Source organism: Comamonas sp. wu1-DMT (assembly GCF_040187805.1).
Lineage (GTDB): Bacteria > Pseudomonadota > Gammaproteobacteria > Burkholderiales > Burkholderiaceae_C > Comamonas > Comamonas thiooxydans.
This window is the reverse complement of the sequence record NZ_JBANEM010000018.1, coordinates 55,461-101,776: the sequence shown is the minus strand read 5'-3', so window position 1 is coordinate 101,776 and position 46,316 is coordinate 55,461. Positions and strand designations below refer to the sequence as shown.

Genomic DNA, 46,316 nt, shown 5'->3' with positions numbered 1-46,316 from the left:
CAAAGGCATCATTCTGGCTGGCGGCTCCGGCACCCGTCTGCACCCCGCCACCCTGGCCATCAGCAAACAGCTGCTGCCGATCTACGACAAGCCCATGATCTACTACCCGTTGAGCACGCTGATGCTGGCGGGCATCCGGGACATTCTGATCATCAGCACCCCGCAGGACACGCCCCGCTTCCAGCAACTGCTGGGCGATGGCAGCCAGTGGGGCCTGAGCCTTCAGTATGAGGTGCAGCCCAGCCCTGATGGTTTGGCCCAGGCTTTTTTGATTGCCGAGTCTTTTCTGGGAGGGAACTCTTGCGCGCTGGTGCTTGGAGACAATATTTTCCACGGCCATGATCTGCAGACCTTGGTCAAAGTTGCCAATCAGACCCAGGGTGGAGCGACGGTGTTTGCCTATCATGTGCAGGAGCCCAGCCGCTACGGGGTGGTGGAGTTTGACCAGCAAGGGCAGGTGCTCTCGATAGAGGAAAAGCCGGTCGAGCCAAAATCCAATTACGCAGTGACGGGGCTGTATTTCTACGATTCGCAAGTGGTCGAGATTGCAAAGACTCTCAAGCCCTCTGGCAGAGGCGAGTTGGAAATCACAGACATTAATCGTATTTATCTGGAAAGAGGTCAGCTCAATGTGAAGCTGATGGGGCGAGGCTATGCCTGGCTCGACACTGGCACCCATGACAGTCTGCTGGAGGCAGGTCAATTCATTGCCACCCTCGAGCAGCGTCAGGGGTTGAAGGTGGCGTGCCCGGAAGAAATCGCATTTCGTGCCGGCTGGATTGACGCCGCTCAGCTCGCCGAACTGGCAAGGCCGTTGCTCAAGAACGGCTACGGACGGTATCTGATGCAATGTCTGGAGGCTGGAGTGCGATGAAGGTCGTTCCGACTGCGATCCCCGAGATCAAGCTGTTCAAACCCACGATTCATCGGGATGGGCGAGGGCTTTTCGTGGAAAGCTTTCGCCAGGATATCTTCAACCAGGCCACGGGCACGAACCACGAGTTCATTCAAGACAACCACAGTCGCAGCAGCAAGGGCGTGCTGCGTGGGCTGCACTACCAGCTGCCGCCCCATGCCCAGGGCAAGCTGGTACGTGTGATCTCCGGTGCGGTGTTTGATGTGGCCGTGGATATTCGCCGCAGCTCGCCCAGCTTTGGCCAATGGGTGGGAGCGGAGCTGAGTGCCGAGAATCACCATCAGCTCTGGATTCCGCCGGGCTTTGCCCATGGCTTTGTGGTGCTCAGCGATACGGCGGACCTTGTATACAAGGCCACAGCCTATTACGCACCGGAGTCGGATCGGGGCCTGCTCTGGAATGACCCCGACATAGCTATTGCCTGGCCACAGCTCGATATCGACTTTTCCTTGTCCGAAAAAGATCAGCATCAGCCTGCATTCAAGCAGGCCGAACTGTTCGATTAAGTCTGGTCTGATTCGGCCATCTGCAGAAACGGCTGAATCAGCTGCGCATCGCGCCGTTCGCGCAGGCAGTACAGGTATTCGGGAAGACAGGGAACCTCGCCTTGCAGGTCGAGAACGACGAGTTCAGGGTGGGCCGATGCTTCGTGCCGCGCAAAAATGCTGATGCCCATCTGGCGGATCACGGCTTCACGTATGGACTCGCGGCTGGCAATTTCCAGCACGCGTTGCGGGCTGACCTGAGTGGCTTCCAGCATCTGCTCGGTCAGCTGCCGGGTCATGGAGCCGCGCTCGCGCAGGATCAGCGTGTTCTTTGCCAGATCCGCGATGGCGACGGACTTCTGCCTGGCCAGCGCATGCTGCCGGTGCACGACCAGGGCCAACGGGTCGCGCCCCAGTTCAAGGCGCAGCAGGCGCGGATCGGTGTCCAGGTGCGAAGAGGTTGCCAGATCCACCTGGTACTCGGCCAGCGCCTGAATCATCTGGCGCGAATTGCCGTTGACGATGCTCACTTCCACCAGCGCATATTGCTGCTGATAGCGTTTGACGATGTCCAGAACATAGTAGGGGGCGGTTGCACCTATGCGCAGCTGACCCTGGTTGACATGGCCCGACTGGCGCAGCGCCGATTCGATCTGGGCCGACTGCAGCAGCAGCTTCTCTATTTCCGGCAGCAGCTTCAGGCCCGCATCGGTGATGGCCAGCCTTCCGCTCTGGCGCGTGAACAGTTCGACCTCATATTGCTCCTCCAAGGCCTTGATCTGCGCCGTGACCGTGGGCTGGCTCAGCCCCAGTTGGCGCGCGGCCTGGGTGATGCTGCCGAGGCGGGCAACCCAGAAAAAGGATTTGAGCTGTGTGGCAAACATGACAAGGTCTTCAAGAAAGCGGTGCCCGGATTTCAACATGAACGCAGCAGCCGGTAATGCGGATGAGCAGCTTTGATTTCAATAGCTTCTTGCGCATATAAACAATGTCTTCTAGGTGGTTTTATAAAGAAATATGAGGCAGATAAGGCGTAAGTTGCTTTCGAATCAATAGCATTTCGATGGCAGACGCTGGCGCAGTGCGATGACTACAAAGTTTGCTGATGACGCCTTTGCCAGATTTCAGTTCTGTGACACAGGCGTTTCACAGTGAATTTCTACAGTTCCCTCATGTCGCAAACGGCCGCGTTGGTCGGGCGGCAACGATCAATCCAAGGGACTGTTATCCATGCGCCACGCTTTTGCACCCGCCACTCGCCGCTTCACCTTGATCGCCTTTTCCACGGTTGCCACGGCCTTGCTGGGCCTGGCATCCGCGGCCCACGCCAGGACCGATCTGCTGGTGTATTCGGCCCTGGAGGCCGATCAGATCAAGGCCTACAAAGCGGCTTTTGAAAAAGCCCATCCCGAGATCGAGCTGAAGTTCGTGCGCGACAGCACGGGCATCATCACCGCCCGTCTGCTGGCCGAAAAGGCCAATCCCCAGGCCGATGTGATCTGGGGCGTGGCCGCCACTTCGCTGATGCTGCTGGACAAGCAAGGCATGCTGCAGCCCTATGCGCCCAGAAACCTGGCCAGGGTGCGCTCCACCATGCGCGATCCGGCAGCCACGCCGACCTGGGTGGGCATGGATCTGTGGTCGTCCGCCGTCTGTTTCAACACCGTGGAAGGCGGAAAGCGCAAGCTGCCCACGCCTGCCAGCTGGGCCGACCTGACCAGGCCCGAGTTCAAGGGCACGATCACCATGCCCCACCCGGCGTCCAGCGGCACGGGCTATCTGATGGTGGCCGCCTGGCTGCAGATGATGGGCGAGGACAAGGGCTGGGCCTATATGGATGCGCTGCACCAGAACATCGGCATCTACACGCACAGCGGCTCCAAGCCCTGCCGCCAGGCCGGCGCGGGCGAGTTCCCCGTGGGCCTGAGCTTTGAATACCGGGCCAACAAGACCAAGAAGGATGGCGCGCCCATAGACATCGTCTTTCCCAGGGAAGGCCTGGGCTGGGATGTGGAAGCCACGGCCATTCTGAAGACCAGCAAAAAGCAGGAGGCCGCCAAGGCCCTGGCCGACTGGGCGGTGACGCCTGGCGCCAACAAGCTCTACGCCGCCAACTTTGCCGTGCTGGCCCTTCCCGAGGCCCAGGAAAAGCACGAGTTCATTCCGGCCGATCTGGAAAAGCGCCTGGCCAGGAACGACTTCAACTGGGCAGCGGCTAACCGCGATCGTATCTTGGCCGAATGGTCGCGTCGGTACGAAGCCAAGGCGGAGAAGAAGTAACACCCCCTGAGGCGCTTCGCCTTGGCGGCGCCGCGCCTTCCCCCTCTCTGGCGCTGCGCGCCGGAGGGGGACGACACCAGCGCGGCGGGGCGGCCCTTGCGCGGTGTCTCTGGGTTGGGGCGCGCCGGTATCGACCGGTATGCGCTCTGGTGGAGATAGCAGGCCGTCCGTTTTTGCACGTTGAAAGTGATTGCAGATGCTGCGCATAGAACATATCGCCAAGCAGTACAAAGACACCCCGGTGCTGCGCGACATTGGCCTGTTGGTGGAGGGCGGCGAGTTCGTCAGCCTGCTGGGCCCTTCGGGCTGCGGCAAGACCACGCTGCTGCGCATTCTGTGCGGCATCGAGCAGGCCGACGCGGGCCGCATTCTGTTTCAGGGCGAGGACATCACGCGCTGGCCCGCCGCACGCCGGGGCTTTGGCGTGGTGTTCCAGAGCTACGCATTGTTTCCTAACCTGACGGCGGCCCAGAATGTGGCGTTTGGTCTCAGGGGCCAGCCTGCGGCGCAAGTGCAGGCCCGGGTGCAGGAGATGCTGGCTCTGGTAGGTCTGGGTGCGCAGGCGCAGCGCTATCCGGCGCAATTGTCGGGCGGCCAGCAGCAGCGCATTGCGCTGGCCCGCGCACTGGCGCCGCGCCCGCGCCTGCTGTTGCTGGACGAGCCGCTGTCCGCGCTCGATGCCCAGGTGCGCACCGAGCTGCGCAGCGAAATCCGCCAGTTGCAGCGCCAGCTGGGCATTGCCTGCGTGATGGTCACGCACGACCAGGAAGAAGCGCTCTCCATGGCCGACCGCGTGGTGCTGATGCACCAGGGCCGTATCGAGCAGCAGGGCTCGCCCGAGCAGCTCTACGCCAAGCCGGTTAGCCACTTTGCGGCCGGTTTTGTGGGCCGCATGAATTTGCTGCCCGCCGTGGCCGAGTCGGGCGACGCGGTGCGCGTGGGCGAGGGGCGGCTTGAATGCAGCACTGCCGGTTTTGAGGTCGGTGATGCCTTGCTGGTGGGCGTGAGGCCCGAAAGCGTGGTGCTGCACCCGGCCCAGCCCGCAGCACTGCCCAATCTGTTTCGCGCGCGGGTGGTCGAGACCTCGTTCCTGGGTTCGCTGGTCCTGGTGCGCGTGTTCAGCCCCACGCTGCAATGCCAGATCGATGTGCAATGGCCGCTGCGCCATGACGCGCGTCTGCCCGACTGGCTGCAGGGCGAGGTGTTGCTGGAGTTGCCGGCTGCCGCGCTGCAGTCGCTGGCAGCGCCAGAGATTTTGCGAAAGGCGGCATAAGCATGGATGCCTCTTCTTCTGCGCTGCCCGTGGGGAGCTATGCGCCTGCAGTGGAATCACGTCGGCAGCAAGGCACCGGCCCTGCGGCACCACGGCAAACGCGCTTTTTCGATTGGGAAAAGCTGTGGCTGGGCCTGTCGGTGCTGGGCCTGCTGGGCGCGCTGCTGGTGGCCATTGCACTGCCCGTGGGGGCGCTGCTGGGCCGCAGCTTTGTGTCGGCCGATGGCAAGTTCTCGGGCCTGGCCCAGTACCTCGCCTATGCGCAAACGCCGGGCGTAGCTCAGTCGCTGTTCAACAGCCTGTGGCTGTCGGCCATCAGCAGCACCTTGTGTGTGGCCCTGGCCTATGGCTATGCCTACGGCGTGATGCGCAGCTGCATGCCGCTGGCCAGGTTCTTTCGCGCCATCGCCCTGGTGCCGCTGCTGGCGCCGTCGCTGCTCATGGCCATCAGCCTGATCTATCTGTTTGGCGCCCAGGGTCTGCTCAAGAGCTGGCTGCTGGGCGGCTCGGCCTATGGGCCGTTTGGCATCATTCTTGGCTCGGTGCTGTGGACGTTTCCGCATGCGCTGATGATTCTGTGCACCACGCTGGCCTCGGGCGATGCGCGCCTGTATGAGGCCGCCGCCACGCTGGGCGCGGGGCGCTGGCGCAGCTTCTGCCAGGTCACGCTGCCAGCCAGCCGCTATGGGCTGATGATTGCCTGGATTGTGGTCTTCGTGCTGGTGGTCACCGACTTTGGCGTGCCCAAGGTGATTGGCGGCAACACGCAGATGCTGGCCACCGATATCTACAAGCAGGTGATTGGCCAGCAGAACCTGTCCATGGGTGCCGTGGTGGCCATGCTGCTGCTGGTGCCTGCGGGCCTGGCCTTTGCGGCCGAGCGCCATTTGCGTGCCCGGCAGGCCGCTGCCATGAGCGTGCGGGCCGTGCCTCTGGTGCCGCAGCCCTGTGTGCCGCTCGACCGTGCGCTGCTGGTGTATTGCAGCCTGATGGCTTTGGCGCTGCTGGCGGTGATGGGCGTGGCCGTGCTGGCATCCCTGGTCAGCTTCTGGCCCTATAACCTGACGCTGACCTTCAGGAACTACCAGTTCGACCTGATGGATGGTGGCGGCTGGGCCAGTTACGCCAACTCGCTGACCATGGCCGTGGCCACGGCGGCGACAGGCGCGCTGCTGAGTTTTCTGAGCGCGTATCTGGTGGCCAAGCCCACGGGCTGGGGCCGCGCGCGCCAGTGGCTGCACGCGGTGGCCACGCTGCCCATGGCGGTGCCCGGGCTGGCGCTGGGTCTGGGCTATATCCTGTTCTTCAATGCGGGCGGCAATCCGCTGCACTTTCTGTACGGGTCCATGGGCATTCTGGTGCTGTGCACGGTCGCGCATTTTTTCTCGGTGGCGCACATCACCCAGCTCACAGCCTTGCAGCAACTGGATGCCGAATACGAACGCGTGGCCGATTCCATGGGCCTGCCGTTCTGGACGCTGCTGTGGTGCGTGCACCTGCCCGTGTGCCTGCCTGCGGTGATGCAGGTGGCGGGCTACTTCTTCGTGAATGCCATGACCACGGTGTCGGCGGTGGTCTTCTTGTACTCGCCCGAAACCACATTGGCCTCGGTGGCCGTGCTGGCCATGGATGACGCGGGCGATATCGCTCCCGCCGCCGCCATGGCCACGCTGATCTTTGCGACTGCAGCCGCCGGTCGCCTGCTGATTGCGCTGCTGGATGCCTGGTTGCAGCGGCGTACCCAGCACTGGCGCCAGCGCTGAGGACTTTCTCCACATCACTTGATTCTCCGAAAGTCTCTTGCTGCATCGCCTTGGCGCTGCGGCAAGGACTTGGCTTGTCTGCTTTTTCTGTAACGCTATGAAAAATTACGATCTGATCGTCGTCGGTGCCGGCATTGTCGGCCTGGCCCATGCCTATACCGCTGCCACGCGCGGCCGCTCCGTGCTGGTGATAGAGCGCGACGGCGCCTGCCTGGGCGCCTCGATTCGCAACTTCGGTTTTGTCACCATCACGGGCCAGCGCGCTGGCGCCCATTGGCGGCGCGCCATGCGCTCACGCGATGTCTGGGCAGAGATTGCACCCAAGGCCGGTATCGATGTCCTGCATGCCGGCCTGTGGCTGACGGCGCGCCGCCCTGCTGCGGCAGCGGTGCTTGACGCATTCATGCAAACCGAGATGGGCGAGGGCTGCGAGATGCTGACGCCAGCCCAGGCCGCGGCACGCCATCCGGCGCTGCGTAGCGAAGGGCTGCAATCCGTGCTCTACAGCCCGCATGAGCTGCGCGTGGAGTCGCGCACCGCCATCCCGCAACTGGCCCTGTGGCTGCAGCAGGATCTGGGAGTGGATTTCCGCTTTGGCGAAAGCGTGACGGAGGTGGCAACGCCGCGCGTCACCACCTCGCGTGGCCGCTATCACGCCGAACGTGTGGTGGTCTGCAACAACGCCGATCCAGGCGGGCTGTTCGCCAGCGAATGGACTGAAAACCAAGTGCAGCTGTGCCAGTTGCAGATGCTGCGCGTCAAGCCGCAAGCGGGCTTCAAGCTCGAAGGATCGGTCATGGGGGATCTGAGCCTGGTGCGCTACGAAGGCTATAGCGCGCTGCCCGAAGCCGCAGTATTGCGCGCCGAGCTGGAGCACGAGGAGGCCGAAAGCCTGAAGCACGGCATCCACCTGATTGCCGTGCAAAGCGCCGACGGTTCGCTGGTGGTCGGCGATTCGCACCACTACGGCAGCGCGCCCCAGCCGTTTGCCAGCGAAGCCGTCGACCAGCTCATGCTGCGCCATATGCACGAAGCGCTGCATATCGACAAGGCCCAGGTCGTGGAGCGCTGGACGGGCATCTATCCCTCCAGTGCCGAAGCCCCTTGTTTTGTCAAAGCGCCAGATGCAGCGACACGCGTGGTGGCAGTGACCAGCGGCTCGGGCGCAAGCACGGCGTTTGGCCTGGCCGAAGAGGTGTGGAGGGCCTGGTAGCTGCTACGGATTGAATAGCTTCTGACGCTTGTAGGTTCTCGAATTTCAAGAAAATGAATTCAGAATCCTGATTTATAAAGCGCAAATAGCTATCAGAGAATGAGCATCACTGCTGCACAAACAGTGGCGCAATCAGCATGACGAGCAGGATGGCGGCCAGTACGGCAAACAGGATCTTGACCCAGCTGTAAGGCCGCTCGCCCGCAATCTGGCCGGTATAGCCATTGGCCACGATCTGGTAGGTCTTGCTGCCATAGGTGTAGCCGACCAGCCAGACCGGCACCAGCGTGTGCTTGAAGCTGCGGCCCGAGTATTGGCGCTGGACCTGCAGATTGCGCTGAGTGTCTCCCGGCACCTCGCGCGAGCACATGCTGCGCAGCTGACTGTCCATGTCTTCCTCGTTGATCCTGGCGGCCTTGGAGAGGTCCACCTGGTAGCGCTCCACCGTCCAGCCGCGCACGAACTCCGGGCTGTAGGGCTTGAGGTCGGTGGTGGTCGGGAAGGGCTCCACCTGGCGCAGCAGATGGGCATGCACGCCCACGGTGCCCGGCACCAGTTCATCGTCGAAGAAATGCTGCAAGCTGCCCGATGCCGGCTCCCAGCGCACATGCTGGACCTGGCGGGTCTGCAGATTGCCGTTGCCGTCGCGATAGGACTCGGTGGTGTAGTAGTAATAGCCGGCCTCTGCCCACCACTGGGCGCTGGCATGGGCGTCAAAGGTCCAGTAGGGCAGATAGACGCCGTGCAGCGTGTCCGTCAGCGCGGCGCTCTTGAGCTTGCTGGGCGCAAACCAGCGGCTGCCATACCACTGGCGGATCTTGTCGCGAATCTGTCCGTCGCTGATCTTGAACGGCAGAATGCTCTGCGGCGTGATGGCGTCGCTGCGCTCCTCATGGGCGACGATGGCCGGCGAGCCGCAGAAGTCGCAGCGCTGGGCCACGTTCTTGCCGAGAAACACCGAGATGGCGCGGCAGTTCTGGCATTGCACCTCGTAGCGCTCGTCCGAGCCCCAGCCGCGACCGCTGGCCGGGTTGCGCAAGGCATCGGCCAGATCCTGCTCCACCACGGCGCGTCCCAGCTCGGGCTGCGTCTGCTCGCTCCAGGGAACGACGGTGCCGCAGTAAGGACATCTGAGCGACTGTGCCTTGGCATTCCACTCCAGATTGCCGCCGCATTCGGGGCAGACATGCCTGCCCACCATGGAAGGGGGAGCCGTCTCGGAGACTGGGGTGAATGCAGATCGGGAAGAGCTGGAGGAGGAAGCGGGTGTGGCCACGGCAAAAACGGGTTCAGGCGGCAACAGCGGCGGGATGGGTTTCGTAGAAGGTCACGCAGTTGCCATCCTCGTCGAGAAGACTGAATTCCTGGGTCCCCCAGGGCTGCTGGCGCAGACCGCCATTGGGGTGAACCGCATTCTCGGCCAGGCACTGCGCATGAAGGGCGGCAATTCCCGCTACCTGGATGCGGCAGCTGGTCTGCCTGGGAATCTCCGGGTCCTGGCAGGCCCAGAAGTGCAGCTCCAGCCCGCCCAGCGAGACGATGGCGTACTCGCCGGGCTGGGCGTGGACGGTTCTGGCGCCCAGCACGCGGGCGTAGAAAGCCACGGTGCGCGCCATGTCCAGCGATGCCAGCACCGGAGTGGTGCTGATGAAAACCGGTTTGTGTTCATTCATGACGTGCACCTGAGGCCATGGATTGGGGATCAGCCGCGCAGGAACTCGTCCAGCGCAGCCTGGGCGATGCGCCACTGGCTGCCGATCTGGCGGGCCTTGAGGTTGCCGGCCTGGATTTCGGCCAGCACATCGGCCTCGGCCACGCCCAGCACCTGGGCCGCCTGGGCGGGGGTCAGCACCTGCAGACCGGCGGCGGCCGGGGCGGCAGGCGTCTGTGCGGCTTGGGCTGCGGCCGGCGAGAAGGGGTCTGCCACAGCTGCGGCCGGGGCGCCTGCAGCACCGCCGCCCTGCATGCCCTTCATCATTTCCTGGGCCATGCCGAAGCCCATGGCCATGGTGGCCGGAATGGTGGCTGCGGCAGCGCCTTCGCCGCCGTTGGCCATGGCCTGGCCCATCTGGTACTTCACATAGTCGTTGAGGTTGCCGATGGCGCCCATGCTGGAGCGCTTGTCGATGGCCTGCTCCACCTCGGGCGGCACGGAAACGTTCTCCAGCAGGAAGCTGGTGATTTCCAGGCCGTATTTTTCGCTGACGGCCGGGTTGATGAGCTGCAGCAGCGCGTCGCCCAGCTCGCTGTAGCGCTGGGCTACATCGAGTGCCGGCACCTGGGCCTTGGCCAGGGCTTCGGAGAAGATGCTGACGATGCGCGAGCGCATGGTGTCGGCAAACTCGTCGATGCGGAAGTTCTGGTCCGTGCCCGCCACTTCCTTGAGGAACAGGGCGGCGTTGGTGATGCGGAAGTCATAGGTACCGAAGGCGCGCAGACGGATCACGCCAAAGTCCTTGTCGCGCATCATGATGGGGTTGGAGGTGCCCCATTTGTTGCCCGTGAACAAGCGCGTGTTGATGTAGTAGACATCGCACTTGAAGGGAGAGTTGAAGCCGTACTTCCAGCCGCGCAGCGTGGACAGAACCGGGATGTTCTGCGTGGTCAGCAGGTGGCGGCCCGGGTTGAACAGGTCTGCGAACTGGCCTTCGGAGACGAACTGCACCTGCTGCGACTCACGCACGATGAGCTGGGCGCCGTTCTTGATTTCCTTGTCTTCATCGGGCCAGCGATACGACAGCGTGTCGCGCGAATCATCGGTCCATTCGATGATTTCGATCAGTTGCTTGGTGATGATTTTCATGAAATCCATGACGTGCTCCGAAAGAGGATGACGGGAAAGGAATCATTCTAGGAGGCAAACCGCGGCAGCCGGTTCCGGGATGCATGGCAGTTGCGCGGAAATTGTTAAAAAGTGAGCGCACTGCGCTTTCTATTCAATAGTTTCATGGTTTATTGATGCTGCATCTGTCTATTCATGGGCGGTAAGTGCTAGCGTTTTACTTTTCACATTTTGAAATCACCGGCTGGAGCCCCTTCGTGAAAATGCCTGCTGTGGGGCCGCACAGACAGACTACGTCCGTGATCAGTGGCACAGACTTAGAATCTACCGCTTATGCGGTCGATACCGCCCAGAACACCTCTTAATGAAGATGCCGCCCGCAATCGCCAGTGATTGCAGGCGCGCGAACGTATACAAGTCATGCTGACCTTCCAACAAATCATTCTGAAACTGCAGTCCTACTGGGCCGAACAGGGCTGTGCATTGCTCCAGCCCTATGACATGGAAGTCGGCGCCGGTACCTCGCACACCGCGACCTTTCTGCGCGCCATCGGTCCCGAGCCCTGGAAGGCTGCCTATGTGCAGCCCAGCCGTCGTCCCAAGGACGGCCGCTATGGCGAGAACCCCAACCGCCTGCAGCACTACTACCAGTTCCAGGTGGTGCTCAAGCCCGCTCCCGACAATATTCTGGAGCTCTACCTGGGCTCGCTCGAAGCCCTGGGCTTCGATCTGAAGAAGAACGACATCCGCTTTGTCGAGGACGACTGGGAAAACCCCACGCTGGGCGCCTGGGGCCTGGGCTGGGAAGTCTGGCTCAACGGCATGGAAGTGACCCAGTTCACCTATTTCCAGCAGGTCGCCGGCATCGACTGCAAGCCCGCCACGGGCGAGATCACCTACGGCCTGGAACGTCTGGCCATGTATCTGCAGGGCAAGGAATCGGTGTACGACCTGGTCTATACCGACGGCCTGTCCTATGGCGACGTGTTCCACCAGAACGAGGTGGAGCAGTCCACCTACAACTTCGAGCATTCGAATGCCGAGTTCCTGTTCAGCGCCTTTGCGGCCCACGAAGGCACGGCCAATCAGCTGATCGACGCCCAGCTGGCGCTGCCCGCCTATGAGCAGGTGCTCAAAGCCGCCCACACCTTCAATCTGCTGGACGCCCGTGGCGCCATCTCGGTGACCGAGCGCGCTGCCTATATCGGCCGTATCCGCAACCTGGCCCGCGCCGTGGGCAAGAGCTATCTGGACAGCCGCGCGCGCCTGGGCTTCCCCATGGCGCCCAAGGCCCATGCCGACGAGGTGTTGGCCGAGCTGGCCAAGGCCGCAGAGCAGGCAGCGAAGAAGGCTGCTTAAGCCGCTTTCACGCTACCACCGACCCATATTCCAAAATTTCAGCGGCCAGCCTTGATCTAGAAAGCGCTGGCTGCTATCAAAATCATCATGAACGCATCGAATCTACTGGTTGAACTGTTTGTCGAAGAGCTGCCTCCCAAGGCGCTGCAAAAGCTCGGCGATGCTTTTGCAGCTGTCATCTTCGAGCAGCTCAAGGCCCAGGGACTGCTGGCATCGAGCGAGTCGCGCCTGACCGCCTACGCCTCTCCCCGCCGTCTGGCCGCGCACATCACCGAAGTGCTGCCCCAGGCCGAAGACAAGGCAGTCTCGCAAAAGCTGATGCCTGTCTCCGTGGCGCTGGATGCCGAGGGCAAGCCCACGGCGGCACTGCTCAAGAAACTGGCGGCCCTGGGGGCCGACGAATCCGCAGTGGCCGCTCTGAAGCGCCAGGGCGAAGGCAAGGCCGAAGCCCTGTTCTACGAATCCACGGCCAAGGGCGTGCTGCTGACCGATGGCGTGCAAAAGGCGCTGGACGAAGCCCTGGCCAAGTTGCCCATCCCCAAGGTCATGCGCTACCAGTTGCAGGACGGCTGGACCAGCGTGCACTTTGTGCGCCCGGCCCACGGCCTGGTCGTGATGCATGGCACCCAGGTGCTGATCGGCGTGAAGGCCCTGGGCCTGACCGCCGGCGCTGCCACGCATGGTCACCGCTTTGAAGCCGCTGTGGACCCCGTGGTTATCCAGAACGCCGACAGCTATGCAGAGCAACTGCGTGAAGAGGGCGCCGTGATCGCCAGCTTCACCGAGCGCCGGGCCGATATCGCCCGCCAGCTGCAGGCGGCTGCCGAACGCATTGGCGGCGACGTGCGCCCCATCGACGACCCTGCCCTGCTGGACGAGGTGACGGCCCTGGTCGAGCGCCCCAATGTGCTGGTCTGCGAATTCGAGAAGGAATTCCTGGCCGTGCCCCAGGAATGCCTGATTCTGACCATGAAGGCCAATCAGAAGTACTTCCCGCTGCTGGACGCCAATGGCAAGCTGACCCATCAGTTCCTGATCGTCAGCAACATCCAGCCCCAGGACGCTTCGGCCGTGGTTGGCGGCAACGAACGTGTGGTGCGCCCGCGTCTGGCCGACGCCAAGTTCTTCTTCGACCAGGACCGCAAAAAGACCCTGGCCAGCCGCGTTGAGCAACTGGACAAGGTGGTCTATCACAACAAGCTGGGCACGCAGGGCGAGCGCATCGCCCGCGTGCGCGCCATCGCCAAGAGCATTGCCCAGCAGTTGGGCAACTCCGAACTGGGCCGTCTGGCCGACCAGGCCGCAATGCTGGCCAAGACCGATCTGGTCACCGACATGGTGGGCGAGTTCCCCGAGCTGCAGGGCATCATGGGCCGCTACTACGCCCAGAACGACGGCCTGGATGTGGCCGTGGCAGATGCCATCGAAGACCACTACAAGCCCCGCTTTGCCGGCGACGAACTGCCGCGCGGCGATGTGGGCGTGATCGTGGCCCTGGCCGACAAGCTAGAAACTCTGGTCGGCATGTTCGGTATCGGCAACCTGCCCACCGGCGACCGCGATCCCTTCGCCCTGCGCCGCCATGCACTGGGCGTGATCCGCATGCTGGTCGAAAAGGATCTGGAGCTGGATCTGGAAACCCTGCTGGTCAGCACCTTGCCTGCCTTCGGTGACAAGATCCAGGACGCCACGCCCCAGCTGGTCGAATTCATCTACGACCGCCTGGCCAATATGTTCCGCGAACAAGGCTACAGCGCCCAGGAAGTGGAAGCCGTGCTGGCCCTGCAACCCCAGCGCCTGTCCGACGTGCAAAAGCGCCTGGAAGCCGTGCGCGCCTTTGCGACCCTGCCCGAAGCTCCGGCTCTGGCTGCGGCCAACAAGCGTGTGGGCAATATTCTGAAGAAGGCCGAAACCGACGTTCAGCCCCAGGTGAACGAAGCGCTGTTGGTGGAGCAGGCTGAAAAGGAACTGTATGCAGTGCTGCAGCAGGTGGCGCCCAAAGCCCAGCAACAGTTTGCAGCAGGTGATTACACCGCCAGCCTGCAAACCCTGGCAGCATTGCGTGCTTCGGTCGATGCGTTCTTCGAACAGGTCATGGTCAATGCCGAAGATCCGGCTCTCAAGGCAAACCGACTGGGCTTACTGGCTTTGCTCCATGAGGCCATGAATCGGGTGGCGGATTTGGCAAGACTGGTTGTTTGAACGTAGCTTTTTTGCTTTATTAGCAAGGGGATGCCGGCAAGATGGCATCTCCTTTCTGTTTTATGGAATGCGGGTTCATCAGGCTTTTTATGAGCGAGTTCTATCTTAATCTTCGCAAAAGCATTGATATTCGTTAATTATTAATCTTATGGTCAATGAAGAATGAAAATATTAATTGTATTTGGAACACGCCCTGAAGCCATAAAAATGGCTCCCATTATTAAAGCTTTTAAAGAAAGATCTGAATTTGAGGTGAATGTTTGCGTAACGGCGCAACATAGACAGATGCTGGATCAAGTTCTGAATCTGTTTGAAATAAATCCAAAGTATGATTTAAATCTAATGCGTCCTGGACAGACCTTGACGGACATTACCGTCAATGTTTTAAAAGGGATGGAAGAGGTTTTAAATAGAGATAATCCAGATTGGGTTCTTGTTCATGGCGATACAAGTACATCTTTTGTCGCCAGTCTAGCGTGTTACTATAAAAAAATAAAAATAGCTCATGTGGAGGCAGGTCTTAGAACATCAGACATATATTCGCCTTGGCCCGAGGAAGGGAATCGACAATTGACTGCGAGACTGGCAACCCTGCATCTGGCTCCAACGAAAGAATCTAAAGAGAATTTAGTACGAGAAAACATACCTGAAGAAAATATATTTGTCACAGGTAATTCCGTTATTGATGCACTCTTGCTGGTTTCTAAAAAAAATTGATGAAGATGAGGGGCTGCAAAAAAAATTAGAGAATGATTTTCCTTATCTCGATAGATCAAAAAAAAATGATTCTTGTGACTGGTCATCGTCGCGAGAATTTCGGCGGTGGCTTCGAGAGAATATGCAAGGCATTAAGGGATTTGTCTAGGGATCCAGATTTGCAAATTGTATACCCGGTACATATGAATCCAAGTGTTCAGGAACCTGTAAATCGGGTTCTTAAAAACTTAAATAATCTTCATCTCATTAATCCTCAGGATTATCTGCCATTTATTTACTTGATGAAGAAGAGTTATTTGATTTTAACCGATTCAGGGGGCATTCAAGAAGAAGCTCCATCGCTGGGTAAGCCGGTTTTAGTGATGAGAGACACTACTGAAAGACCGGAGGCTGTAGCAGCGGGTACTGTGCGTATGGTGGGAACGGACTACGATGCAATAATGAAGCAAACCAAGTTATTGATTGGAGACTCTTTGGAATATAAAAAAATGAGTTTTCAACATAATCCCTATGGTGATGGCATGGCTGCTGACCGGATAGTAGAGATATTTATGAAGACATTGTAGTTGGATGTGGAGATTATAGGTGTCTGGCATTGTTCTTCAATCTATTAAGTGGTTGGTGATAGAGCGCGGAGGGCAAATTTTAATCGCCCTTCTGTTAAATTCAATACTGGCACGTCATTTAGGTGTTGAAAATTTCGGTGCTTTACAGGCTGCTTTGAGTACGGTGGCTGTTTTCTCATCCGCGGCTTTGGTTTGTGGGGCGGAATTAATTCTGCCAATTTATGGGGAAGATCAGAAAAAATATAAAAATATTTTCTCCGAGGCATTTTTAGCTAGATTGCTATTCCAGGCAATGGCTTTTGTTTTTTGTATTATATTTATTTTTAAGACCCAGAGTGATAATATATTTCTATATGTTACTCTGGCTTTTATCGTTATATTAGTAGAGCCAGCAAATGTTTTTGCAATATATTTCCAATTTTGGAGTCAGCAGAAATGGCTTTCCCTTTTGAAAATTGTTGCCGTTTTTTTGAAAATGGCAATAATCTTCTTGCTTATATTCTTTAACCTCAGCCTGGAAAATTTTGGCATAGCCTATCTGTGCGAAGCAATGCTAATTGCTTTTGGATTAATGCTCATGTATAGGATGAAGGGGTTGCAATTAGCTGCAATGCCAAAAAATTTCCTAATAAAGCAAATTTTCAGCAATGGATTGCTATTTGGTCTTGGTATATTCTTCATGATCTTCTTCCAAAACATGGATAGGCTGGCATTAGATTATTTTAATATGAAAGTCGAATTGGGACTGTATTCTGCTGCTGCCCAAATTGCTGGTAATTGGTATGGTGTCGTAAATTTGATCATTCAGTCTATCAGTGGGCGTTTAGTATATAGCAAGCCGGAGGTAGAGGCCAATAAGATGATATTAAGAATGGCTGTACTAGGATTGTTGATTGCGATACTTGCAACTTTTTTCGCTTATGTGCTCGGACCTATCTTCATAAAAAGCTTTTTTGGATCCTCTTACGAAAAATCGGCCGACTACCTGATATGGATGGTGGGTATTTCTTCTTTGGTTTTTTCTGATGCTATTTTCTCAATGAAGATGATAAAAGCCAGAAAATCATTTGATTTTACAGTTAAGTGGTTTTTGGCAGCTGTGTTCGCATTATTCTATACATTGGTATGCAACTACTATAGTTTTAAATATAATCCTATTATTGGTCTAATGATTGGTTATTTCGTAGCAGCGATGTTTGCATTAATTCATTTCTTTATTGGAGTAAGGCGTGAAGAAAATACTAATAATATGTGATGCCTTTAATGAGCGAGGTGGGGTGGAAAAAATCGTAGCACTTTTGGCAAATCATTATTCAGCCCTTAATCCTGTAAAGATTGCAGTCAGATTTAAGCTGAGTGAAGATCATCCTTACCCATTGGAAAAATCTGTGGATGTGCTCAGTTGCGGTATGCATAAGAGAGGCCCGAGAAATAAGATAGTGAAGATTTTCTCGTTTCTTAGTTATATGGTATGGGTGCGAAAGATAATTAATCAATTCCAACCAGACGTTGTGCTTTGCAATGGGGCAGGTGTTGCAACATTAACAATAATATCTGCTTCTGAAAAATTTCGAGAAAAAATTATAGTATGTGATCATAATAAATTTGAAAATGCTGCTCCACTTACTTATTTCTTGAGAGGGATTGCTTATCGTCGCGCAAAGCATATTATTTCATTGACTCAGGAGGATTTGCCAAAATATAAAGCAATAGGTCAAGCTTCGTGTATTTATAATCCCGTCATTCCACCAAAACGGCCTGTTTTTTCATGCTTGGATAGCAAGACGGTGCTTGCCATGGGGCGACTTGATGCGCAAAAGGGCTTTGACTTGCTAATCAAGGCATGGGCTATTGTCAATGCCAAACATCCTGACTGGACGTTGAAAATAGTGGGTGACGGACGTGAGAAAAATAAGCTTCAGGAGTTGATAGCTCAGTCTGGCCTTGAGCAGAGTGTTTATATGGAGCCATCTACAAGCAATGTATTCTTAAAATTCACTGAAGCAAGCTTGTTTGTATTGTCATCGAGATATGAAGGCTTTTGCTTGGTCATGATTGAGGCAATGTCGGCAGGCTTGCCTGTGGTTGCGTTCGACTGTCAAACAGGGCCAAAAGAGGTTCTTTCCACAGGAGGCGGATTTCTTGTCGCCTCAGAAGATTATCTGGGTTTGGCAAAAATGATTAGCCACTACATCGAGTCACCCCAAATATGGAAGGATCTATCTTTGAAATCAATAGAAACTTCAAAGAGATTTTCTTTGAGTCGATATCTATTTGAGATGGATGAAATTATTCTAAAATAAATATGATTTATAGATTTGAATTATTCATGATCTATGGATTGCTGTGTTCAGCCTTTTTCATGCTGAGTACGGGATTTTCATCAAATGGATTTGCTCTTTTAGCTATCCCATTCTTATTATTTTTCTTATTATATAAACTATTCTTTGTTGACCTTAAGATTAATTTGAGGTCATTATTTTTTTCAATTACTATAGTATTTTTGTTGTTCTCAAATTTTTCTCTGACTTATTTTTATTGGAGGGAAGATTTTTCTCAAGTTGGTAATTTTGTTCTTTCGCTTATAGGGGTTCTTGTTTACGTCGCATTGTCTGATATTTTTAATAAAATAGATGATAAAAGAATATGCTCAATAATTGACTTCTTCTTGATTTTCAATATCGCCGCATTTTTTTTTGCAGATCATATCGTATTATATATTTTCATATGATTTGGATTTTAGTGAATGGATGGGAGGGGCGGGGAATAGGGCTCTAAACTACTCTGAAATTTATCGGCCTACAGGAATATATGATGAACCTGCAATTTATGGGCTATTTCTGAGTATTTTAATTGCCTGTAAATTATTTTTCACCAAGAAATTAGATCTTTTGATTTTTATTGGAATAATTTCTTTGATTCTTTCCTTTTCATTTGTCTCAATGATTTTGGCAATCGGAATAATTCTAATTTTATTTTCAATGAGATTTGGTGGATTTTTTTTCCTCATGTGTTTCTTTGTATTTTTGACCACAATTTTCATTGCGTATGAAAATTCATGGATGCCCGATTTTTTGCTGAATAGATTAGAATCCCTGACAAATGGAAATGATGGAAGTACCTCCAATAAAATTCAAAGTTTTCAATTTTGGTTGAATGAGGAGAATGTTCGAAATTTCGGCTTTGGATTTATAGGGTTGAGAGAGTGGACTCCTGAGTATTTTGATGCAATATATGACATGACCTTATATGGTACAGCGATCACTCAATTCGGACTGTTTTTGGCTCCATTATTCATATGTTGGATGATCGCTTTCTTGTGGATTAATGGGTGGAGTTGCTTTTCTTTATGTTTGTGTTTTTTGATATTTATTAAACTCTCTGCGGTGCATATTCTTGTTTTTTGGGTTTTTTTGGCTTTTTACCAAAGATCTTTTTTAAAAAATGATCTTTTGAGGAACAAAAAATCCAAGACACCTGTTTTGAATGAGATTTAGAAAGTTTACATGAAGATTGTTTTTGTCAGGGCATTTTTACCCCATTTGGATGCCCGTATGGGTAAGTATGCTAGAGCCCTCAGTCAATCAGGATCTGATGTCAAATTTATAGGGTGGGCGCGTGGTCAAGATAGAGGGGATGCTGACTCAAATGAGACTTTTTTATTTGAGCGTAATGCCGCTTTAGGGGGGCGTTGGCGCAATGTTTTTGCGTTGTTGGCTTGGAATTTTTTTGTATTTAAAACTCTGATGGGCTTGAGGAAAAATATTTCAATAGTGCATGTTGTTGATTTGGAAAGTGCTATTTTTGTTTATATATTTTGTCGCCTTTTTAATAAGTCAATGGTTTTTGATATTTATGATCATTATGCTGATACAAGGAATATCAGAGGGGGGCTGGGGAAAGTTATTTCGGCAATTGAAAGAAAGTTGGCGCAATGTGCGGATCTGACCATTCTCGCCGATGAGGCGAGAATGGTTCAACATGGGCTGAAACCCGCTTCTAATCTCATGATAGTTGAGAATGTTCCTGATATTTCCTGGCCGCACGATGAACTGCTAATAGAGGAGGATGAGCCTATTAAAATAGGTTATTTTGGAGTTCTGGAAAAGCAGCATAGAGGCTTGGAGAATTTGTTGGAGGCATTCTCTGGAAATAAAAAGTTCGAGCTACATTTCGCAGGATACGGGCCGTTAGAAGAAAAAATATTGGAGAAGGTAAAATCTTGCTCTAATATTCGATTCTATGGTGCATTGACCCATGAGCAGGGGATGAAAAAACTATCGGAAATGCATTGTGTCGTGGGATTTTATTATTTAACAGTTCCCAATCATCGCTTTGCATCCCCTAATAAATATTATGAGCATTTGCTCTTGGGGCTCCCATTGCTAACTACGTATGGAACACCCCCTGGGAATAAAGTTGTCAATGAAAATACAGGATGGGCTCTATCTGAAGGGATTGATTCTTTACTGAGCTGGGCAGATCAATTAGATATTGACGATTTGCGTATTAAAGGAAAGAATGCCAGAGATCTATGGGAGAAATATTATAAAAATTATGCGAAAGAGACGATTGGTGGAGAATATTTAAATCGGTTGAAAAGAATTGCCCGCAATGACTGATATGAAAACCTTGGTGTCAATTATCATGCCGGCGTATAATTCTCAAAATACGCTTAATGAGGCTGTGGAATCAGTTTTAAAGCAGACAATTGATAATTGGGAACTCTTGATAATTGTAGATGCAGCAACTGATCTGACGGAAAATATCGCAAAATCATGGGCTCAAAAGGATGCAAGAGTTAAAGTTTTTGTGAGCCCATATAATCAAGGGGTTGCCAAGTCTCGTAATATAGGCTTGGAGCAAGCTAAAGGGAAGTATTTGGCTTTTCTAGACAGTGATGATCGATGGCTTTCGGGAAAATTGAAGCAGCAGATCAAATTCATGGAAGAAACGAATGCGCTTGTGAGTTATGGCGCTTATCGTCGTTTTGCTGATCATGAGTTACTGAATGTCGTTAATCCTCCGGCGCAAGTTAGTTATCGTCGGTTGTTGATGGGGAATGTTATTGGGAATCTGACCGGAATGGTCAGCCGAGAGCTGGTCAAGGATTTGAGGTTTCTACCTCAAGGGCATGAGGATTATATTTTTTGGCTACAGGCGGTTAGGAGAGCCCAATTTGCCTATCTTGTGCCGAGTGCTGGTCCGATAGCAGAATATAGAGTTCAAAAGACATCTCTGTCTGCGAAAAAAACAAAGAACCTGAGCTGGCAATGGAAAATTTATAGAAGGAATGTCGGGTTATCGTTTTTCCATAGCTGTTTCTTTATGATTTGTTATATATTCTCAGCTATTAGAAAACGGATTATTTGATCTATGTTAGATAAAAATAGCAAGGTTATGTAACCTTGCTATTTTTATAATTATTTTATTTTTTTCGAATCCAGCGGAAATAAGCCAGCTTGCTGTAAAATGCCAGATAGCAAATAACGCTAATGAAAAAGCAGGTGGCCGTCAGCCATTTGTTCTGGTAGGTGAATACCGCCATCAGGCAGGGCACGGCTGCATACATCCAGAGGAAGGGTGAAGTCAAGCCATTCTGGATAGGCTTGGAAAAGCTAGAGAATGCTTTCTTGGCCCAGCGTTTGTTGGCCAGCATATGCAGATGCACGCCATCGGGCTGGCTGGGGTGGTAGCCTTCTCGAATCGTTTTTCTGACAAAACTGAATCCGACCTCAATAATGGGGTAGGAGCAGATCAAAAGACTGGTCCAGGGTGAAACAGAGGCGTTGCGCTCGGGTAGGAGAACTGAAATCCATGCCAGCATGAAACCCAGAAAATAGGCTCCGCCGTCACCCAGGAAGATTTTCCCAGCCGGCCAATTCACTAAAAAAAAATCCCATGACGGCACCTGCAATAATGAGGCAGGTGAAGGCCAGTGGGATATCTCCCACTTGGCGTGCGATAAATCCAAAGGCAGCAAGCATGATAATGGCTGTACCTGCTGTTAGGCCATTGAAGCCGTCAATGATATTGATGGCGTTGGCCACGCCGCCCACGGCAAAGGCGGTGAAAATGACGGAAATGAGTGTGAAGCTCAGCAGCCAGTCGATGCCCCAGATATCCACATGGGTCAGCGAAGTGCCTGTAATTCCCCAGCCCAGCACGCCGGATGCCATGGTGGCTAGCAGGCGCACCTTGACGGAGACTTTTTTTTGTGATGTCTTCCATGAGGCCGAAAACAAAGGCTGGTATGCCTGCAAGCAGTATGGCACTGAGAATGGCGCGTTTTTCTGCTGCGGCGATGCCATGGCTGGATACTGCATAGCCTACGAATACTCCAATGGCAATCGCAATACCGCCAATTCGAGGTGTGGGATTGGTATGGAATTTTTGCAAGCCGTCTGTGGTGTCCATTGACAGGCTGCCATGCCATTTCTTGGTGGTAACCAGTAACACGCAGGTGATAAAGGAGGCTAAACCTGCAAGGAACGCGTCGTACCTGAATAACTCTTGAACAGAGAAAATAATCGAATTCATGGAGTGAGTGGACGTGGAATTGTTTTATATCGTGGGAGGCTGACTCGGGGAAGTTGGCATCTTGCTCGTCTCCAAGAGCATTTGCGGCACAATGCAGCCCATCTGACTTGAACATTGTCCCATGGGACAGAGCCTTGATCTATGACCACCATTGACCCCACCACCCAGATCGCCCCCCGCGACAAAGCTGAAATCCTCGCGCAAGCGCTGCCCTACATCCGCAAGTTTCATGGCAAGACCATGGTCATCAAGTATGGCGGCAATGCCATGACCGATCCTGCCTTGCAGGCCGACTTTGCGGAAGATGTGGTGTTGCTCAAGCTGGTGGGGATTAACCCTGTGGTGGTTCATGGTGGTGGGCCTCAGATTGAAGCGGCGCTGGGTCGTCTAGGCAAGAAGGGTGAATTCATTCAGGGCATGCGCGTCACGGATGAAGAGACCATGGAAGTGGTGGAGTGGGTGCTGGCCGGCGAGGTGCAGCAGGACATCGTGGGTCTGATCCATCAGGCCGGCGGCAAGGCCGTGGGCCTGACGGGGCGAGATGGTGGCTTGATTCGTGCCAAGAAGCTCAAGATGCTGGATAACAAGGATCCGAGCATCGAGCACGATGTGGGTCAGGTGGGCGATATCGTTGCCATCGACCCCAGTGTGGTGAAGGCGCTGCAGGACGATGCTTTCATTCCGGTGATCAGCCCTATCGGTTTTGGTGAGGAGAACGAAAGTTACAACATCAACGCCGACGTGGTTGCAAGCAAACTCGCAACAGTGTTGCAAGCTGAAAAGCTGGTGCTTTTAACCAACACTCCGGGCGTTCTGGACAAGGCCGGCAATCTGCTGACTGATCTGACGGCGCGCGAGATTGATGCGCTGTTTGCCGACGGTACGATTTCCGGCGGCATGCTGCCCAAGATTTCGGGCGCTCTGGACGCTGCCAAGGCGGGTGTGAATGCGGTGCACATCATCGATGGACGCGTGCCGCATTCCATGCTGCTGGAAATTTTGACGGACCAGGCGTATGGCACGATGATTCGCAGCCATTGATGAGCCTGTCTGGCCCTGACATGTGGTTGCTCTTCTCGAGTGACTTTTCACATATGGCGTTAACATCGCCGCAGGGCTTTCCCGGGTGGAGTCGCGCTCAGGACTCCGCTGCAAGCCGCCTTTGGGCGGCTTTTGTTTTTGAGCGAGGTAGGACTTTATGCGTTTGCTTCTGGTGGAAGATGATGTGATGGTGGCCAGCGGTATCAAGCTGGGTCTTTCCGATGCCGGTTATGCCGTGGACTGGGTGGGAAGTGCCGAGCGTGCACTGGAAGTGCTGGCCCAGGAAGCGTTCGATGTGGCGGTGATCGATATCGGCCTGCCGGGCATCAACGGCCTGGAGCTGACGCGTCGCCTGCGCAGCAGCGATGTGGAAAGCAAGGCCATGCCGGTGTTGATCCTCACGGCGCGCGATGCGCTGCAGGACCGGGTGCAAGGCCTGGACTGGGGCGCCGACGACTATATGGTCAAGCCTTTCGAGCTGCCCGAGTTGCTGGCGCGCCTGCGTGCGCTGATGCGCCGCTCCCAGGCAGCAACTTCTGCTGTCCTGAACTTTGGCTGTATCGAGCTGGATACGGCGGGCCGCCGGGCCGGCGCACGCCAGCTGCCGCAGGAAGGCGAAACTGAAGGCAAGCTGCTGCCCATCGATCTGGGGCCACGTGAATGGACGGTGCTGGAGTATCTTCTGCTCAATGCCCCCAAGCCCGCCAGCAAGGAAAAGCTGCTGCAGGCCCTGACCGGTTGGGACCGTGAAATCACGCCAAATGCCGTGGAAGTTTATGTGTCCCGCCTGCGCAGCAAACTGGAGCCGCATGGCGTGGCCCTGCGCTCCATTCGGGGCTTCGGTTATCGGCTGGAGTTGATGCCTGAATCTGTTTGATTCTCTATTTGATAGCTGTCTGCGATTGATTGATATGGAATTCAGTTATTTATATATCTGAATCGGTTATTAATGAAGCGCTTGCAGCTATGAAAATTGAATACTCCGATTTCTCATTCAATAAACGTTAATGACCGCCAATCTGCGTTTTCGGCTGCTGGTTCTGCTTTTGGTGCCGCTGATGCTGTTGGCGGCCATGGGTGGCTGGTTCAGCTACAGCGCCGCCGATGAGGCCTCCACCCAGCATGACCAGCGTTTGCTGCGTTTGCTGCCGGCCCTGGCCGATTCGGTGCTCGCGCCCTCGATTGCGGACGGCACGCCGCCGCTGGTGTCGCTGACGCCAAGCGTCGAAGACTTTCTGCGCAATCAGGGCGATGAAGCAGGCTATGCCGTGGGCGATCTGCAGGGCAATGTGGTGGCAGGCGATACCTGGATCAACTTCGATGTGCCGGCGACCGGCACAGCGGAATTCCACAGCCAGGAGCACGACGGTGTGACCTATCGCGTTGCCGTGCTCAAGGCCGAAACCTATGGCGCCGGCGAGATGGTCGTCATGCTGGCCGACAGCAGCGATGTGCGCCAGCAATGGGTGCGTCAGTTGCTGATGCATGTGCTGCTGCCCAATCTGCTGCTGATTGCGGGCGCGGCCGTGGCCATTTACTGGTCGGTGAGCAGGGCCTTCAAGCCGCTGCACAAGCTGACTCAGGCGGTGGAGCGCCGCTCGCCGCGCGATCTGAGCCCGATCGACGAGCAGACCTCGCCAGCCGAGGTCCGCCCGCTGGTGCACTCGCTCAATCGCCTGTTCTCCCTGGTCAATGCCCAGGCCGAAGGCCAGCGCCGTTTCGTCGCCGATGCGGCCCATCAGCTGCGCACGCCGCTGGCGGCCTTGCAGACCCAGGTGGAGGCCTGGGCCCTGAGCGGCCAGGAGGCCAGACGCCTGGCCAAGCGGACCGGGGAGCCGGCGCAGGTCGTGCTCACGGTGGAGCAGATCGAGCAGTTGCGCGATGCAACTCGGCGCACCTCCCAGCTGGCGCGTCAGTTGCTGGCCCTGTCGCGTGCCGATGCACGCAATGCCGAGGTGCAGCCGCTGCAGGAGGTGGACCTCAAGGAACTCTGCGAGAGCATGCTCGAGACCTTTATCGATCGTGCCTCGATCAAGCATCTGGACTTTGGCCTCGAGGTCGAGCCTGCATCGGTCTGGGGCCATAGCTGGTTGCTGCGCGAACTGGTTTCCAACCTGGTGGAAAACGCCATCAAGTACACGCCCAGGGGCGGCAGCGTCACCTTGCGCTGCGGTCTGCGCCCCCGGCCCGTGGGCACGGACGATGCCACCTTGCTGCAGATCGCGGGTGTGCAGCAATGGGCTTTTGTCGAGGTTGACGATGACGGGCCCGGCGTGCCCGAGGAAGAGCGCAGCCAGATTACCCAGCGTTTCTATCGCGCCCAGGGAGTGATTGAAGAAGGAACCGGTCTGGGCCTGGCAATTGCCGATGAAATAACGCAATTGCATCAAGGTGTGCTGAGTTTTTCAGATGGAAGTTTCGGTAAAGGTCTATTAGTAAGACTTGAAATTCCGGTTCAATCAGTTTCAGAAGGCAGTCATGAGGTATCTGAAGCTCTCAAAGGTTAATTTCTCGGTTACGCTTGCGTGTTGGTGAGAGCGGGGGTGAAAGTTCGGGGTGGAGACCGCAAGCCTGCTGTGTATTAAGGTTGGTTTGACGCACCTGACACCTACCGGTAAGGATAGTCGTGTGCTTAACAGTGCAACTGGCTGTGAGAAAATTGCTAATAAATACTGAGTCGCCTATGTCTGAGTCTGAAGTCCTGTCGCCTGTTTCCAATATTGAAAATCCCGCGGAGGACAGTCCTGCCGCTCCTGCCATGGCTCCTGCGCGCAAGCGCCCCAAGCCCGGCGAACGCCGCGAGCAAATCCTGCAGGCATTGGCCTCCATGCTGGAAAAGCCCGGTGCCGACCGTATCACCACGGCAGCTCTGGCTGCCCATCTGAGCGTGAGCGAGGCTGCCCTGTACCGCCACTTCGCCAGCAAGGCCCAGATGTTCGAGGGACTGATCGAGTTCATCGAGCAGTCCGTCTTCACGCTGGTGCAGCAGATTGTGGGCCGCGATGTGCCCGAGGCCGCGCATGATCCGGTCACGAGCGTGCGCAATGCCAACCGCGTGGTGGCATTGCTGCTGCAGTTTGGCGAAAAAAAACCCCGGCATGGTGCGCGTGATGGTCGGCGATGCCATCGTTTTCGAGCACGAGCGTCTGCAGACCCGCATGAACCAGTTCTTTGACCGCATCGAGTCCACCTTGCGCCAATGCCTGCGCCCTGCCGCCGGCGCCATGGGCTCTGCTGCACCGACGGCCGAAGCATCGGTTGCTGCCAGTGTGCTGACCTCGTTTGCGCTGGGACGTCTGCAGCGCTATGCCCGCTCGGGCTTCCGCCGCCTGCCCACCGAGCACCTGGATGCCAGCCTGGCCATGATGGTCGTGGTCTGAGTCGCTCCTCAGGCACTCTTTCAGGAACGCCGCAGTCTCAGGACTGGCGGCGTTTTTTATTGCGCATCGAGGCAGCTGAGTCGGCAAAAGTCCTGACAGGGAAAGGCTAAGTATTTACCCTTGATGGATTTAAAACCGGCCGGAAATTGTGCAAAATAGAACGAACGTTCGTTTTATTGAGAGTTTCATGGCTTCGTCCTCCGCTTCCCGTTCTTCAACTTCGCCCGCAGGTCGGGATGTGGCGCACCCGGCTGGCCGCGGGGGCGCTGCGGGCAGGAAGACCAGCGCAAAGTCTCGCAAGCTGCACGCCGAGGCGCAAGCTGCGGTTAGCCCCAGTAAGGCCGTGGAGGGGGTTGCCACCAAGTCTGCGGGCCGATCTCTCGCAAAAGGTCAGCAAACCAAGGCCACGATTGTCGAGGCTGCGCTCAATCTGGCCACCCATATCGGCCTTGAAGGCCTGTCCATTGGCGCGATTGCCGAACTCACGGGCATGAGCAAATCAGGTGTGTTTGCCCATTTCGGCTCGCGTGAGGAACTGCAGATTTCCGTGGTGCACGAGTACCACGACCGTTTCGAGCAGGAAGTCTTCTACCCCGCCATCGAGGCGCCGCGCGGCATTCCGCGTCTGCGAGCGCTGTTTGGCAACTGGATGAAGCGCACCTCCATAGAGATCGACTCCGGCTGCATCTATATCAGCGGAGCGGTGGAGTTCGACGATCGCACGGGCCCGGTGCGCGATGCGCTGGCCGAGTCCGTCGGCACCTGGCTGGCCGCCATGCGCCGCACCATTGTGCAAAGCCAGGAATGCGGCGATCTGCGTGCCGATGCCGATGCCAGCCAGTTGCTGTTTGAAATTCACGGACTGATTCTTGCCCTGCATTACGAGGCCCGCTTTCTGCACAGCGAAGGCTCGATCGAGCGGGCTCATGCAGGCTTCAACAACATTCTGGCGCGCTATGCCAGCGAGCCGCCAGCCGCCTGACGCCATTCACAACCTGCGTCAGTTCCAACCCCAAAAAAAGCAAACCGTTCAACGCGCAACCATCACAGGAGACGACAAATGCCCAGCTACAACCCGCCACTGCGTGACATGCAATTCCTCATGCACGAGGTCTTCAAGGTCACCGAGACTTATCAGCAGATTCCCAAGTACGCGGAGGTCGATGCCGACACCATCAACGCGGTGGTCGAAGAGGCGGGCAAATTTGCGGCCAATGTCACCTTTCCCTTGAATATCTCCGGCGACGAAGAGGGCTGCACGCTGAACAAGGAGACCCACGAGGTCACCACGCCCAAGGGCTTCAAACAGGCGTATGCGCAATTCATCGAGGGTGGCTGGCCGGCACTGTCCTGCGATCCGGAGTATGGCGGCCAGGGCCTGCCCTTCGTGCTCAATTCGGCGCTGTATGAAATGCTCAATAGCGCCAATCAGGCCTGGACCATGTATCCCGGTCTCTCGCATGGCGCCTACGAGGCTCTGCATGCCTACGGCACGCCGGAGCAGAAGAAGACCTATCTGGGTAAGCTGACCAGCGGCGAGTGGACCGGCACCATGTGCCTGACCGAGCCCCATTGCGGCACCGACCTGGGTCTGCTGCGCACCAAGGCCGAGCCGCTGGCGGACGGCAGCTATCGTGTCACCGGCAACAAGATCTTCATCTCGGCCGGCGAGCATGACTTCACCAGCAACATCGTGCACCTGGTGCTGGCGCGTCTGCCCGATGCGCCTGTCGGCTCCAAGGGCATCAGCTTGTTCGTGGTGCCCAAGTTCAAGGTGAAGGCCGATGGTTCGCTGGGCGAGCGCAACCCGATTTTCTGCGGTGCGCTGGAGCACAAGATGGGCATTCACGGCAATGCCACAGCCCAGATCAATATCGACGGCGCCATCGGCACCCTGGTGGGCGAGCCCAACAAGGGTCTGCAAGCCATGTTCGTGATGATGAACGCGGCCCGTCTGGGCGTGGGCAACCAGTCTCTCGGGCTGACCGAAGTGGCCTACCAGAATGCGCTGGCCTATGCCAAGGACCGCCTGCAGATGCGCAGCCTGTCGGGCGTGAAGGCCAAGGACAAGCCGGCCGACCCCATCATCGTCCACCCCGATGTGCGCCGCATGCTGCTCACGGCCAAGGCCTATGCCGAAGGCGGCCGCGCGCTGTCCACCTTCTGCGGCCTGCTGCTGGACAAGGAGCTGCACCACCCGGACGAGAAGGTGCGCAAGGACAGCGGCGAGCTGGTGGCCCTGCTGACGCCCATCGTCAAGGCCTTCATCACCGACAACGGCTGGACGGCGACGACGCTGAGCCAGCAGGTCTTCGGCGGCCACGGCTTCATCAAGGAATGGGGCATGGAGCAGTTTGTGCGCGATGCGCGCATCAACATGATCTATGAAGGCACGAACGGCATCCAGGCGCTGGATCTGCTGGGCCGCAAGATCCTGGGCAACCAGGGCGCGACGCTCAAGAAGTTCGGCAAACTGATCGCTCAACTGGTGGAGGAAGAGGGCGTCAACGAGAAGATGAGCGAGTTCATCACACCCATTGCCGTGCTGGGCGAGCAGATGACCAAGTTCACCACCGAGATCGGCTTCAAGGGCATGCAAAACCCCGATGAAGTCGGCGCTGCGGCCGTGGACTATCTGCGTGTGGCGGGCCATCTGGTCTTTGGCTACCTGTTTGCTCGCATGGCCCAGGTGGCGCTGCGCGAGATCGCAGCCGGCAATGCCGATCCCTTCTACCAGGGCAAGCTGCAGACCGCGCGCTTTTACTTCGCCAAGCTGTTCCCCGAGACGGCGACGCTGATGCGCACCGCGCGCGCCGGCAGCCAGTCGCTGATGGACAGTGACGCGGCCCTGGCCTGATGTTCCGCAGGCGCATGCTGTAATGCTATTGAAAGAGTAGCTGTATGCGCCTATTCATCCCTTGTTTTGAATATAAAGGACTAGGAAATGAAGAAGATCAAAGCGGTAGCGGCTCTGGTATTGATAGCGGGCTGCATGTCGGCCGCCTGGGCGCAGATGTCGCCCGTGGGCACCTGGCGCAGCATGGATGAAAAGGAAAACACGCCCAAGGCGCAGGTGAAGATCACCGAGGCCGGAGGCGTGGTCACGGGCAAGGTCGAGGCCCTGCTGCGCAAGGGCGCGGACCCGAATGCGCTGTGCACCGAGTGCAAGGACGAGCTCAAGGACAAGCCTGTGGTGGGCATGACGCTGATCAGCGGCGTCAAAAAGGTCGAGGGCAAGGAGGTCTGGGAAGGCGGCAGGATTCTCGATCCCGAAAACGGCAAGACCTATACCGTGCGCCTGACGCCCGTCGATGCAGGCCAGAAGCTGGAAGTGCGCGGCTCCATCGGTCCTTTCTGGCGTACCCAGACCTGGATCCGCGTTCAGTAAATCTCAAGACAGAAAACAGCCAGCGCCTCAGTCCCATGCTTTGTCCGTGGCAAGGCCGCTGGCCCTTAATGGAACATAGCTCATGTCCCGATTCAATGTGAAAAAAGTCGCCGTGCTGGGCGCGGGCGTGATGGGTGCGCAGATCGCCGCCCATCTGGTCAACGTCAAGGTGCCGGTCATTTTGTTCGACCTGCCGGCCAAGGAAGGCTCCAAGAGCGGCATTGCAGAGCGTGCCATTGCCAATCTGAAGAAGCTCAAGCCTTCGCCGATCGGCGTGGCCGATGATGTGGAGCTGATTCAGGCGGCCAACTACGAAGAGCATATGAAGCTGCTCAAGGGCTGCGATCTGGTGATCGAGGCCATTGCCGAGCGCATGGACTGGAAGCTGGACCTGTATCACAAGATCGCTCCCTTCGTCGCCAAGCACGCGCTGCTGGCGTCCAATACCTCGGGCCTGTCGATCACCAAGCTGTCCGAGGCCTTGCCCGACGCCATCAAGCCGCGCTTTTGCGGCATCCACTTCTTCAACCCGCCGCGCTATATGCAGCTGGTGGAGCTGATCAACACGCCCACCACGCAGGCCGAGGTGCTGGATCAGCTCGAAGCCTTTGTCACCAGCACGCTGGGCAAGGGCGTGGTGCGAGCGCACGACACGCCCAACTTCATCGCCAACCGCATCGGCATCGCCGGCATGCTGTCCACGATGAAGGAGGTCGAGAACTTCGGTCTGTCCTTCGACGTGGTGGACGACCTCACGGGCAAGAAGCTGGGCCGTGCCTCCTCGGGCACCTTCCGCACTGCCGACGTGGTGGGCCTGGACACCATGGCCCATGTCGTCAAGACCCTGCAAGACAATCTGAGCCTGGAGACCGACCCCTTCTATGGCAGCTTCGGCACGCCGCCCGTACTGGCCAAGCTGATCGAGCTGGGCAACCTGGGCCAGAAGACCAAGAAGGGCTTCTACAAAAAGGTCGGCCGTGACATCTTCCAGTTCGAGCTCGACAGCGAGGACTACATTCCCGCAGGCGGCAAGGCCGATGAGGTTTACGGCCGCATGCTCAAGAAGCCCGCTGCAGAGCGCCTGAAACTGCTGCGCAATGCCGAGGGCAAGGAGGGGCAGTTCCTCTGGGCCATTTTGCGCAACAGCTTCCACTATGCCGCCGTGCACCTGCAATCCATTGCCGACTGCGCACGCGATGTGGACCAGGCCATGCGCTGGGGCTTCGGCATGAAGCAGGGCCCGTTCGAGCTATGGCAGGAAGCCGGCTGGCTGGAAGTGGCCAAGATGGTCCAGGAGGACATCGACGCCGGCAAGGCGCTGTGCAAGGCGCCGCTGCCTCAATGGGTCTTCGAAGGTCCGGTGGCCGAGGCCGGCGGAGTACACACCGGCAATGGCTCGTGGAGCCCTGCGCAGAACAGGTTCGTGCCGCGCCGTATGCTGCCCGTGTACGAGCGCCAGCTCTTCCCCGAGAAGCTGCTGGGTGAAACCGATCTGCCCGACTGGGAGACGGCTGGCACGACGATTGCCGAAACCAGGGCGCTGCGCACCTGGACGCTGGACGGCAAGGTCTTGGTCGCCAGCATCAAGAACAAGATGCACGCCATCAGCCCCGAAGTCATGGAGGGTCTGATGGAGGCGGTGGATACGGCCGAGAGCGACTTCGACGCCATGGTCATCTGGTCCGGCGATGCGCCCTTCAGCGTGGGCGCCGACCTGGAGGCCACCATGCCTGCCTTTGTGATCGGTGGGGCGGACGCCATCGAGAGCATCGAGCAGGAGCTGCAGAACCTGATGCTGCGCCTGCGTTATGCACAGGTGCCCGTGGTGTCTGCCATTCACGGGCTGGCGCTGGGTGGCGGCTGCGAGATGGCGGTGTACTCGGCGCGCCGCGTGGCCCATATGGAAAGCTACATCGGCCTGGTGGAAGTCGGCGTGGGTCTGGTGCCCGGCGCTGGCGGCCTGACCTATATCGCCCGCCGCGCTGCCGAAAATGCCGCCACCAGCACCGGCAAGGATTTGCTGCCCTTCCTGACCGAAGGCTTCACGGCCGCGGCCATGGCCAAGGTGGGGACCAGCGCGCTGGAGTCGCGCAAGCTCGGCTATCTGCTGGACAGCGACATCGTCGTGGCCCACAAGGACGAGGTGCTGTTTGTCGCCATCAACGAGGCCAAGGCCATGGCGGCCGGCGGCTGGCGTGCGCCGCACAAGCGCAGCTTTCCCGTGGCGGGCCGCAGCGGCCAGGCCACGATCAAGGGTTCGCTGGTCAATATGCGCGACGGCGGCTTCATCAGCGAGTTCGACCAGCATATTGCGGGCCTGATCGCCAATGTGGTCTGCGGCGGCGATGTCGATGCCGGCACGCTGGTGGATGAGGCCTATCTGATGAGCCTGGAGCGCAAGGCCTTCTGTCATCTGATTGCCCACCCCAAGACCCATGAACGAATCCTGGGCATGTTGAACACCGGCAAGCCGGTTCGCAACTGATTTGATATGAGCATCCCCCTGAGTCGCTGCGCGCCTTCCCCCTTCTCTCGCGTTGCGGGAAGGGGGACGCCAGCAACGCTGCGGGGCGGCCCTTGCTCGCTGGCTGCTGGTATGCGCCGCGAAGTCATTGAAGCCTCGCACACAGGTTAAAGAGCTAAGAGACAACCAAGGAATTTGGTCATGAAACAAGTACAAGACGCCTATATCGTTGCTGCCACACGCACTCCCATCGGGCGCTCGCACAAGGGTTTTTTCCGCAACTACCGTCCCGACGATCTGCTGGCCACCACGCTCAAGGCGGCGCTGGCCCAGGTGCCTGGCCTGGACCCCAAGGCGATCGAGGACATCGTCTGCGGCTGCGCGATTCCCGAAGCCCAGCAGGGCCTGAACGTGGCGCGTATCGGTGCCGTGTTGGCAGGACTGCCCACCAGCATCGGCGGCATCACCGTCAACCGTTTCTGCGCCTCCGGTCTGTCGGCCGTTGCCATGGCGGCGGATCGTATCCGCATCGGTGAAGCCGATGTGATGGTTGCTGCCGGTGTGGAGAGCATGAGCATGGTGCCCATGATGGGCAATGCGCCCAGCCTCTCGCCCAGCATCTTCGAGCGCGATGGCGATGTGGGCATTGCCTACGGCATGGGCCTGACGGCAGAGAAGGTGGCCCAGCAGTGGAAGGTCTCGCGCGAGGCGCAGGATGCGTTTGCACTTGAATCGCACCGCCGCGCGATCGCCGCGCAGCAGGCCGGCGAGTTCGCCGCAGAGATCACGCCGATCGAAGTCACCGACCGTACTCTGAATATCGCCACGGGCGAAACCGTGACCAGCACGCGCACCGTGAGTCTGGACGAAGGCCCGCGCCCCGATACCAGCCTGGAAGGCCTGGCCAAGCTGCGCACCGTGTTTGCGGCGCGCGGCACGGTCACTGCGGGCAATAGCTCGCAGACCAGCGACGGAGCGGGCGCTTTGATCATTGCCAGCGGCGATGCTGTCAAGCGTTTTGGCCTGACGCCGCTGGCGCGCTTTGTCAGCTATGCCAGCAAGGGCGTGCCGCCCGCCATCATGGGCATTGGCCCCATCGAGGCCATTCCCGCCGCGCTGCGCTATGCAGGTCTCAAGCAGGACGATATCGACTGGTACGAGCTCAACGAGGCCTTTGCGGCCCAGTCCCTGGCCGTCATCAACACCCTGGGTCTGGACCAGAGCAAGGTCAACCCCATGGGCGGTGCAATTGCGCTGGGCCATCCCCTGGGGGCAACCGGTGCCATCCGTGCCGCCACCGTGGTGCATGCGCTGCAACGCAAGCAGCTCAAGTACGGCATGGTGACCATGTGCGTGGGCATGGGCCAGGGCGCGGCAGGCATCTTCGAGCGCGTCTGAACGCCGCAGCCGCCATGCATACCGCCCAGTCGCAAGCCTCTGTGTCGGTTCCGCTGCAAGCCGCCGTGCAATGGACGGAGATGGCCTTGCCCATCTCCGTGGGTTCGGCCCATCTGGCGCTGCGCCAGTGTCAGCCCAGGGCGGTAGCGCCGCTGGCGCAGGTGGTGGTGGCTGGCGCCATGGGCGTGCAGCAGAGCTATTACCAGGCCTTTGCCCGCTGGCTCGCGGAGCAGGGCTACGGCGTCACCACCTTCGACTACCGTGGCCATGGCCTGTCGCTGCAGGTGCCGCTGCGCGACGCCAGGGCCGACCTGCTGGACTGGGCCAAGGACTGCGAGCTGGTGGCAGCGCAGCTCAAGCAGCAGTTTCCCGAGCAGCCGCTGATCTGGATCGGCCATAGCGTGGGCTCGCAACTGCCGGGACTGGCTTCCATCCCCCTGCCCATCAACGGCTTGCTGTCCGTGGGCAGCGGCAGTGGCTACTGGCGCGATAACGCGGCGCCCACCCGGCGCATGATCAGGCTGTTCTGGTGGGGTGTCGCCCCGCTGGTCACGGCCTTGTATGGCGCGTTTCCCGGACGCAAGCTGGGCATTGTGGGCGATCTGCCGGCAGGCGTGATCTGGCAATGGCGTCGCTGGTGCCTGAATCCTCTGTACGCCATGGGGGTGGAGGGGCGCTGGGCGGCCGAGGCCTATGCAGCAGCCCACTACCCCTTGCATGCGCTGTATTTCGAGGACGACGAAATGATGTCGCTGGCCAGCGTGCAAGCGCTGGTGGACTGGTACAAAAGTGCGCCCAGCACGCTGGAGCGAGTGGACCCGGGGCTGGCTCCTGCCGGACGCATAGGCCATCTGGGGTATTTCAAGGAAGAGATGCGCGAGCTACTGTGGCAGCCCCTGCTGCCTTTGCTGCAGAGTTGGCGCGAGGGTGATCGCGGTCCAGGCAAACCCTTGTTCGGGCCGCATGAGTCACCTGTTTGACGGCTTTCATTCCCGCCCTTGGGCAACACTGCCAATCATGAGCACAGACCTCCACCCCTTTGATCGTGCCGTAGCGCTGAGCGCTACGGGCGTGCCCAATCAGTACCAGGGAACGGCTTCGCCCGATTACTGGAATATGGTCGGCCCTTATGGCGGCATCACGGCGGCCAGCCTGGTGCAGGCCATTCAGCAACACCCTCAGTGTCTGGGCGATCCGCTGTCCATCACCGTCAACTATGCGGCAGCCGTGGGGCCGGGTACGTTTGAGATCGACGCCAACCCGGTGCGTACCAACCGCTCTACCCAGCACTGGCTGCTGACCATCACCCAGCCCGATGCCCAGGGCCAGCCGCAGGTCGTGACCACGGCCACAGCCGTGACGGCGGTACGCCGTCAGACCTGGAGCGTCAGCGATATGCCCATGCCCGAGGTTCAGGCTGCAGCCGAGGTGGAGCGAGTGCCGCCGCTGTTCAAGGCCTCCGAGTGGCTGACCCGCTATGAGATGCGATTTGTGGCCGGAATCCTGCCGCGTGATGAGGACGGGGCCGAGCGCGACAGTCTGACGCGACTCTGGGTGAGGGACAATCCGCCGCGTCCGCTGGATTTCGCGTCGCTGGCTGCAGTCTCCGATGTGTTCTTTCCACGGGCGTGGTTGCGCCGCGCCAAGCGCGTGCCGGCGGGTACGGTGTCCATCACTGTCTACTTCCATGCCGGACGCGAGGAGCTGGCTGCAGCAGGTGACGGATTGCTGCTGGCGCAGGCGCGAGGGCAGGAGTTCCGCAACGGCTTTTTTGACCAGACGGCCCAGCTGTGGAACCAGTCCGGTCAGATGCTGGCGACCAGCCACCAGATTGTTTACTACAAGGAATAGCGCGCCGAAACCGGCAAGCTGTTCACATCATTTACAAGGCAAGACCATGAGCAATACCCAGGATAGCCAGGACATCCTGGTGCACACCGAAGAGGGCGTGTGCACCATCACCTTCAACCGTGCGGCGAAGAAGAACTCCTTCACCGAGGCCATGTATACCCAGATGGCGGATGCATTGGCCGCGGCCAAGGTCGACGCAGGCGTGCGCGTGGTGGTGTTTCAGGGCGACATCGCCATCTTCAGCGCAGGCAACGATATTGCGGACTTCCTGAAGCAGGCCTCAACCCCCGGTGCAATGGGGGCCGATGCGCCCGTGTGGCGTTTTCTGCAGGAAGTCTCGGCCTTCCCCAAGCCTCTGATTGCTGCCGTCTGTGGTCCGGCCGTGGGCATTGGCACCACGCTGCTGCTGCACTGCGATCTGGTCTATGCCGGCGATAACGCCGCATTCTCGCTGCCCTTCATCAACCTGGGCGTATGCCCCGAAGCGGCATCCAGCCTACTTCTGCCCCAGATGCTGGGTTATCACCGCGCCGCCGAAGCCCTGCTGCTGGGAGAGCCCTTCATGGCAGAAGCCGCGCTGGAGGTGGGCCTGATCAACCGCGTGGTAGCGCCCAGCGAATGCAATGCCCTGGCACAGGCCCAGGCCAGGAAGCTGGCGCGCAAACCCCTGTCCTCGCTGATCGAGACCAAGCGCCTGATGAAGGGCGGCCAGGCCAAGGCAGTGGGCGAGCGTATCGTGGAAGAGGGCGCGGTCTTCGCCCGCATGCTGCGCGAGCCCGCGGCCAAGGAAGCACTGACGGCCTTCATGGAAAAACGCCACCCTGACTTCAGCCAGTGCTGAAGTCAGACATTGCGGCAGCAAGACGAGCGCAGCGATGGGGGGCGATTTCGCCAAAAACGCCACCCTGACTTCAGCCAGTGCTGAAGTCAGACATTGCGGCAGCAAGACGAGCGCAGCGATGGGTGGCGGTGTTACCCAAAGCGCTATCCGGATTTCGGCATGTGTCGAATCCGGGCCAGCTTCGCCAGCTTGTACCAGTGCCGATCTGAGAATCGCCCCTTGCCGGGCGATTTTTCTTTGACCTCTTTTCAGGGTTGCCTATGACATCCAGGTCCGTATCGTCCCGTCATTCAGCGCAGGAAATCGCCGAGCCCGTGCAGTTCGAGCCTGAGTTCATCTCCGGCTTGCGAGAGATCTTTGAAACGCGCGTGGCCTTCAACCAGACTATCGGTCTGAAGATCGGCGAGATCACGCCCACGCTGGTGCAGGGGCATATCGCCATGCGACCTGATCTGATCGGGCATTCGGCCTACCAGCGCATTCATGGCGGCGTGATCAGCGCCGGCCTGGACTCCATGGGCGGGCTGGCTGTGATGGCGGCCATTGCGGCCAAGCATATGGACGATACGCCCGCGCAAAGACTGCATCGTTTTTCCCGGCTGGGCACAATCGATCTGCGTGTGGACTACATGCGCCCCGGCATCGGCAAGGAATTTCTGCTCACGGCCAGAGTGCTGCGCCTGGGCTCGCGGGTGGCGAATACTCAGATGGAGTTTCTGTCGGTGGATGGTGAGTTGCTCTCTACCGGCACGGCGGCCTATATCGTCTCTTGACGATCTCTGAAACGAGAGCGTAAAGCGCCGGCGAAATATGGGCTGGCAGCAAAAAGTGCCTCAAAGACAGGCAAGTGAACGCTTGCCCGGATGCTGCCAAATCTTTCATTGTGTGAGATCAGGCAATGCATGCAAGTAACTGAAACTTGTGAAAGCTTTGCTTACCGTTATTGCGAGATGACGGTAAATGTTGCTACTTATGCTGCATAGGATGGCACTTTCTGACTAGGAGATTCCCGCCATGGCTGTGCAAAACCCGTTCTTCGGCAAACGCGATAACGATAACTTTCCTTCACGCAGTTCCGTCACCGGGCTTTCGACAGCGAATACCGCTGCGACATCTGGCGCCAGCTCCCTGAGTAACGCGGGCCTTGGCACGGCACCATCCAGCCCCATGCGTGCGGCTGCGACTGCTGCTCCCACCGCGCCTGTTGCGGAGGAAAACGGTGGCAGCAAGCTGACCGTCGGTCCGAACATCAAGCTCAAGGGCGTGGAAATCACGGACTGCGATACCTTGGTCGTGGAGGGAACGGTTGAGGCGACCATGAACTCCCGCGTCATCAAGATTGCCGAGCAGGGGGCGTTTCACGGTACGGCCGAGATCGATATTGCAGAAATCCACGGCAAGTTCGACGGTACTCTCACGGTGCGCGAAAAGCTGGTGATCTATGGCTCCGGCAAGGTCAGCGGCACGATCCGCTATGGCAAGGTGGTGATCGAAGAGGGTGGCGAGTTGACGGGGCAGATCGAAGCGGGAACCCGTTCCGGCACCAGCAGTTCCAGCAATGCCTCCGCTTCCGCCTGGAGCAAGAGCAGTGCCGGCAGCAGCACGGCGACAGCTGCAGCCAGCAGCAGTGAAACCACGGGTAGCGCTGCTGTCGCCTGAATCTCTGCGCACAGCCCATGAAAAAAGCGACCGCTAGAGGTCGCTTTTTTCATGCTCGATGCATGGATCAGCTCTTGGCGGCCGCCTGAGCCTGGAGTTTCTCGCGCCAGGCACGTGTCTGCTCGGTATCAGGCAGAGACTGGGGCTTGCCGGTGGCATCAATGGCCACATAGGTCAGGCGGGCCTCGGTCACCTTCACATATTTGCCCTGGTCGGAAAAGCGCTCGGCAAAGACTTCCACATCCACAGCGACCGAGGTGCGACCCACATGCTGCACGCCCGCGTAAAAGGACAGAATGTCGCCCACGCGCACGGGCTGCTTGAAGATGAACTCGTTGACGGCCACAGTCACCATGCGGGTGTGGCTGATGCGCTGAGGCAGCACCGAGCCGGCCAGGTCCACCTGCGCCATGACCCAGCCACCGAAGATGTCGCCATTGGCATTGACATCGGCAGGCATGGGCACGACTTTGAGGACCAGTTCCTTGTCGGCGGGCAGGGCAACGCTGGGAAGGTCGGGCGAACGGGGAGGCATGGAAATCTGTGACACGAATGGAAAGATTGAATTGTCCCTCAACATCGGGTTTCTACCATGTTGGCGAGAGAAAGCCACTAGCGACGGTTCGGGCAAGTAAGTAGGGGGTAACTATGGGACGGTGTTTGTGGTGGATCTGTGGATGCCTGAGTGTCGTGCTGGCGGCTTGCAGCAGCCATCCGGTAAAAGCCCCAATATCGGGCAGAGACGATGTGACATCGGCAAGGTCGCTCAAGCCGCCTGTGCAGGCCGTGCAGCCCTCCTGCCATCCGGAACCCCTGACCGGCGCGGCAGCGCTGGCCGGACCTTTCACTGCAATGAATCCCAGGCAGGCCTTGCAGGCCGGTGCGCTGAATGCGCGTGTCTGCTGGGCTGGCGGGCTGCGCACCATAGCGGCGGTCGGCGAGCAGCGCGATTGCATGGTTCTGTTGCATGCCGAGTTCAGCGAACAGGGCTTTCTGTCCTGGCCACGCGAGGCGAGCTTTTTCAAGGCCTGCGGTGCTGGCCCGTATGACAGGCAGTTGCTGCAGCCCTTCACCCTGGTCTGGGTGAGCGCAAAAGTGACGGGACAGGCAGAATTCGCGGGTACCCCGATTCCCGTCATAGAAATAGACGCCCTCTACCGCGGCTCCGACTGCCAGCAGGGCGACACAGCCCCACAATGCGTTCACAGTTACCTGCAACCCCAGAAGAAGCCGCAGTAGCGGCAAACCAGTCAGACGGCGCCACGCTGCGTCGCCTCTTTCCCTATATCTGGCGCTACAAATGGCATGCGCTGGCGGCGCTGGCGTTCATGATCTGCGCCAAGCTGGCCAATGTGGGCGTGCCCATCTTGCTCAAGCATCTGGTCGATGCGCTGGATATCAAGCCCGGGCAGGCCCAGGCCGTGCTGGTGGTCCCCGTGGGTCTGCTGGCGGCCTATGGATTGCTGCGGTTTTCCTCAACGATGTTCACCGAGCTGCGCGATCTGGTCTTTTCCAAGGCCACGCAAGGGGCATCGCGCTCGATTGCGCTGTCGACCTTCGAGCATCTGCATGCGCTGAGCCTGCGCTTTCATCTGGAGCGCCAGACCGGAGGCATGACGCGCGACATCGAGCGCGGTGTGCGCAGCACCGAGTCGCTGATCTCGTATTCGCTCTACTCCATCTTGCCCACACTAATTGAAATGGCGCTGGTGCTGGGCATTCTGGCCGTGCGTTTCGACATCTGGTTTGCCGTCATCACGCTGGCAGCGCTGGTGTTCTATATCGGCTTCACGGTCACAGTGACGGAGTGGCGCACACGCTTCAGAAAAGAGGCCAATGCCCAGGAGTCGGCGGCCCATACCAAGGCCATCGATTCCTTGCTCAATTACGAGACCGTCAAGTATTTCAACAACGAACAGTTCGAGTCAGCGCGCTACGACGAGAACCTAGAGAACCTGCGCCGCGTGCGGCTCAAGAGCCAGACCACGCTGTCCATGCTCAACTGCGGCCAGCAGCTCATCATCGGTGCGGCGCTGGTGGCCATTTTGTGGCGTGCCACGCAGGGCGTGGTCGACGGCAGGCTGACGCTGGGCGATCTGGTCATGATCAATGCCTTCATGATTCAGCTCTATATCCCGCTGAATTTCCTGGGCGTGATCTACCGCGAGATCAAGCAGAGCCTGACCGACCTGAACCGCATGTTCACGCTCATGGACAAGGAGCGAGAGGTGGCCGATGCGCCCGGTGCCCAGTCCTTGCAGATCGACAATCCGCCGCCCGAAGTGCGCTTTGAAAACGTGCAGTTCGCCTACGATAGCGCGCGGCCCATACTGCATGATGTGAGCTTCACCATTCCTGCGGGCAAGACCGTGGCCGTGGTCGGTCCCTCGGGTTCGGGCAAGAGCACGCTGGCGCGTCTGCTGTTTCGCTTCTATGACGTGCAGGGCGGCCATGTGCGCATTGCCGGGCAGGACATCCGCACGGTGACCCAGAGCAGCGTGCGCCACTGCGTGGGCATTGTTCCGCAGGACACGGTGCTGTTCAACGACACGGTGGCCTACAACATCGCCTATGGCCAGCCGGGCGCCACGCAGGAGCAGGTGGTTGCAGCGGCCAAGGCTGCGCGCATCCATGACTTCATCGAGCGCACGCCCCAGGGCTATGCCACGCGTGTGGGTGAGCGCGGCCTCAAGCTCTCGGGCGGTGAAAAGCAGCGTGTGGCCATCGCACGCACCCTGCTCAAGAATCCGCCGATCCTGATCTTCGACGAAGCGACTTCGGCACTGGACAGCGCCAACGAGCGTGCCATCCAGAACGAGCTGCGCAGCGCGGCGCAGGGCAAGACATCGCTGGTCATTGCCCACCGCCTGTCCACCGTGGTCGAAGCGCATGAAATCCTGGTCATGGACAGCGGCCGCATCATCGAGCGCGGCACGCACGAGGAGCTGCTGGCCGCCGGAGGGCGTTACTCCAGCATGTGGAATATGCAGCTCAATCAGCAGGAGTCATCGGAGATTCCCGCCTGAGTGCGGCGGCCTCTCGCCAGACGTTTGATAAGCCACCTTCGGGTGGCTTTCTTTTTGACTGCTTTGCTTATATGTATACATGTTGTTAGGTATTTACCCTTGGATTAGCAATTAAATCACTGTTTTTTGATTTTTATGTATACATTTCTTCCGTCTGACAAGAACTAAATACCCCGCGAGACATGCCACCCTCCATTGCCCCCGCTGCTGCAGCGGAAGAAAACCATTCCCAGGTCGTGAAGGCGCAGCTGCAGCTGCGCGAAATGATTCTTGCCGGCGAGATGGCGGCCGGAGAGCGCATCTCCGAGCTGGTGCTGGCCGAGCGTCTGGGTATCTCCCGCACTCCCATACGTGCAGCGCTGATGCGGCTTGAGCAGGAGGGCATGCTGGAGGCCACGTCCGGCGGGCGCGGCTACAAGGTGCGCGTGCTGTCCGAAGCCGATGTCTCGGACGCCATCGAGCTGCGCGGCACGCTGGAAGGTCTGGCGGCGCGCATGGCGGCCGAGCGCGGGGTCGATGAAGCCCTGCTGGCGAGAGCCGCGCGCTGTCTGGATGCCATCGACCGTGTGCTGGATGCCCTGAACTGGGGCGACGAAGCGTTTTCCGCCTATGTGGCCTTGAACTCCGAATTTCACGACATCCTGCTGGAGATGTCGGGCAGCAGTTTCATGCAGCGCGAGCTGGAGCGGGTCAAGCGCCTGCCCTTTGCCTCCCCCTCGGGCTTTGTGGTGGCCGACTCCGAGTCGCCGCGCGCGCTGCGCAGCCTGATTCTGGCGCAGGAGCAGCACCGTGAAGTGATTGACGCCATCGAGCACCGCGAAGGCGCGCGTGCCGAGGCGCTGATGAAAGAGCACTCACGCATTGCGCGGCGCAACCTGCGCGAAGCCATGCGCTCGCCCGAGACCACGCGCGTACCCGGTGCGCAACTGATTCGCGCCAGCCGCTGATACCCGGTCCGTGGCGCAGCAGGCGGTGCCCGGACCAGACCCCGACCGATAAATACAAGGAGACACCCACGATGAGCAAGCAAGCACAGCCCACCTATCCTCGCAACACCTGGTATGTTGCTGCCACTGCGGCCGAAGTCACGGACAAGCCGCTGGGGCGCCAGATCTGTGGTGAGCGCATGGTTTTCTACCGCGCCCTGGAAGGCAAGATGGCCGCCGTCGAGGACTTCTGCCCGCATCGCGGCGCACCGCTGTCGCTGGGCCGCGTCTGCGAAGGCAAGCTGGTCTGCGGCTATCACGGGCTGGAGATGGGCTGCGACGGCAAGACGGTTGCCATGCCCGGCCAGCGCGTGCGCGGCTTTCCTGCCATCAAAAGCTATCCGGTGGAAGAGCGTTACGGCTTTGTCTGGGTCTGGCCGGGTGACAAGGATGCGGCCGATGCAGCGCTGATCCCGGATCTGCAATGGCATGACAACCCCGAGTGGGCCTATGACGGCGGGCTGTTCCACATCAAGGCCGACTATCGCCTGATGATCGACAACCTCATGGACCTGACCCATGAAACCTATGTGCATGCCAGCAGCATCGGTCAGGCCGAGATCGACGAGACGCCCTGCAAGACCGAGGTCATGGGCGACAGCGAGGTGGTCACCAGCCGCTTCATGGAGAACATCGAGGCACCTCCGTTCTGGAAGATGGCATTGCGCAGCAATGGTCTGGCCGATGACGTGCCTGTGGACCGCTGGCAGGTCTGCCGCTTCACTCCTCCCAGCCATGTGCTGATTGAGGTCGGTGTGGCGCATGCCGGCAAGGGCGGCTATGACGCCGCTGACGAGCACAAGGTCTACAGCATGGTGGTGGACTTCATCACTCCGGAGACCGATGGCAGCATGTGGTACTTCTGGGGCATGGCGCGCAAGTTCAATCCCGGCGATGCATCGGTGACGGCGGCCATCAAGCAAGGCCAGCACAAGATCTTCAGCGAAGACCTGGAAATGCTGGAGCTGCAGCAGCGCAACCTTGAGGACTATCCGCAGCGTCAACTGCTCAAGCTCAATATCGATGCCGGCGGCGTGCAGTCGCGCAAGATCATCGAGCGCCTGATCGACGAAGAGAAAAGCGAGTCGCGCGTTGCGGCGCTGGCCTGAACGGCCGCAGGCGGGGTAGATCATGTCTGTAGATGGAGTAATCTTGCAGCTCCTCGAATCGGAGTCAGCGATGCCCATAGGCAGCGCTGCCCTTGCTACGCTGCTGCATGGAATCGCCCACCACACCCAACCCGCTTTCCCTGGATCTCTACGACCAGCCAGGTCATCTGATTCGACGAGCCCAGCAGATTGCTGCGCTGCTGTTTCGAGAAGTGCTGGGCCCCGATGTGACGCCGGTTCAATACGCCATCCTGCGCATGCTGCAGGAGTCTCCCGGCATCGACCAGGTGACGCTGGCGCGTCTTGTCGCATTGGACAACTCGACCACGGCCGATATCGCTGCGCGTCTGGAAAGCAAGGGCTGGATTCATCGGGAGCTGCTGCCCAGGCGTCAGCGCCGTTTGAGTCTGACCACCGAGGGCGAAGCCATGCTGGCCGCGTTCGTGCCCAATGTCTACGAGCTGCAGCAGCGCATGCTTTCCGCGCTGGAGCCCGAGGAGCAGGCGGAGTTCAAGCGTCTGCTGCGCAAGTTCGTGCAGTTGCACGACAGCACTGAAGCCGGCGAGCAAGCGGCGATCAACGGCTAGCAGCCCGTTCTGGCGCGGCGGCTTCACCACGATCACACCGGCCAGCGCCGGCGGTAAACCGGCACGACTAGGGAATTCACTTGTGCTGGATCAAGAGTTCATTCAGTAAACTGAATGTGATTCAGTATGCTGAATGAATGATAAAAAGCAAGGAGACAACGATGGAACAAGATTTGCGCGCGCATCTGGACCAGCGGCCCATGACGACCTTCCAATGGTCGGTCATCGCGGTATGCATGGCCCTGAACATGATTGATGGTTTTGACGTGCTGGTGATGGCCTTCACGGCTTCGGCGGTGTCGGCGCACTGGAAGCTCAGCGGCTCGGAGTTGGGCTTTTTGCTCAGTGCCGGCCTCTTCGGCATGGCCGCAGGTTCGCTGCTGCTGGCGCCCATGGCCGACAAGCTGGGGCGCCGTCCCCTGATTCTGCTGTGCCTGGCCGTTTCCGGGCTGGGCATGCTGGCTTCGGCCTGGAGCCAGACGCCCACGCAGCTTGCGGTGCTGCGCGTGATCACGGGCCTGGGCGTGGGCGGCATTCTGGCTTGCAGCAATGTGATTGCCAGCGAATATGCCTCGCTGCGCTGGCGCAGTCTGGCAGTCACGCTGCAATCGACCGGCTATGCGCTGGGCGCGACCATTGGCGGCAGTATTGCGGTCTGGCTGCTCGCGCACCATGGCTGGCGTTCCGTCTTCCTGTTTGGCGGTTGCTCCACGCTGGCGGTGCTGGCTCTGGCCTGGTTTGCCTTGCCCGAGTCTCTGGACTTTCTGCTGGTCAAGCGACCCGCCAATGCGCTGCAGCGTCTCAATGGACTGATTCGCAAGATGGGCCTGCCCGCACTGGGTTCCCTGCCTCAGGCCGTGGCGGCAGGCAGCGGTGAAGGCAAGCGCATAGGCCCTTTGCAGCTGCTGTCTCCCAAGCTGCTGCGCCCCACGGTGCTGGTCTGGCTGTCCTTCTTCTCGGTGATGTTCGGTTTCTATTTCGTGATGAGCTGGACGCCCAAGCTGCTGGCTGCCTCGGGCCTGACGCCCGAGCAGGGCGTGACCACGGGCGTGCTGCTGAGTCTGGGCGGCATTCTGGGCGCGACCTTGCTGGGCCTGCTGGCGGCGCGTTTCGCGATTCACCGTGCGCTGGCGGTCTTCATGCTGGTGACGGCAGTGCTGCTGTGCTTTCTGGTGGGTAGCTCCGGCGCGCTGTGGATGTCGTACACGCTGGCCTTTCTGATTGGTGTGTTTGTGAATGCCTGTGTGGCCGGCCTCTATGCGATTGCGCCTGTGGTCTACGGCAGCGATGTGCGCGCCACGGGCGTGGGCTGGGGCATAGGCATCGGCCGCATCGGGGCGATTGTGTCGCCTCTGGTGGCCGGTGGCCTGCTGGATGCGGCCTGGTCGCCCGATCAGCTGTACTTGGGTTATGGCCTGGCGTTTGTCCTGGCTGCCGTCATCGTGTCCATGCATCGTATTGCAGGCCCGCAGGCTGCGGACAGGCGCGCTGCGTCCGAGACAGTGGCTGCCGCTCATTGACCAGGGAGACTTCGATGAACCAGATTTCTCAACCCATGAGCGCGGCCCTGACGGCCTTTCCGCTGGATCAATGGTATGTGGCAGGCTTTGCCTGGGAGCTCAAGGACCAGCCGGTGGCGCGCACCTTGCTGGGCCAGCCCGTGGTCCTGTTCCGCACGGAAGATGGCCGCGTCGCGGCGCTGGAGGATCGCTGCTGCCACCGCGAGCTGCCGCTGTCCTGCGGCACGGTGGAGGCTGCGGGTCTGCGCTGTGGCTACCATGGTTTGCTCTTCAGTCATGAGGGGCGCTGCCTCGAAATACCGGGCCAGGATCGGATTCCGGCCAAGGCCTGCGTGAAGTCCTTCGAGCTGCGCGAGCGCGACCAGATTCTCTGGATCTGGATGGGTGCGACGCCGGATTCAGCGCCGGGCACGGAGCCACCGGCCTATGCCGTGCACAGCGACCCGCAATATCGTTTTGGCGGCGGCGTCTACCACTACGACGCACCGTATCAGCTGATTCACGACAATCTGCTGGACCTGAGCCATCTGGGCTATGTGCACCTCAAGACCATAGGCGGCAATGCCCGCGTGCATATGAACGCGGATCTCAAGGTCAGCCAGGACGGGGACAGCGTGAAGGTGGTGCGCTGGATGCCGGATTCGGACCCGCCGCCCACCTATGCGCAGGCCTGGCCTTTTCAGGGCCGCATCGACCGCTGGCAGGAAGTGGAGTTCCACCCCTCGCATGTGCGTATCTGGACCGGTGCCATGGATGCCGGCCAGGACAGACTGGACAACCCGGCGCGCGAAGGATTCCATATGCGCGGTTTTCATGGCGTGACGCCGGAGACGGAGACCAGCGCGCATTACTTCTGGACGATTGCGACCAATCCGCATCCGCAGATGCAGGATACGACACAGCTGGTGATCGATCAGACGGCGGCCACTTTCGAAGAAGACAAGGTGGTCATCGAAGCCCAGTTCCGCAA

The 46,316-nt window shown here is 58.3% G+C and carries 40 protein-coding genes and 2 pseudogenes (1 of these 42 only partly in view); 35 read left to right on the top strand and 7 right to left on the bottom strand.

Annotation, left to right across the window (positions count from 1 at the left end):
• Both rfbA and rfbC read left to right on the top strand, forming a co-directional pair.
• Positions 1–874, top strand: an 874-nt coding sequence (gene rfbA, locus V8Z78_RS21630; RefSeq protein ID WP_349732101.1) for a glucose-1-phosphate thymidylyltransferase RfbA, incomplete at its 5' end; no start/stop codon positions are given.
• Positions 871–1,422, top strand: a complete 552-nt coding sequence (gene rfbC, locus V8Z78_RS21625; RefSeq protein ID WP_039050062.1) for a dTDP-4-dehydrorhamnose 3,5-epimerase — start codon at positions 871–873, stop codon at positions 1,420–1,422. The genes rfbA and rfbC, both read left to right, overlap by 4 nt.
• On the opposite strand, the gene V8Z78_RS21620 is transcribed toward rfbC, so the two are convergent.
• Positions 1,419–2,285 carry a LysR substrate-binding domain-containing protein gene (locus V8Z78_RS21620; protein WP_179626905.1) on the bottom strand — a complete coding sequence of 289 codons (867 nt, stop codon included), beginning with the start codon at positions 2,283–2,285 and terminating at the stop codon, positions 1,419–1,421. The genes rfbC and V8Z78_RS21620 overlap by 4 nt on opposite strands.
• Before the next feature lie 346 nt (positions 2,286–2,631).
• Here V8Z78_RS21620 and V8Z78_RS21615 point away from each other — a divergent pair, with 346 nt between their 5' ends.
• From V8Z78_RS21615 to V8Z78_RS21600, 4 genes are all read left to right on the top strand, one after another.
• Positions 2,632–3,681, top strand: coding sequence for a putative 2-aminoethylphosphonate ABC transporter substrate-binding protein (locus V8Z78_RS21615; RefSeq protein ID WP_349732100.1), 1,050 nt, complete (start codon positions 2,632–2,634; stop codon positions 3,679–3,681).
• A gap of 196 nt (positions 3,682–3,877) precedes the next feature.
• Entirely contained in the window at positions 3,878–4,954 is a 1,077-nt protein-coding gene (locus tag V8Z78_RS21610; protein WP_012839914.1) for an ABC transporter ATP-binding protein, read from the top strand.
• 2 nt (positions 4,955–4,956) lie between these two features.
• Complete coding sequence (locus V8Z78_RS21605) at positions 4,957–6,717, top strand: putative 2-aminoethylphosphonate ABC transporter permease subunit (protein ID WP_349732099.1); 1,761 nt, start codon at positions 4,957–4,959, stop codon at positions 6,715–6,717.
• A 97-nt stretch (positions 6,718–6,814) separates the two neighbouring features.
• A complete protein-coding gene (locus V8Z78_RS21600) occupies positions 6,815–7,930 on the top strand; it encodes a TIGR03364 family FAD-dependent oxidoreductase (RefSeq protein WP_057093621.1) in 1,116 nt (371 codons plus the stop codon).
• A gap of 106 nt (positions 7,931–8,036) precedes the next feature.
• Here V8Z78_RS21600 and V8Z78_RS21595 read toward each other — a convergent pair whose 3' ends face one another.
• The 3 genes from V8Z78_RS21595 to V8Z78_RS21585 form a co-directional block, all read right to left on the bottom strand.
• Entirely contained in the window at positions 8,037–9,131 is a 1,095-nt protein-coding gene (locus tag V8Z78_RS21595) for a TFIIB-type zinc ribbon-containing protein (RefSeq protein WP_349732103.1), read from the bottom strand.
• An 88-nt stretch (positions 9,132–9,219) separates the two neighbouring features.
• Entirely contained in the window at positions 9,220–9,603 is a 384-nt protein-coding gene (locus tag V8Z78_RS21590) for a bleomycin resistance protein (protein WP_054073841.1), read from the bottom strand.
• A gap of 29 nt (positions 9,604–9,632) precedes the next feature.
• Entirely contained in the window at positions 9,633–10,742 is a 1,110-nt protein-coding gene (locus tag V8Z78_RS21585; protein ID WP_003068040.1) for an SPFH and helix-turn-helix domain-containing protein, read from the bottom strand.
• A 390-nt stretch (positions 10,743–11,132) separates the two neighbouring features.
• Between V8Z78_RS21585 and glyQ the strand changes: the two genes are divergently transcribed.
• The 8 genes and pseudogenes from glyQ (at position 11,133) to V8Z78_RS21545 (ending at position 20,929) form a co-directional block, all read left to right on the top strand.
• Positions 11,133–12,071, top strand: coding sequence for a glycine--tRNA ligase subunit alpha (gene glyQ, locus V8Z78_RS21580; RefSeq protein WP_003068041.1), 939 nt, complete (start codon positions 11,133–11,135; stop codon positions 12,069–12,071).
• An 87-nt stretch (positions 12,072–12,158) separates the two neighbouring features.
• Positions 12,159–14,273 carry a glycine--tRNA ligase subunit beta gene (glyS, locus tag V8Z78_RS21575; protein ID WP_349732098.1) on the top strand — a complete coding sequence of 705 codons (2,115 nt, stop codon included), beginning with the start codon at positions 12,159–12,161 and terminating at the stop codon, positions 14,271–14,273.
• Between the two features lie 162 nt (positions 14,274–14,435).
• Positions 14,436–15,556 (top strand): annotated as a pseudogene (gene wecB / locus V8Z78_RS21570) (non-hydrolyzing UDP-N-acetylglucosamine 2-epimerase).
• A gap of 19 nt (positions 15,557–15,575) precedes the next feature.
• Entirely contained in the window at positions 15,576–16,811 is a 1,236-nt protein-coding gene (locus V8Z78_RS21565) for an oligosaccharide flippase family protein (protein ID WP_349732097.1), read from the top strand.
• The gene (locus tag V8Z78_RS21560; protein ID WP_349732096.1) at positions 16,786–17,859 is read left to right on the top strand and encodes a glycosyltransferase family 4 protein; all 1,074 of its coding nucleotides are present in this window, start codon (positions 16,786–16,788) and stop codon (positions 17,857–17,859) included. Before V8Z78_RS21565 ends, V8Z78_RS21560 begins: the two co-directional genes overlap by 26 nt.
• A 429-nt stretch (positions 17,860–18,288) precedes the next feature.
• Complete coding sequence (locus tag V8Z78_RS21555) at positions 18,289–19,053, top strand: hypothetical protein (protein ID WP_349732095.1); 765 nt, start codon at positions 18,289–18,291, stop codon at positions 19,051–19,053.
• Positions 19,054–19,062: 9 nt separating this feature from the next.
• Positions 19,063–20,178, top strand: coding sequence for a glycosyltransferase family protein (locus tag V8Z78_RS21550; RefSeq protein WP_349732094.1), 1,116 nt, complete (start codon positions 19,063–19,065; stop codon positions 20,176–20,178).
• Complete coding sequence (locus tag V8Z78_RS21545) at positions 20,171–20,929, top strand: glycosyltransferase family 2 protein (RefSeq protein ID WP_349732093.1); 759 nt, start codon at positions 20,171–20,173, stop codon at positions 20,927–20,929. The genes V8Z78_RS21550 and V8Z78_RS21545 overlap by 8 nt, the downstream gene beginning before the upstream one ends.
• A 55-nt stretch (positions 20,930–20,984) precedes the next feature.
• On the opposite strand, the gene V8Z78_RS21540 is transcribed toward V8Z78_RS21545, so the two are convergent.
• Positions 20,985–21,443 carry a hypothetical protein gene (locus V8Z78_RS21540; protein ID WP_349732092.1) on the bottom strand — a complete coding sequence of 153 codons (459 nt, stop codon included), beginning with the start codon at positions 21,441–21,443 and terminating at the stop codon, positions 20,985–20,987.
• Complete coding sequence (locus V8Z78_RS21535) at positions 21,409–21,867, bottom strand: MraY family glycosyltransferase (protein ID WP_349732091.1); 459 nt, start codon at positions 21,865–21,867, stop codon at positions 21,409–21,411. Before V8Z78_RS21535 ends, V8Z78_RS21540 begins: the two co-directional genes overlap by 35 nt.
• 370 nt (positions 21,868–22,237) lie before the next feature.
• Between V8Z78_RS21535 and argB the strand changes: the two genes are divergently transcribed.
• From argB to V8Z78_RS21465, 14 genes and pseudogenes are all read left to right on the top strand, one after another.
• A complete protein-coding gene (argB, locus tag V8Z78_RS21530; protein ID WP_003068053.1) occupies positions 22,238–23,137 on the top strand; it encodes an acetylglutamate kinase in 900 nt (299 codons plus the stop codon).
• Positions 23,138–23,294: 157 nt separating this feature from the next.
• Complete coding sequence (locus tag V8Z78_RS21525; RefSeq protein ID WP_003068054.1) at positions 23,295–24,014, top strand: response regulator transcription factor; 720 nt, start codon at positions 23,295–23,297, stop codon at positions 24,012–24,014.
• Between the two features lie 130 nt (positions 24,015–24,144).
• Complete coding sequence (locus V8Z78_RS21520; RefSeq protein WP_057093607.1) at positions 24,145–25,644, top strand: sensor histidine kinase; 1,500 nt, start codon at positions 24,145–24,147, stop codon at positions 25,642–25,644.
• 176 nt (positions 25,645–25,820) lie between these two features.
• Positions 25,821–26,517 (top strand): annotated as a pseudogene (gene slmA, locus V8Z78_RS21515) (nucleoid occlusion factor SlmA).
• A gap of 187 nt (positions 26,518–26,704) precedes the next feature.
• A complete protein-coding gene (locus tag V8Z78_RS21510; RefSeq protein ID WP_218895014.1) occupies positions 26,705–27,499 on the top strand; it encodes a TetR/AcrR family transcriptional regulator in 795 nt (264 codons plus the stop codon).
• 78 nt (positions 27,500–27,577) lie between these two features.
• Positions 27,578–29,374, top strand: a complete 1,797-nt coding sequence (locus V8Z78_RS21505; RefSeq protein WP_148747928.1) for an acyl-CoA dehydrogenase C-terminal domain-containing protein — start codon at positions 27,578–27,580, stop codon at positions 29,372–29,374.
• An 87-nt stretch (positions 29,375–29,461) separates the two neighbouring features.
• Positions 29,462–29,905 (top strand): DUF2147 domain-containing protein, encoded by a 444-nt coding sequence (locus tag V8Z78_RS21500; RefSeq protein WP_057093600.1) that lies wholly within the window; start codon positions 29,462–29,464, stop codon positions 29,903–29,905.
• A gap of 82 nt (positions 29,906–29,987) precedes the next feature.
• A complete protein-coding gene (locus V8Z78_RS21495) occupies positions 29,988–32,390 on the top strand; it encodes a 3-hydroxyacyl-CoA dehydrogenase/enoyl-CoA hydratase family protein (protein ID WP_349732090.1) in 2,403 nt (800 codons plus the stop codon).
• A gap of 180 nt (positions 32,391–32,570) precedes the next feature.
• Complete coding sequence (locus V8Z78_RS21490) at positions 32,571–33,767, top strand: acetyl-CoA C-acyltransferase (RefSeq protein ID WP_349732089.1); 1,197 nt, start codon at positions 32,571–32,573, stop codon at positions 33,765–33,767.
• Between the two features lie 14 nt (positions 33,768–33,781).
• Entirely contained in the window at positions 33,782–34,747 is a 966-nt protein-coding gene (locus tag V8Z78_RS21485) for an alpha/beta hydrolase family protein (protein WP_349732088.1), read from the top strand.
• Between the two features lie 37 nt (positions 34,748–34,784).
• Complete coding sequence (locus tag V8Z78_RS21480; RefSeq protein WP_057093595.1) at positions 34,785–35,618, top strand: acyl-CoA thioesterase; 834 nt, start codon at positions 34,785–34,787, stop codon at positions 35,616–35,618.
• A 46-nt stretch (positions 35,619–35,664) separates the two neighbouring features.
• The gene (locus V8Z78_RS21475) at positions 35,665–36,459 is read left to right on the top strand and encodes an enoyl-CoA hydratase (protein ID WP_349732087.1); all 795 of its coding nucleotides are present in this window, start codon (positions 35,665–35,667) and stop codon (positions 36,457–36,459) included.
• 260 nt (positions 36,460–36,719) lie between these two features.
• Entirely contained in the window at positions 36,720–37,232 is a 513-nt protein-coding gene (locus tag V8Z78_RS21470) for a thioesterase family protein (RefSeq protein ID WP_046460552.1), read from the top strand.
• A 241-nt stretch (positions 37,233–37,473) separates the two neighbouring features.
• Positions 37,474–38,118 (top strand): bactofilin family protein, encoded by a 645-nt coding sequence (locus V8Z78_RS21465; RefSeq protein ID WP_034362797.1) that lies wholly within the window; start codon positions 37,474–37,476, stop codon positions 38,116–38,118.
• Positions 38,119–38,185: 67 nt separating this feature from the next.
• Here the strand turns inward: V8Z78_RS21465 and V8Z78_RS21460 are convergent, their stop codons facing one another.
• Positions 38,186–38,653, bottom strand: a complete 468-nt coding sequence (locus V8Z78_RS21460) for an acyl-CoA thioesterase (protein ID WP_003068067.1) — start codon at positions 38,651–38,653, stop codon at positions 38,186–38,188.
• Positions 38,654–38,865: 212 nt separating this feature from the next.
• On the opposite strand from V8Z78_RS21460, the gene V8Z78_RS21455 reads away from it, so the two are divergent.
• From V8Z78_RS21455 to V8Z78_RS21425, 7 genes are all read left to right on the top strand, one after another.
• Positions 38,866–39,357: a hypothetical protein gene (locus V8Z78_RS21455; RefSeq protein WP_003068069.1), complete on the top strand. Its 492-nt coding sequence runs from the start codon at positions 38,866–38,868 to the stop codon at positions 39,355–39,357.
• Positions 39,315–41,144, top strand: a complete 1,830-nt coding sequence (locus V8Z78_RS21450) for an ABCB family ABC transporter ATP-binding protein/permease (RefSeq protein WP_012839889.1) — start codon at positions 39,315–39,317, stop codon at positions 41,142–41,144. Before V8Z78_RS21455 ends, V8Z78_RS21450 begins: the two co-directional genes overlap by 43 nt.
• 182 nt (positions 41,145–41,326) lie before the next feature.
• Positions 41,327–42,091, top strand: coding sequence for a GntR family transcriptional regulator (locus V8Z78_RS21445; protein ID WP_046460553.1), 765 nt, complete (start codon positions 41,327–41,329; stop codon positions 42,089–42,091).
• Between the two features lie 71 nt (positions 42,092–42,162).
• Complete coding sequence (locus V8Z78_RS21440) at positions 42,163–43,239, top strand: aromatic ring-hydroxylating dioxygenase subunit alpha (protein ID WP_034354483.1); 1,077 nt, start codon at positions 42,163–42,165, stop codon at positions 43,237–43,239.
• A 107-nt stretch (positions 43,240–43,346) separates the two neighbouring features.
• Positions 43,347–43,826, top strand: a complete 480-nt coding sequence (locus V8Z78_RS21435) for a MarR family winged helix-turn-helix transcriptional regulator (protein WP_003081275.1) — start codon at positions 43,347–43,349, stop codon at positions 43,824–43,826.
• Positions 43,827–43,987: 161 nt separating this feature from the next.
• On the top strand, positions 43,988–45,346 hold the full coding sequence (locus tag V8Z78_RS21430) for an MFS transporter (protein ID WP_046460554.1): 1,359 nt from the start codon (positions 43,988–43,990) through the stop codon (positions 45,344–45,346).
• Between the two features lie 14 nt (positions 45,347–45,360).
• A protein-coding gene (locus tag V8Z78_RS21425) for a Rieske 2Fe-2S domain-containing protein (protein ID WP_349732086.1) crosses the window boundary here: on the top strand, positions 45,361–46,316 show its 5' portion. It continues 124 nt past the right edge of the window; the window shows 956 of its 1,080 coding nt (coding positions 1–956); its start codon is at positions 45,361–45,363; its stop codon lies off the right edge, out of view.

Coding starts and splice junctions, on each gene's coding strand:
- V8Z78_RS21430 (WP_046460554.1), top strand. CDS start 43,988: ATGGAACAAGATTTGCGCGCGCATCTGGACCAGCGGCCCATGACGACC.
- V8Z78_RS21495 (WP_349732090.1), top strand. CDS start 29,988: ATGTCCCGATTCAATGTGAAAAAAGTCGCCGTGCTGGGCGCGGGCGTG.
- V8Z78_RS21545 (WP_349732093.1), top strand. CDS start 20,171: ATGACTGATATGAAAACCTTGGTGTCAATTATCATGCCGGCGTATAAT.
- V8Z78_RS21480 (WP_057093595.1), top strand. CDS start 34,785: ATGAGCACAGACCTCCACCCCTTTGATCGTGCCGTAGCGCTGAGCGCT.
- V8Z78_RS21500 (WP_057093600.1), top strand. CDS start 29,462: ATGAAGAAGATCAAAGCGGTAGCGGCTCTGGTATTGATAGCGGGCTGC.
- V8Z78_RS21600 (WP_057093621.1), top strand. CDS start 6,815: ATGAAAAATTACGATCTGATCGTCGTCGGTGCCGGCATTGTCGGCCTG.
- V8Z78_RS21510 (WP_218895014.1), top strand. CDS start 26,705: ATGGCTTCGTCCTCCGCTTCCCGTTCTTCAACTTCGCCCGCAGGTCGG.
- V8Z78_RS21475 (WP_349732087.1), top strand. CDS start 35,665: ATGAGCAATACCCAGGATAGCCAGGACATCCTGGTGCACACCGAAGAG.
- V8Z78_RS21490 (WP_349732089.1), top strand. CDS start 32,571: ATGAAACAAGTACAAGACGCCTATATCGTTGCTGCCACACGCACTCCC.
- V8Z78_RS21590 (WP_054073841.1), bottom strand. CDS start 9,603: ATGAATGAACACAAACCGGTTTTCATCAGCACCACTCCGGTGCTGGCA.
- V8Z78_RS21525 (WP_003068054.1), top strand. CDS start 23,295: ATGCGTTTGCTTCTGGTGGAAGATGATGTGATGGTGGCCAGCGGTATC.
- V8Z78_RS21550 (WP_349732094.1), top strand. CDS start 19,063: ATGAAGATTGTTTTTGTCAGGGCATTTTTACCCCATTTGGATGCCCGT.
- V8Z78_RS21485 (WP_349732088.1), top strand. CDS start 33,782: ATGCATACCGCCCAGTCGCAAGCCTCTGTGTCGGTTCCGCTGCAAGCC.
- V8Z78_RS21435 (WP_003081275.1), top strand. CDS start 43,347: ATGGAATCGCCCACCACACCCAACCCGCTTTCCCTGGATCTCTACGAC.
- V8Z78_RS21595 (WP_349732103.1), bottom strand. CDS start 9,131: ATGGTGGGCAGGCATGTCTGCCCCGAATGCGGCGGCAATCTGGAGTGG.
- V8Z78_RS21520 (WP_057093607.1), top strand. CDS start 24,145: ATGACCGCCAATCTGCGTTTTCGGCTGCTGGTTCTGCTTTTGGTGCCG.
- glyS (WP_349732098.1), top strand. CDS start 12,159: ATGAACGCATCGAATCTACTGGTTGAACTGTTTGTCGAAGAGCTGCCT.
- V8Z78_RS21450 (WP_012839889.1), top strand. CDS start 39,315: ATGCGTTCACAGTTACCTGCAACCCCAGAAGAAGCCGCAGTAGCGGCA.
- V8Z78_RS21585 (WP_003068040.1), bottom strand. CDS start 10,742: ATGGATTTCATGAAAATCATCACCAAGCAACTGATCGAAATCATCGAA.
- V8Z78_RS21620 (WP_179626905.1), bottom strand. CDS start 2,285: ATGTTTGCCACACAGCTCAAATCCTTTTTCTGGGTTGCCCGCCTCGGC.
- V8Z78_RS21505 (WP_148747928.1), top strand. CDS start 27,578: ATGCCCAGCTACAACCCGCCACTGCGTGACATGCAATTCCTCATGCAC.
- argB (WP_003068053.1), top strand. CDS start 22,238: ATGACCACCATTGACCCCACCACCCAGATCGCCCCCCGCGACAAAGCT.
- V8Z78_RS21465 (WP_034362797.1), top strand. CDS start 37,474: ATGGCTGTGCAAAACCCGTTCTTCGGCAAACGCGATAACGATAACTTT.
- V8Z78_RS21440 (WP_034354483.1), top strand. CDS start 42,163: ATGAGCAAGCAAGCACAGCCCACCTATCCTCGCAACACCTGGTATGTT.
- V8Z78_RS21605 (WP_349732099.1), top strand. CDS start 4,957: ATGGATGCCTCTTCTTCTGCGCTGCCCGTGGGGAGCTATGCGCCTGCA.
- V8Z78_RS21460 (WP_003068067.1), bottom strand. CDS start 38,653: ATGCCTCCCCGTTCGCCCGACCTTCCCAGCGTTGCCCTGCCCGCCGAC.
- V8Z78_RS21445 (WP_046460553.1), top strand. CDS start 41,327: ATGCCACCCTCCATTGCCCCCGCTGCTGCAGCGGAAGAAAACCATTCC.
- glyQ (WP_003068041.1), top strand. CDS start 11,133: ATGCTGACCTTCCAACAAATCATTCTGAAACTGCAGTCCTACTGGGCC.
- V8Z78_RS21535 (WP_349732091.1), bottom strand. CDS start 21,867: ATGGCATCGCCGCAGCAGAAAAACGCGCCATTCTCAGTGCCATACTGC.
- V8Z78_RS21615 (WP_349732100.1), top strand. CDS start 2,632: ATGCGCCACGCTTTTGCACCCGCCACTCGCCGCTTCACCTTGATCGCC.
- V8Z78_RS21470 (WP_046460552.1), top strand. CDS start 36,720: ATGACATCCAGGTCCGTATCGTCCCGTCATTCAGCGCAGGAAATCGCC.
- V8Z78_RS21610 (WP_012839914.1), top strand. CDS start 3,878: ATGCTGCGCATAGAACATATCGCCAAGCAGTACAAAGACACCCCGGTG.
- rfbC (WP_039050062.1), top strand. CDS start 871: ATGAAGGTCGTTCCGACTGCGATCCCCGAGATCAAGCTGTTCAAACCC.